Source organism: Thermovenabulum sp. (genome assembly GCF_049723235.1).
Lineage (GTDB): Bacteria > Bacillota > Thermosediminibacteria > Thermosediminibacterales > Thermosediminibacteraceae > Thermovenabulum.
In genome coordinates, this window is record NZ_JBNARB010000020.1 from 1 (window position 1) to 42,474 (window position 42,474).

The following is a 42,474-nucleotide window of genomic DNA, read 5'->3' on the forward strand; positions in this document are numbered from 1 at the left end:
CTGCAATAAATTTGTGATAGAAATTAAAAAAATGGTACAAAGCAAAAAGCTCCATTAAAAAAAAACTTGACATCGTTTATATTCATGTTATAATCATTATAAATAAATAGTCACCTTTAAACTGGTCCCGTGAGGCTGGTAAGGTGAGGCGAAAAGATATAAGGAAAAAAAGCCTTTCTCTGCCTGACGGAGGAGGGCTTTTTTTGTGCCCTAAATCTGTTATCGATAAATAATATTCTAATAAAAAATTCCCTATGCCTCACGGCATAGGGAATTTTTTTAAGGAGGAATAATATGTTTAAAAACTACGGGCTGTTGGGTATTGAACATTTAGAAAAAGAAGAGATTGAAAAAATATTGGAGCTGGCGTTTTTTTACAAAGATTGTATTAAAAAAAATATTAAAAAATTATCCGCACTTAAAGGAAAATCAGTAGTTAATTTATTTTACGAACCCAGCACCAGAACAAAAAATTCCTTTGAGTTAGCCGCAAAATACCTTGGCGCAAATGTAATAAATTTTACCACTCAGGGAAGCAGCGTACAAAAAGGAGAGACATTAAAAGATACCGTCTCAACTTTAACTGCCATGGGAATCGATGCAGTAATTATAAGACATAATGTCTCAGGTACTCCAATGTACTTAAAAAAATATATAAATCTTCCTGTAATTAATGCAGGAGATGGAATGCACGAACATCCTACCCAGGCTTTACTCGATATGATGACTGTTATGGAATACAAAGGAACTCTTAAGGACTTAAAAATTGCGATAATTGGGGATATCGCCCACAGCAGAGTAGCTAAATCAAATTTAATAGGGTTTTCCAAAATGGGGGCAAAAGTATTTTTAGCAGGTCCCTCTACATTAGTTCCTGAGGCAGCCAAAAAGTTTGGTGCAATAATTAGTTACAATGTAAAGGAAGCCGTAAAAGAAGCAGATGTGGTAATGGGGCTTAGATTACAATTGGAGCGACAAAAAAAGAATTTATTTCCCAGTACCGGTGAATATGCCAAATATTATGGAATCAATTCAACGGTGTTAAATTTAGCTAAACCGGATGTGTTACTGTTACACCCTGGTCCTGTCAATAGAGAAGTTGAACTTACTTCTGAAGTAATGGATGGAGAAAAGTCCTGCATTGGCGAACAGGTTACAAATGGTGTAGCCATTAGAATGGCGGTTTTAAATCTTCTCATAGGAGGTAATGAGTATGAAAAAGCTGTTTAAAAATGCAAGGGTTATAGACCCATTTCAAGGAATTGATGATATTTTTGATCTATTAATCGAGGGTGAAAAAATAGCAGCTATAGACGTAAATTTATCGATATCCGATGCAGATGTAGAAGATCTTTCCGGAAAAATAATTACCCCTGGGCTGATAGATATGCATGTACATTTTCGGGAGCCCGGTTTTGAAAAAAAAGAAGATATTAAAACGGGGATGCTTGCTGCCGCAAAAGGTGGTTTTACCGCCGTAGCCTGTATGCCCAACACAAATCCTCCCTTAGATAATCCCTATTTAATAAAGTATGTAATTGATAGAGCCAAAGAATATGACCTAATAAGGTTATATCCTATAGGATGTGTCACTAAAGGGAGATTAGGACAAGAACTTTCTGAAATTGGAAAGATGTGTGAACAAGGAGCTGTAGCATTTTCGGATGATGGAAATCCAATTGCAAATAGTGCATTAATGAGAAGAGCCCTTCAATATGCAAAAGGGTTTGAAAAAGTAATAATAGATCACTGTGAGGATTTAAGTTTATCCGAAGGTGGTCAGATAAATGAGGGCTATATGAGCTTTAAATTGGGTCTAACTGGAATTCCGGCATCGGCCGAAGAGATAATGGTTGCAAGGGATGTAATCCTTGCAAAGGAAACGAATTCGAAAATTCATATTGCACATGTAAGCACAAAAGGATCAGTAGAAATTATTAGAAGAGCCAAAGAATCTGGAATTAATGTAACCTGTGAGGTAACCCCCCATCATCTAATATTAACAGAAGATATAGTAGAAGAATACAATACCTTAGCAAAGGTAAACCCGCCTTTAAGAACCTTAGAGGATATAGAGGCTCTGTTAGAAGGATTGAGAGATGGAACAATAGATTGCATTGCCTCAGACCACGCCCCCCATACTAAGGAAGAAAAGGAAATGGAATTCGAATATGCTCCCTTTGGAATTTCTGGTATAGAGACATCCTTAGGAATAATTATTGACAGATTGGTATCCAAAGGGATTATATCTTTTGCTCAAATGGTAGAAAAAATGTCCCTGAACCCTGCAAAAATATTGAACATTAATGGAGGCAGGTTAAAAAAGGGAGATTATGCTGATATTACTATTATTGACCCGGATTTAGAATGGGTTGTAAATAATAAAGAGTTTCTGTCAAAAGGTAAAAATACGCCCTTTAATGGTTATAAATTAAAGGGTAAAGCAATCAGGACAATTGTAAGAGGTAAAGAAGTTTATAGGGAGGACTATTATGAAAGCTTTGTTGGCACTGGAAGACGGTTCGGTATATGAAGGGATTGCTGTAGGTTCAAGCGGAACAAAATATGGCGAACTGGTTTTTACAACAGGCATGACGGGATATCAGGAAGTTTTAACCGACCCCTCTTATGCTGGTCAAATTATTCTGTTTACTTTTCCCCTAATAGGCAATTACGGTACATTTGATGAATTTCAAGAATCCACAAAAATTTACGCAAGAGGTGCTGTAGCAAAAGAATTAAATGATATGTCCTTTACTGAAATTGAAAATTTAACAAATTATTTAATTAAAAATAAGACATTAATGATAACCAATATTGATACAAGAGCAATCACTTTAAAACTTAGAAATTATGGAGTTATGAAGGCAGCTATTTCAAGTGAATTAAATGAATCTGAACTTATAGAACTTGTAAAAAAAGCCCCAGGTTTATCTGAAGAAAATCTTATTAAAGAAGTAACCTCCTCTGAAAAGGTAATATATAAACCTACTTCCCAAGCTATAATCCCTCTAAAAATTGGTGTAATGGATTTTGGAGTTAAAAAAGGTATTATTAATGCATTATTAAATAGAGGTTGTGAAGTGGTTGTTTTCCCCGCATTTACTTCTTTTGAAGAGATTTTAAAAGAAAATTTAGACGGATTAATATTGTCCAATGGGCCCGGTGATCCTAAGAATGTTCAATTCGCCATAAAAAATATTAAAAACCTTATCGGCAAATTACCCATTTTCGGTATATGCCTTGGACATCAACTCTTGTCCCTTGCTTTAGGATGTGAAACTTATAAGTTAAAATTCGGCCACAGAGGTTCCAACCATCCCGTAATAGATTTAAAAATTAAAAAAGCTTTTATAACTACTCAAAACCACGGTTTTGCAGTTTCTGAAAAAGGTTTGGATAAAAATATTAAAATCACTCACATAAATGCGAATGATAAAACAATAGAGGGTATTGAATGCCCGGATTATAATATTTTTTCAGTACAATTTCATCCGGAAGCTTGTCCTGGTCCAAACGACACTGATTATCTATTTGATAAATTTATCCGATTAATTTTAAAGGAGGAAGCTAATGCCTAAGGATCAAAATTTAAAAAAGGTATTGATTATTGGTTCGGGGCCTATAATAATCGGACAGGCTGCTGAATTCGACTACTCTGGCACCCAAGGATGTCTTGCTTTAAAGGAAGAAGGTATAAAAGTAATACTTTTAAACAGCAATCCTGCTACAATTATGACCGATCCAAAGGTAGCGGATAAGGTGTACATGGAACCAATTAATATAGATTTCGCAGAAAAAATTATACAAATAGAAAAACCCGACGGAATTCTGCCCACCCTCGGTGGGCAAGCAGGATTGAATCTTGCTGCAGAACTTTACGAAAGAGGAATTCTTAAAAGGCAAGGTGTAAGATTACTCGGTACTCCGATTACTGCAATTAAAAAAGCAGAAGATAGAAAGCTTTTTAAAAATTTAATGATAAAAATAGGAGAACCGGTACCAGAAAGTGCGATAGTAAAAAACGAAAACGAAGCTTTAGAATTTGCAAAAAAGCATGGTTTCCCTCTGGTAATAAGACCTGCTTATACCTTAGGAGGTACAGGTGGAGGAATTGCATTTAATGAAAAAGAATTGATAGAAATTACCAAATTAGGACTTCTATACAGCAGAATAAAACAGGTTTTGATCGAAAAAAGCTTACTCGGTATGAAAGAAATAGAATACGAAGTAATCAGGGATAAAAAAGGTCAATGTATAACCGTATGTAACATGGAAAATATTGACCCGGTTGGGGTTCATACCGGAGACAGCATAGTAGTTGCACCAAGCCTTACACTTAGTGACAAAGAATATCATATGTTAAGAAAAGCCGCAATAAAAATAATAAATGCTCTTAAAGTAGAGGGAGGATGTAATATTCAATTTGCTCTCGACAGTAAAAGCGGTAAATATTATGTAATAGAGGTAAATCCAAGGGTATCAAGATCCAGTGCTCTTGCATCAAAAGCCACAGGTTATCCAATCGCAAAAATAGCTGCGAAAATTGCGCTGGGCTATACCCTTGATGAGCTAAAAAATCCGATAACGGAAAAAACAGCCTTTTTTGAGCCGGCTTTAGATTATGTTGTAGTAAAATTACCTCGTTTCCCCTTTGATAAATTTGAGGATGCGGATAGGACTTTAAATACCCAGATGAAGGCTACAGGTGAAGTAATGGCAATAGGCAGAACCTTTGAATATGCGTTAATGAAGGCAATTAGGTCTTTAGAACAGGGCTATTTAGGACTTATAATATCAGACTTCAGTAATATTTGCGATGATGAACTTTTAAAATTAATTTGTATTCCAACGGATAAAAGAATTTTCGCAATAGCTGAAGGCCTTAGAAGAGGACTAACCCCTGAATTAATTTCAGAGAAAAGTAAAATAGATCGCTTTTTTATAGAAAAAATAAACAACATCGTAAATGTGGAAAAACAACTTATAGAAAATCCCACCGAAGAAATAATTAATAAAGCAAAAATGATGGGCTTCCCCGATAAATTGATATCGGAAATAATAAACAAAAATGAGGAAGAAGTAAAACAAAAAACTAAAATCCGTATCTCTTATAAAATGGTAGATACCTGTGCAGGAGAATTTCAAGCCTTCACTCCCTATTATTACTCCAGTATTGGTGAAGATAATGAAGCTCATCCGTTAGAGGGTAAAAAAGTAGTGGTAATAGGTTCTGGTCCTATTAGAATAGGTCAGGGAATAGAATTTGATTACTGCAGTGTTCACGCTATTAACGGAGCAAAAAAAGAAGGATATAAGGCTATAATTATTAATAATAACCCCGAAACGGTAAGTACCGATTTTACAATAGCCGATAGGTTATATTTTGAGCCCCTGTATATAGAGGATGTACTTTCAGTTATTGAAAATGAAAAACCAGATGGGGTGTTACTGCAATTTGGAGGTCAAACTGCTATAAATTTAGCAGAAAAATTAGCCCGAAAAAAAGTAAAAATCTTCGGTACTCCCGTAGAATCAATAGATATTGCTGAAGACAGAGAAAAATTTGATAAACTTCTGGAAAAATTAGATATAAAAAGACCTCCCGGTGTCGCAGTAAAAAGTAAACAAGAAGCCGTATTTGCGGCATCAAAAATAGGTTTTCCTGTATTGATTAGGCCCTCCTATGTTCTGGGCGGCAGAGCAATGGAAATTATATATGGCATAGAAGAACTTGAAGAATATCTAACAAAAGCAACAAAAGTGTCGGAGGAAAAACCTATACTAATTGATAAATATATTTCAGGCAAAGAGGTGGAAGTAGACGCAATATCCGATGGAAAAGAAGTATTAATACCCGGAATTATGGAACATATAGAAAGGGCAGGAATTCATTCGGGAGATAGCATTGCCATTTGCCCTCCCAAAGATTTAAAAAAGGAAACCATAGAAAAAATAATTAATTATACTGAAAAAATATCTATAGCCTTAAAAGTTCGCGGTTTAATAAACATTCAATTTGTGGTGGATAAAGATGAAGTTTACGTGATAGAAGTAAATCCCAGATCCAGTAGAACCGTTCCATTTTTAAGTAAAATAACAAATATTCCTTTAGCAGAAATAGCAGCAAGGATCGCATTAGGAAAGAATTTAAAGGAATTGGGATTAAGAGGGGGTCTTTATAAACAGGATGGAATATTCGCGGTAAAGATGCCGGTATTTTCTTTCTCAAAGCTAAAGAAGGTCGAACCTTCCTTAGGTCCTGAAATGAAATCCACCGGTGAGGTTATAGGAATGGATAAAAACCTTGAAAAGGCTTTGTATAAAGCGTTTTTAGCCACAGGTGTGAAAATACCTTGCCAGGGGACTATTTTAGCGACCATTGCCGACAAAGATAAAAAAGAAGCGATTAACTTATTAAGAAAATTTCATAAACTGGGCTTTTCTATCATAGCTACAGAAGGAACAGCAAAAGCTCTTGAAAAAGCAAAAATCCCTGCAGAAAAGGTTAAAAAAGTGCATGAACAAGAACCTAATATTTTAGATTGTATAAGGGAAGGGAGGGTGCAGTTAGTTATAAATACCCTTACAAAGGGGAAAGCACCCGAAAGAGATGGATTTAAAATAAGAAGGGCTGCTACCGAAACCGGTATACTTTGCATTACTTCAATGGATACTGCAAAAGCTCTATACAAGGTTCTGGAATCAATAACTTTAAAACCTGTAAGCATAGATTGTTCCGGAGGTATAAAATGAAAATAAATGAGAAGGGAATAATTTTAGAAAACAAAAAGATTAGCAATAATATCCATTTATTAAAAATACATGCACCCAAAATATCCATATTTTCACATCCTGGTCAGTTTGCAATGCTAAAAATAAATGATAATACACCCTTTTTAAGAAGGCCTTTTAGCTTTGCCTGGACGAATAAAGAAAAAGGGGAAGTAAATTTTTGTATAAAAGTAGTTGGAGAAGGGACAAAATACTTATCCAGGAAAAAACCACAAGAAGTATTAGACATCATTGGTCCTTTAGGAAATGGCTTTCCAATGGAAAAAGATTTTTTAGAATATAAAAGCTTTGTTATATTAGGTGGAGGTATGGGGGCTGCTCCCTTAGCCTTTTTGGCAAAATACTGCAAGGATTTGAAAATAGAAAAAATTGCATTTTTAGGAGCAAAAACAAAAGATGAAATTATTTTGAGTGATATTTTTGAAGAAACGGGCTTTAAGGTAAATATTTCCACAGACGACGGCAGTGAAGGGATAAAATCAAGTGTTTTGGAATCGTTAGTTTCTAAAATTGACAGCATAAAAAAGCCTTTTATTTTATATGCTTGCGGGCCTAAAAATATGCTAAAAGGCTTAAAAAAGTTAAATTTAAAATATTGCAAAATTTACGCTTCCTTAGAAGAAAAGATGGCCTGTGGAATAGGAGCCTGTTTGGGGTGTGCCGTAAAAACATCCGGGGGTAGTTATAAAAGGGTCTGTAGAGATGGCCCGGTATTTAATATCAACGATATTGATTTTGAGGAGGATCAAAATGGAGAATAATATTTTAAATAAAGTAATAATAGCACTGGATTTTTCCGATGAAACAAAGGCTTTAGAGATAGTAGAAATTTTGAAAGATGATATTAATATTTTTAAAATAGGTTTGGAGCTTTTTATATCCAGCGGTCCAAAAATTATAGAAAAAATCCGTTCGAAAAACAAACAGGTATTTCTGGACTTAAAATTTCATGATATTCCCAATACTATTAAAAAAGCTTTAAACGCTTTGATGGAGTACGATATTTTTATGACCACAATTCATGCATTGGGTGGCAGAAAAATGTTAAAAGAAGCAAAAGATTCAATAATTGAAGCTTCGGAAAAGAAAAATAAGAAAAGACCTTTGCTGATAGCCGTAACTTTATTAACAAGTTTATCCAATGATGATCTTATTGAAATAGGCATCAAAGAAAATTTAGAAGAAGAGGTTTTAAATCTTGCTAAGATTTCAAAAGAAGAAGGTATAGATGGAATTGTTTCATCGCCTTTAGAATTACCTTATTTAAAAAAAGAGTTAAAAAACGAGCTATTATTAATTACTCCTGGAATAAGAAATGGGACCGTTCCCATACCTGGTGATGATCAAAGGCGGAATTCAAGCCTTAAACAAGCTATTTATCAAGGTGCGGATTTCGTAGTGATTGGAAGACAAATAACATTAGCAGAAGATCCAAAAAAAGCTTTATATTATTTATTAGGTCAGGAGTGATAAGATTTGGATTATTTAATAGAAAAATTTGCGCAACTTGGTGCAATTAAAAAAGGACATTTTCTGTTATCATCTGGAAAACATAGCGATACCTATATTCAGTGTGCAAAAATTTTTGAATACCCTTTAGAAGCCCAGAATATAGTAAATATTTTAGCGCAAAAATTATATGGGCAAAAAGTGGACACAGTAATTGGCCCTGCAATTGGAGGTATTACGGTAGCGTATGAAATGGCCAGAGCACTTGGCGTCAGGGCTATTTTCGCAGAAAGAGAAAAGGGAATATTTACCTTAAGAAGAGGATTTGAAATAAAAGAAAAAGAAAAACTTTTAGTAGTAGAAGATGTAATTACAACGGGAGGTTCTGCCCGAGAAGTAATAGACCTGGTGAGAAACCTAAAGGGAGAAGTAATCGGAGTAGCTTCTTTGGTCGACAGAAGTAAAGAAAAAGATATTTTTGATCTGCCTTTTTATAGTTTAGTGAAGATAGACCTTGAAATATACGACGAGGAGGATTGCCCGCTTTGCAAAAAAGGAATTCCATATGTAAAACCAGGGAGCCGGGAATTAAAAAAATAAATCTGGAAGTAAAAATAGGAGATATAAACTTCAAAAACCCTGTTATGAACGCTTCGGGCACCTTTGATTTTTTCGAGTATATGGATTTTTTTAATGTAAATGAAATGGGAGCCTTTATTCATAAGAGCATCACTTTAAAAGAACGAAAAGGAAATCCACCCCCGAGAATTGCTGAAGTATTAGGTGGTATGATAAATTCTATTGGAATTCAAAATGAAGGTGTTGATAAGTTTTCGAGCTTCTGGCAAGAAAATAAAGATTTTATAAAAACAAATTTTATTGTCAGTATCGCCGGTACCTCCTATGCTGAATATGAAGAAATTGTAGAGAAATTGGAAAGCAATAGTTTCTTTTCTGGCTATGAAATAAATATATCCTGTCCCAATATAGAAAAAGGTGGAAGATCTTTCGGACAAAGCCCCAAAGATACTTATGAAGTTGTTAAAAGAATAAAAAATAAAACCAGGAAAACCGTAATAGTTAAATTAAGCCCTTTTGTAACGGATATTACGGAAATAGCAAAAAAGTCAAAAGAAGCGGGAGCCGATGCCATTACAGTTGCCAATACAATTCCTGCTATTAAAATAAATTTAAAGACCAAAAAACCGTCGTTAGGAAATATTATCGGAGGTTTATCTGGACCCGTAACCAAGCCGATTATTATGAAGCTAATTTATGAAATAATAAAAAAGAATATCAAAATTCCAATTATAGCCTGCGGAGGAATAACAAATACCGAAGATGCTTTGGAATATTTAGCCTTAGGTGCAAGTGCTGTTCAAATTGGTACTGCAAATTTTATTAACCCCCTTGTAATTAAAGAAGTAATAGAAGGATTAGAAACATACTTGTTACAACAAAAAATCTATGACATAATGGAATTTATTGGAATATTAAAAATTTAACACATTTATTGAATAAAATTCATGCATAACAGAAGGATTTTAAAAATAAATGTAGAATAAATAATAAAAATCCAAAATGCACTGTAACTCTTTAAAAAGTTACCACGCATTTTGGATCAAACAGGCAGGAAGTTTATTATGATTTATCCAAAAAATACAATTTATATAGTAGGAAATTCTAAATCTCAACAAAATAATCCTATTACGCATATCTATAATGTTTTTTTCATAGGATTTGTGGTAGATAAAAGTACAGGACTTATTTTAGACGTCGATGCATCATTCATATTACAAAGTTCTATCAATTTTATTAAATCCCTTTTTGTAGGAAGAAGTATGGACGAAGATATAAATTCAATTATAGAAGAAATTGAAGCAAGATACTTTGGTTCTTCTCAAAAAGCCATAATTGTAGCTTTTAAGGACGCTCATAAAAAATATCATCAAATTAAAAACGGGAAAAAGAATATTGAAGAAATTTAAGGCTGCTTTATTACCTAATACTTCGGTAATAAAATCCAGCCAATACGTTTTCAATGCGTATTTGGCTGGATTTATTTTTTTGGAGGTGGTTAAAACGAAAATTGTTGACATTAAGATAGGAACTATAAAAGCGTCTTTAAAAAAGCCCTTTATTACTTCTCTCAGGAAAGCTATAGAAATTGAAGATGTAGTGGTCAAAATAATAACCAGCGAAGGAATAGAAGGATATGGCGAAGCCGCACCTATTCCTGCAATTACCGGAGAAACAAAAGGCTCGATTATTGAAGCTATAGAAAAATTTATTAAACCCGCAATAATAGAAATGAATATTGAAGAATTTGAAGAAATAGTAAAAAGAATAAATAGTTCAATTTTACATAATACCAGCGCAAAAGCTGCGTGTGATATTGCTCTGTACGATATAATTTCAAAATTTTATAAAATTCCTTTGTATGAATTTCTCGGAGGTGCAAAAAAAGTTTTAGAATCTGATATTACTATAAGCCTGAATGAATTAGAACAAATGGTTCTTGATTCCATCCAAGCTGTTAACCAGGGGTTTAATACTTTAAAAATCAAAGTAGGAGGTGATTATAAAAAGGATATTCTAAAGATAAAAGCCATAAGGGAAGCTGTTGGAGAAAAAATAAAATTAAGAGTAGACGCAAATCAAGGATGGAACCCAAAAGAAGCAATAATAGCCGCTAACGAAATTGCAAAATACGATATTGAGCTTTTGGAACAGCCTGTTAAGGCGTATGATTTAGAAGGCTTAAGAGAAGTAACGAAAAACTCGCCTATTCCGGTAATGGCTGATGAAAGTATTTTTTCTCCTTATGATGCTTTTAAAATCATTTCAATGAAAGCTGCCGACATAATAAATATTAAACTAATGAAATGTGGTGGAATATATAATGCTTTACTAATAAATTCCTTAGCTGAGTCTGCTGGGATCGAGTGTATGATAGGAAGTATGATGGAAGGGACAATTTCAGTTACAGCTGCTGCACATTTGGCTTTTGCAAAATCAAATATTACGCGATGCGATTTGGATGCTCCTTTTCTCCTCAATAACAATCCCGTGAAAGGAGGTATTTCATATAAGGGGCCTGAAATAATATTCCCTAAATATTCAGGTCTTGGCATAGAAAATATAGAAATATAATAAATTTATATGAGCTACAGTAACAAACTTAGAAAAAGAATATTCTTACAACATGAATTATATATTTTTCCGAAAAACAATTTTTAAATTACACTAAAATATTTTTTCAACTATAATAAAATTAATCTATGGAGGTGAAAACAACTTTAAAAACTCGCCTTAGAATAACCCAGAATAAATTAATAGGGGGGTCTTATTTATGAAAAAGAAATTTTTTGCTGTTATCTTAATTGCTGCAATTGCAATTAGCCTTTTTGCCGGATGCGGTACAAAAAATCAAGCGCAACAGCCTTCACAGCAGCAAACTCAAAATACTGCCCAGGTTTTAAATGATTATTTTACCGATGATCCAAATGGTTTTGACGTTCAGGAAAGTACGACCCTGTCTATGTATACTATGGCAAGGCTCTTATATAGCACATTAGTAAGGTACAAAGGAGAAACTTTAGAACTTGAACCAGAGCTTTTAGCAAAAATGCCCGAAATATCTGAAAATGGTAAAGTTTATACTTTTGAACTCAAAAAAGGAATAAAATTTCATGATGGGCAAACTGAATTAAAATCCGATGACGTGAAATTCACAATCGAGCGTATGCTTGATCCTAACGGTAAAGGTGCAAGCACATGGCTTTTCGAACCGATTCTCGGCGCAAAGGCTTTCATGGAAGGAAAATCGAATTCCCTTGAGGGCTTCAAAAAAATAGATGATTATAAGTTCCAAATAATATTGGAAAAACCTTATGCTCCTTTCATACAGAATTTTGCAGTTCCCTCCGCATCTATATACTCGGAAAAACTTGTTAAAGCTGGTGGCGATAATTGGAAATTCAACCCAATGGGAACAGGGCCCTTCAAATTGAAGAAATACGTACCAAACACCGAAATCGTTTTAGAGAAAAACCCCGATTACTTTGAGCCTGGATTGCCAAAACTTGATGAGATCCGTTTCAGGATAATTCCTGACGATACTACAGCAGTTATGGAATTTGAAAATGGTACCCTTGACGTGGCTACAATTCCTATAACTGAATATCAGAGGATTAAGGATTCAGGAAAATACAATGTTTTAGAAAGTGTAGCGTTAAATACATATTATTTCTTAATGAACGTCAGCGATCCAAAATGGTCTGATGTACGCATAAGAAAAGCTATGGCTATGGCTATTGACAAGAAAAAATTAGTAGAAACCCTATATGGCCCACGGGGAACAGTGGCAAAAGCCTTTGTAACACCTGGAATCCCGGGAGCATACGAATTAGGTCAGGGTCCAGCCTATGATTATAACCCTGATGAGGCGAAAAAATTGGTGAAAGAATTAGGCGGAAATGTAAAAGTTGAAGCTTGGCAAAGAGGTGGAGACAGGTTAACAGACGCTAATATTGCCATTCAGGCAATGGCAAAAGAAGTAGGTATTGATCTTGATATCAAAATAGTAGAAAGGGCTGCTTTCGGAGACGCGAGGAGTAAGGGTAAAATTCCTGCAAACTATGGCAACTGGTGGGCAGATATCCCTGATCCCGATAACTATTTATATACATTCTTTGCAAAGACCAATCAAATGTCTTCAGGTTACAACAATAAAAAAGTTCAAGAAATGTTAGAACAGGCTCGTGCAGAAACTGATACTGTAAAACGAAATGAACTTTACAGAAAAATTGAGGATACAATCGTTAAAGAAGATGTGGCTGTCATCCCCTTATTCCATATAAAGAGTTTGCTTGCAACACAGAAAAATGTGAAGGGGATATTTATTCATCCTACCGGCGTAACGGTATACATTAATGCATACAAAGAATAATTTATTTATAGTTTAATTTTCCTTTTTTACTTAGAGAAATCTTAATAGGAGAGATGCACTTACTTTGTGCATCTCTCCACGTTTACTTCTTGGAGGTGTAACGTTTGTTAGAATATATTTTTAGAAGGTTGCTTTTTTCTATTCCCGTATTAATAGGGGTATCGTTAATAACGTTTATCTTGCTCAATGTGGTTCCAGGAGATCCGGTAGTAGAAATGCTCGGTAAACACGCAGATCCGCAAACTGTACAAAAAATAAGGCAACAATTGGGTTTAAACGATCCACTATATATTCAGTACTTCAGGTTTTTGTTTAATGCAGTAAGAGGCGATTTAGGAAGGTCTTTTAAGACAGGTCAACCTGTAACAAAAATGATTTTGGAAACCTTCCCAACCACTTTAAAGCTTGCACTTTCATCAGCTTTTGTAGCAATAATAATAGGTCTTACTGTTGGAATAATTTCAGCTGTTAAACAGTATTCTTTTTTTGATCATTTCTCCATGCTTATAGCATTAGCGGGAATTAGCGCACCAATTTTTTGGGTAGCTGTTATTGCACAAATATATTTTGGGCTATATTTGGGATGGCTACCAATTTCAGGATATTCTTCAATAAAGCACATGATTTTGCCAGCAGTTGTTTTGGGTATTAGATTTGCTGCTTCCATTGCAAGATATACCAGGAGTATGATGCTTGATGTAATAAGACAGGATTATATAAGAACTGCCCGTGCTAAAGGTTTAGCTGAAAAAACGGTAATTTTTGTCCATGCGCTAAAAAATGCTCTAATTCCGGTGGTTACTATAATTGGAATGCAAATAAGCGGGCTATTAACCGGCTCCATATTAACGGAAACGATATTTGCCATACCAGGGATAGGAAGACTTTCTGTATGGGCTTTATCTAATAGGGATTTTCCTCTCGTTCAGGGGACGGTTCTTTTTACAGCAGTAATTTTTGTCATAGGAAATTTAATAGTAGATCTTTCCTATGCCTATTTAGATCCAAGAGTCAGGCTACAGTAAGGGGGCATCAAGAGTGGCTGAAAATTTTTCCTTTTGGCAAGATGCATTTAAGAGGTTAAAACGAAACCGTCCTGCAATGATTGGACTTGTTATAATTATTTTATTTACCCTTCTTGCTATTTTATCTCCGGTGCTTTCACCAGCCGACCCGATAAAACAAGACCTTTCAAATAGATTAAAACCCCCGGGGTCCCCATCAAATATTTGTAAAAACGGTATTTATATCCTTGGTTCAGATGAATTTGGAAGAGATATATTATCAAGGATTTTATATGGTGCACGAATTTCTTTAAGTGTCGGCATTATCTCTCAAATATTAGTGACAATCGTCGGAGTAACCATGGGGTCATTAGCAGGTTATTACGGTGGGAAAATCGATATGTTGATTATGAGGCTTGCCGATATTCTATTTGCATTTCCTGACCTTTTGTTTTATATAGGAGTAATGTTTGCTTTAGGTCCGAGTATCTATAATGTTTTTGTAGCATTAGCATTGATAGGATGGGCAGGAATGGCTCGTTTAGTAAGAAGTCAGGTAATTTCCTTAAGGGAGATGGAATATATTGAAGCTGCCAAAGCTCAAGGTTTATCTGATTTAAGAATAATATTGAAACATATTCTCCCCAATTGTGTAGGACCGATAATTGTCTCTATTACAATGGGAATTCCGGGAGCAATTTTAGCTGAGGCTTCACTTTCCTTTTTAGGATTGGGTGTTCAGCCGCCTACACCAAGTTGGGGAAACATGATTTACGCCGCAAGGGCTTATATGAGAACAAACCCAATGTATTCGGTATGGCCAGGTCTTGCAATAATGATTATGGTATTTTCTTTTAATCTTTTAGGTGACGGTTTGAGGGATGCCTTTGATCCTAAATTAAAAAGATAAAATTACTTATAATGAGGGGTTTAAAATGAATGTTAATAATATCAACAAATTGTTTTTAATAATATTACTTTTTTGTCTTTTAATATCTTTAGGAGGGTGTAACAAAAATATGAAATATGACAATACCTTACCTGCTTTTAGCAGCGAAAAACTTTCAGAACTCACTATTCAAACAAAAAAGGAAGTTTTAAATAAAATTGGGCTTACCGAAAGAGAAATAATATTAGATATAAGTGTAAGTTTAGATAAAAAAAATAACCTGCTTTTTGCAGGTAAAACTTCTGATAGTAATTTAAAAGAGTTGTATATTAAATCATTTTTTAAATTTATAGGAGAGGAAAACTCAAAATACGTTGACAATATAACCATACTTCCAGATAAATCTCTTAATGATGAGATTTTTGCCGTAGTAAAATATCCGGTAGTAAATTTAGGAAGCGCTCCAAATAAGGCTTTTGGTGATGACGTGGTAACCCAGGCTAAAATGGGCGATATTTTAAAAATATTTGAAATGAAAGAAAATTGGTATTTTGTTCAAATGGAAGATAATTATTTAGGATGGATAGATGGGAATTATATATGGAGATGCAATAGGGATTCTCTTGAAAATTATAAAAAAAGTAAATTCGTATTTGTAAAAGCTAAAATGACTGATGCTTTAGGAAAAGATTTAAAACCTCTCTTTGATAAAAAATTGGTTCAGGGGACAGTAATACCTTATATTGCTGAAGAGGGAAATAAGATTTCCGCAATAATTCCCGGAGGGCAAAAGGTTTATTTAAATAAAGAAGATGTAATAGTAATAAAATCCCGTGAAGAAGTATTTAATACTAAAAAGGATGCAGAAAGTATAATAAAAACTGCAAAGCAATATTTAAACCTTCCTTACCTTTGGGGAGGAACTACTGCTTATGGTTTTGATTGTTCCGGTCTTACACAATTTGCTTTTAAAATGAACGGTTATAATTTAAGAAGAGATGCTGATATGCAGTTTGAACAAGGTATAGCAATAAAAGATAAAAAGGATTTAAAACCGGGAGATTTAGTATTTTTCCAGACCTATAAAGAAGGTCCTTCTCACGTTGGAATATACATTGGCAATAATAAATTTATACATGCAGGCAGCAAATCCGGTATTTCAATTAACAGTTTTAATAAAAATGATCCCGACTACTCGGAATACCTGGATAAAAGATTTATTGGAGCTCGTCGAATTCTTCCGCAAAATCTTAAGGAGGATTAAAATGGAAAATAAAAAGTTGCTTGAAATAGAAAATCTTACCGTTAACTTTTCTACTGAAGAAGGGATTATAACTGCTGTAGATAATGTGAGCTTTTTTATCAATAGGGGCGAAACTTTGTGTTTAGTAGGTGAGTCGGGCTGTGGAAAATCCGTAACATCATTATCTATAATGCGGCTTTTGCCTTCTCCGCCTGCAAAAATCTCCCCCGGAAAAATAACCTTCGAAAATGAAGATTTACTTAAAAAATCCGAGGTGGAAATGAGAAAAATCAGAGGAAATAAAATTTCTATGATTTTTCAAGAACCAATGACTTCTTTAAACCCCGTTTTTACGATTGGGAAACAGATTTCAGAAGCTATAATTATCCATCAGAAAGTATCGGAAGAAATAGCAAGAGAAAAAACAATTGAAATGCTTAAACTGGTAGGCATACCAAATCCCGAAAAGCGTTATAATGAATATCCTCATCAGATGTCTGGGGGTATGAGGCAAAGAGTAATGATTGCAATGGCATTATCCTGTAATCCTAAACTTTTAATTGCCGATGAACCGACTACCGCTCTTGATGTAACCATTCAAGCTCAAATATTGGAATTAATTTATCAATTAAAAGAGAAAATTGGTATGAGCGTTCTTTTGATAACCCACGACCTTGGAGTTGTAGCTGAAATGGCTGAAAGGGTAATTGTGATGTATGCCGGACAGATTGTAGAAGAAGCAAAAGTAGAAGATTTATTTGAAAACCCACTGCATCCGTATACTAAAGGACTTTTGAAATCTATCCCGCGCCTTGATTCAAAAAAAGGTAAGCTTCACGTAATAGAAGGCACAGTACCAAATCCTCTTAATTTTCCAACAGGATGCCGCTTTAACCCACGATGCCCCGAAGCTAAAAATATATGTAGACAAAAATCTCCAAATCTGGTTTCCATAGGTGAGGGAAGAAAGGTAAGATGTTTTCTTATAGATACAACTCTTGAATCCTCTTTGGAGGTGAAAATTGGTGCACGATAATAATATTCTTAATAATATTCTAATAAAAGTAGAGAATTTAAAAAAATGGTATCCTATAAAAGCGGGAATTCTACAAAGAACGGTAGGTTATGTTAAAGCTGTAGACGATGTAAGTTTCGAAATAAAAAAAGGTGAAACCTTAGGGCTCGTAGGCGAAAGCGGCTGCGGAAAAACTACAACTGCAAGATGTATGTTAAGATTGATAGAACCAACTTCGGGGAGAATATTATATAATGATACAGATCTTATGCAGTTAAATAAAAATGAATTGAGAAAAATACGCCCCAAAATGCAGGTTATATTTCAGGACCCTTATAGTTCGCTTAATCCAAGGCTTACCGTAATGGATATAATAGGAGAGGCATTGGAATTTCATAATATTGCCAAAGGGAAAGAAATGGAAGAAAGGGTTAAAAGCTTACTTGAAATGGTAGGATTATCTTCAAATCACCTAAGAAGATATCCTCACGAATTTTCAGGCGGCCAACGCCAAAGAATAGGAATTGCAAGAGCGTTGGCAACTAACCCGGATTTAATTGTATGTGATGAGCCTGTATCAGCTCTTGATGTTTCTATACAAAGCCAAATTTTGAATTTATTAGATGAGTTAAAAGAAAGATTTAACGTTTCGTATTTATTTATAGCTCATGGTCTTAATGTTGTAAAACACATTTCCGACAGGGTAGGAGTAATGTATTTAGGTAAATTAATTGAGCTCTCAGAAAGTGAAGAAATTTATAAAAATCCATTGCATCCTTATACTCAGGCATTAATTTCAGCTATACCTATACCGGACCCCAAAGTAAGAAAGAAAAAGATATTATTGGAAGGCGATATACCAAGCCCGATAAATCCGCCAAAAGGATGCCGTTTCAATACTCGTTGCAGGTTTGTAAAAGAAATATGTAAAGTCAAAGAACCCATATTAAAAGAAATTTTACCCAATCATTTTGCTGCTTGCCATCTTTACACAGAGCAAGAATAAACAAAAAAAGAGGAAGGATACTACTTCTTCATAAAATAATCATAAATATTTTTTGAAACCTCTCCAATAGTTTTTCTTGCTAAATTATTACTTTCAGCATTATATGTCAGCATAGAAAAAATATAATCATTCTTATTCAAAAATACAATGCCAACATCGTGATCAATTCCTTCTAATTCACCGGTTTTATGTGCAATTTCTACCGTATCGGGTATAAAAAGCCTCATCATAGAGTTGTCTAATTGGGCTTTAAGAATAGTTAGCATCAGATTCGAATACTTTATATCGATTAAAATACCTCTGTACATCATTTCTAATAGAATAGAAATATCTTTTGCAGTAGTATAATTTTCCAAGCCATTTTTTCTCGCTTCATAATCCATCATTTTTCTTTGCAATACAGTATTTTGCAATCCAATACTCTTTATAAATGTATTAACATTATCCATACCTACCATATCAATTAAAATGTTAGTAGCAGTATTATCGCTTTGTATAATCATTAATGTAATTAAATCTTTTAATGTAAAAAGATCAGTATCCAATAAGGAAAGGATACTAAAGGGCACTTTATCTTTTTGTTTAATTTTAATTTTTTCTTCAAGTTTCAATATCTTTTCGTTTACTTGTTTAAAAATTACAACCATTATAGGGATTTTTATAAGGCTTGCGCTGGGAATCACTTTATTTTCATCATAACATATAACTTCTCCGGTAAACAGGTTTTTAACAAATAGGCTATATTTTATTTTGGTAATATCGATTTTATGAAGTATAGAAACAGACATTAAAAAAACACTCCTTTTTTAAAAGTTAAAATAAAATACCTTCATTTTTTAATTTTAAATTATTTCTTACTCAAAAAATATAATATTTTTATCTATTTTATCATTCGTTTTTCGAAAAACCTAGTTAAAAACTAAAAATTTTTAATATACATTTTTAAATCAATATCAGTCAAATATCTTCTTAAAAAGCCTCGAAAATATTATTTTGTAAACATAATGTATATTATCGGACGTTTTTTTTTATAAAATATCACCCCTCCCTCTCTCCCTTCTGGTTTTATATCCTATATTCTTTGTCAACTTTTCGAACACCAGTTTAAAAAAAATAAAAACAATGTTATAATTAATCAGATAGAATTTTTATTATTTACGATTATAATTATACTTATTTTTATCGATTGGAGTGATATTTTTGCAGAAAGATTTAACACCCCGTCAGAAACAAATTCTCGAATATATTTACGACTTTGTTAGAACTAAAGGTTACCCTCCTTCTGTCAGAGAAATATGTGCGGCTACTAATTTACGTTCTACAGCTACCGTTCACGGTTATCTTGTTCAATTAGAAAAAAAAGGCTACCTTTCAAGAGACCCTCAGAAACCAAGAGCTATTGATGTAATCGATAAAAAGGCATTAAACAATCAAGTTGTAGATGTACCCTTGATTGGCAAAGTTACGGCAGGTCAACCTATTCTAGCAGAAGAAAATATAGAAGAAATATATTCCCTCTCAAAAGAACTTCTTCATGATTCTAATGTATTCATGCTTAAAGTTCAAGGAGATAGCATGATTGAAGCAGGTATAATGAATGGAGACTACGTATTTGTTAAAGTTACAAATACAGCAGAAAATGGTGATATAGTAGTTGCATTAATAGAGGACAAAGCAACAGTAAAAAGATTTTATAAAGAAGACAATTTTATAAGGTTGCAACCGGAGAATCCATATATGCAACCTATTATTGTTAAAGATGTAAAGATTTTGGGTAAAGTTATTGGTCTATTTAGAAAATATTAAAATAACATAGAGGTTTATGGAAATTCAATAAGATTTTTTTCATTTAAATTTTGTAATGCACATAATATGCCTAATTTAATATGATAAAAGCTTGTCCCTCCTTGTACATATACAACATAGGGTTCTCTAATCGGAGCATCGGCACTTAATTCGATTGAAGCCCCCTGTACAAAGCTACCTCCTGCCATTATGACCTGGTGATTATATCCCGGCATATCCCATGGTTCTGGCGTTACATGTGAATCCACAGGTCCAACCTTTTGTAGACCTTTACAAAACTCAATCAATGTTTCTTTGTTTTTTAACAATATAGCGGTTACAATATCGCTTCTTTTTTCTTCTTTTTTTGGAAACACTTCAAATCCCAATTTTTCAAATAAACATGAAATAAAGAGTGCGCCTTTTTTTGCCTCACTTACCACTTTAGGAGCATAAAAAAGACCCTGGATAATTAATCGATTGGGCAAAATTGATGGGCCACAATTTTTCCCTATCCCCGGTGCAAAGAGCTTATAAGAACATAATTCAACTAAATTCTTTTTTCCCGTAATATATCCACCTGTAGGTGTAATACCCCCTCCAGGATTTTTTATTAATGAACCCGCACACAAATCAGCGCCGACTTCCGTAGGTTCAATTTCTTCAACAAATTCTCCGTAACAATTATCTACCAAGCATATAATTTTTTCATTTATGTTTTTTATAAATTTAATAATCTTTCCTATCTCAAGAACAGATAGCGAGGGTCTCAAGCTGTATCCTCTACTTCTTTGGATTAAAACCATTTTAGTGTTTTTATTAATATTCTTTTTTATTGATTCAAAATCGATTTCCCCATTTCTAAAATCTATTTTTTTAAACTTTATATTGAAATCCTTTAAAGATCCATTATTTTCTCCTTCTATAACATCTTTTAAAGTATCGTAAGGTTCACCGGTTACGGATATAAGTTCATCTCCAGGCCTTAAAATCCCAAAAAGACATATAGTTAATGCATGGGTTCCTGAAATTATTTGAGGTCTTACCAATGCATCTTCAGAACGAAATACACTTTTATAGATCTTTTCTACCATTTCCCTTCCCAAGTCATTATATCCATATCCGGTTGATTCTACCAAGCAATAATCGGATAGCTCATTTTTTACCATTGCATTAATAACCTTATATTGATTATATTCCTCCGTTCTATCAATTTCCAAAAAACTTTCCTTCAATTCCTCAATTACTTCCTGAGAAATTTTAATTATTTTTTCATCTATATTAAAATGCTCTTTAATAAACTCTATGGGTTCGTTGTGCAATTTTATCTAAACCTCCTGATTTTTTTCTAACATTTTATCACTCTCTATTAAGTCTTGCAACTTCGAATTACAAACAGGGCAATAGCCTTTATTCCATAATTCTTCCTTTAATTTAATCAAATATATTTTTTCAATTTCCAATGAATTTTCTTTTTTGCCTAATTTTTTACCAATTATAAACCCTATTGAAAAAAAAGAGAAATAATAAATTAATGCTTTTAAAATATTATTAGCCACCATTATATATATCCCCTACCCTTCTTTATTACTTATAAAGTCATTATTACTAAAATCATAATTCCGGACAAAAAATAAAATAATACTTAAACAAATATATGAAAAAAATGTTTTCAAATAATCTAAATATAAAGATATTAACACACATAATATAAAAACCATTAAACACTCTGCTTTGCCTATTTTCCATGCAAATCCCTTCTTAAACGGTTTATCTTTTTCATAATCTATATAATCATCCAATAGTTGAACACTGGCTATTAAAAATATAGATGAAGACATCTCTTTTACCCCAAACATAAAAATTCCAATAAGTAAAACCACAATTATTTCAGCACGAAAAGTTATACCTAAATTCGATTTTTCATCAACGTTGTAAAGCATTCCTGTGATATACGAAGACATAAAAATGCTTATACTGTAGTTAAAGTCAGCTATAACGGCTATGGCAAATAATAAAAGCGAATAAGGTAATATCCCCTTTTTCAATAAATGCGATAAATTTTTACTATTTGTCAAATTATCTTTATCTTCATCCAAATAGTCATCCATAAGTTTTATAACGATACCTATAAAAAGTAATGATAAAAATTTTTTAAGTAAATTAAATAGAGCTAATAACAAAAGATTTCACCTCTTTAAAACCTTTTTTGTATTTCGCAGAAATAGGTATTACCAAATTACCCCTGAATAAAATTCTTATTTTTTCGAAATTTTCTTTACCTTCCGGTAAATCTATTTTATTCGCTAAAATACAATATCCCTTTTTTATTTCAGCAAATTTCGCTATTGTAAAATCAATGTCACTTAGAGAATTAGGTAAATTTTTATCAATAGCCGAAGAATCAATAATATGTAATATAATATCCGTTTGCTGTATTAACTGCAATGTATAAGCAATACCCTTTCTGATATCCTTTTCAGGATGAATGTTATCTATAAATCCAACTGTATCAATAAATTTTACAGTTTTTTTTCCCTTATTTAATGGAACGTTTATAATAATGGAATATATTTGTCTTGTCTTATGAATATTATTATCTACCAACTCCTCAAGTGCTTTTTTTATGGAATACCTCTTTATCATTTTTAAACCATCAAGAGAACTTACTTCAAATTCCAATTCTTTTATTCCCAAAAATTCCGCAAAGTTAATTAAAAAGAGGGTTTTTCCCACATTGGGTTTTCCTATTATCGTTAGTTGTTTCAAAATATCCCCCCTTTCAACAACCAATGTATTTTTATATATTCTTATTCTTATATGTCTTTTTAAATTCATATTAAAAATAGAAAATAAAAAAAGCGCGGTTATTCATTACCTCGCTTATAATTTTCACATAAGTCTTTTAGTGTTATTGATTGAGCTGTATTTAAAATATTATCGTTTATTTTTTTCCATACGTTTCTTGTCACGCATCTATCTTTATTATCACAATAACTAATACCTTCATTTAAACAATCCACAAGAGTAATGGATCCTTCCAGAACAGATAAGATATCGGCTACGGTTATTTCTTCGGGGTTTCTAGATAAAATATATCCTCCTTGAGACCCTCGAATGCTTTTTACCAGATTTGCATTTTTAAGTAATGTGATAATTTGCTCTAAATAATTTTCAGATATTTTTTCTTCTTCCGCAATTTTGCTCAAAGGCACCGCACCCTGATTATAATATAGTGCCAATTTAACCATTGCTCTTAGACCATACCGAGATCTTGTTGATAACCTCAAAGAAATTACCTCCCGTCTTTTAAAAAAGGTATGTTAAAAAATACCTGATTTCCTATAGAAATAGTATTTTTTTATTTTAAATTTACCACATGTTTTTAGAATTAGTCAATTTTAATGTCAATTCTATAATCAGTATTATTTATTTACAATTAGTATTGTTTATATTAAAATAGTTTAAAATTAAAAAAATTTATTATACTGTCTTATTGTTCACCTTAGGAGGGTAATCATGGATTACAAAAATTTACTGGAAGTAATTTTAACCAATCTCGATGAAGGAATTATAGTAGTAGATAAAAATGCTAACGTTACCTTTTTTAATGAACCTGCTACGGAAATAGCCGGTCTTGACCCCGGTAAAGCCCTCGGCAAGAATATATTAGAACTTTTCCCTGATCTTACAGAAAAGACCAGTACTTTTTATAATGTATTAAAAAATAAAAGGCCTTTAATTGATTATGTACAAACTTATACAAATATAAAAGGCAAAAAGGTTACAATAGTAACTTCCACAATGCCAATCATACAAAATGGCGAACTTATAGGTGCGGTGGAAATATACAGAGATATAACAAATTTAAAAGATTTAGCCGAAAAGATTGTTTCACTCCAAAAAGAGTTATATTATAAATCTAAAAACCCTGAAAAATATAACGGCAACGGAACTATTTATACTTTTGAAGATATTATCGGAAAAAGTAAGATAATCGAGGAGTTAAAAAATAAAGCATACAAGGTTGCAAATAGCGATTCTCCCATTTTCATTTATGGCGAAACGGGTGTGGGGAAGGAACTTTTTGTTCAAGCTATTCACAATGCAAATATTAAACGTTGTAAAAAACCCTTTATTGCACAAAATTGCGCTGCTATACCGAGAACTCTATTGGAAAGTATTTTATTCGGTATTTCAGCAGGTAGCTTTACAGGAGCCAAAGAAAAAGCAGGATTATTCGAATTAGCTAATGAAGGTACATTATACTTAGACGAAATAAATTCAATGGATTTAGAACTTCAAGCTAAACTTTTAAGAGTTCTTCAGGATGGTTTTATAAGAAGAGTTGGTGGAGAAAAGGCTTTCAAAGTAGATGTAAGAATTACAGCATCATCCAATGAAGATCCCAAAATGCTAATTGAAAAAGGTTTATTAAGACAGGATCTTTTCTATAGACTTCATGTTATTTCTTTTTATATTCCCCCTTTAAGAGAAAGGAAAGAAGATATCCCTGTATTAATAGAGCACTTTCTAAACCATTTCAATAAAAAGTTAAATAAAAAAATAATAGGTATTAAAGAAGATGCTTTGACTTTGCTGGTAAACTATCAATGGCCCGGTAATGTGCGAGAGCTTAGATCGGTAATTGAAAATATTGCTAATTTTACTGATAATAGTCTAATATCAACTGATGATATTCCGGATTATATTAAAAGTTTAGCCAATACGTTAAATTATCAAAAATATTATATGGAGGTTCCTGAAAATATACAATCTTTAAAAGAAATGGTGGAAACTTTCGAAAAAAATTTGATAATTTGTACATTGCAAAAAGTTAATGGTAACCTTTCAAAAGCTTCAAGAATACTTAAAATACCCAAGCAAACCCTGCACAATAAAATAAAAAAATATAATATAAAAAAGAAAATAGATTTTTCATAACTTTTTTATAAAAAATCCGGGGTAATCCCCGGATTTTTTATACTTATTTATTTTTTATCCCTATTTATTCTTTCCTTCAACAGTAGCGTAGATGAAATCTGGATCAGATCCACTTGTAAAAGTTCTTACCAAGCCCTGGACATAATCTTTTTTAACCCATATCTTTTCCCTGAAATACAGCGGAATTACCACACCTTTTTCAAGCAGGTATTTTTCTGCTTCAAACATTACTTCATTTCTCTTTTTAAAATCCGATGTGGTTTTTGCAATCTGACATAATTCATTGTATTTTTCGTCAGTCCAACCACTATTTGTCATACCTTCACTTATAGTCCAGTAATCCAAATATGTCATCGGGTCATCGTAATCAGGTCCCCATCGTGTAATCATTACTTCGTAATCACCTTTTCTCATCCTCTGGAGCCTTTCTTTGAAAGTATAAGTTTTTATAGATACATTAATTCCCAGATTTCTAATCAACATATCCTGGATTGCCTCAATTCCTACTTTCGTACCAGAACTATCATCTACAGCTATTTCAATATTTATTTTTGAAGGATCACTGATATTTAATTCCTGCATTGCTTTATTTAGATATTCTTTTGCCTTTTGTACATCAGCTTTTGCTGGATAAAAATCATAAGGATATTCTTCTACAAATTTCTTCTCTAAACCGCTTAAAGTTGGTGGAATATGCCTTGTTGCAGGTTTTGATATGCCTTTAAATGCCATGTTTATATAATCTTCCCTATCAATTGCAAAACCGATTGCTTTTCTAAAGTTTTCATTGCCCAGCCATGGTTTATCTTCTTTTTTCATATTAAATCTTATGAAATATTCATAACTATCCATATAAGTCAGGGCTTTACCTTCGCTTTTTGCTTTATCTACGAGTACAGTTGGCACATCAGCAAAATCAAGCTCATTGTTTTCAAACATCTGGTATGCGGTATTTGGATCAGCAACAATTAAAATTCTAACCCTATCAAGCTTTATTTTATCTTTTGCCCAATAATTCGGGTTTTTCTCCAAAACAATTTCCTGTTCGTGTTTCCATTCCTTAATAATAAAGGGCCCGTTATATACCATTTTATCAGCGTCAGCAGCATATTTTTCACCGTATTTCTCTACCAATTCTTTTTTAGATGGCAAGAATGAGATAAAACCTAAAAGACTTTCAAAATATTTTACCGGCGCTCTTAGAGTAATCTGTAAAGTTTTTTCATCTAAAGCTTTTACTCCTATTTGATTCGGATCATTTATTTTACCGAGATTATAATCCTCTCCGTTTAATATGTAATACCCCTGAAAGGAATAACCGGATGCTACTTTTGGATCCAGTAATCTTTTTATGGAATATTCAAAGTCGTAAGCTGTTACCTTTGTCCCGTCACTCCATTTTGCATCTCTTAAATGAAAGGTATAAACTTTTTTATCCTCAGAAACCTCCCATTTCTCAGCCATACCAGGATATACTTTTCCATCGTAATACCTTACCAAACCTTCGAACACGGCATTTCCTACAATTATTGAATATTGGTCTGTAGCGAGCTGTGGATCAAGAGTGGGTGGTTCCGACGCAATTGAAAACACAAGCTCCTGTGCAGGTTTTGAAGAATTACTGGAACATCCCGCTAAAAAACCCGCAACCATAATAAAGATTAGCAGTAAAGCCGTTGTTTTTTTGAACATTAAAAAACCCCCTCTGCAAAAGTAATAAAAATTTAGTTAAAATTATATCACGATTCAACGATTTAAATCAATAAATGTTTTAATAAAAAAAAATAAATTTAAAAGATTTATTACTAATTTTTTTGTTAAAATTATCTAATATTCTTTAAAACCTTATTATACAGCACAAATCTTATTAAAACAAAAGTAATAATAAATTCCGGTAAAAGATAACTACCATTATATAATGCTGAATACAAATATACATTCATACCTTTTGGAGCATAAGATGCAAAAAATATAACACCGGATAAAAAGTGCGACACAAATCTACCAAAAATACCCAGAAATGACCCTAAAAAAACATTATTTCTAAATAAACCTGCCAGACCTAAAAGCCCAAATGCTAAAGGATAATCAAGGATTACTTGAACAGGATGAACTATATAGGGTTCAACGATTAACTGCAAAAAACCATAAGCGACTCCAGCACTCAAACCCGCGAAGGTCCCATGTCTTAAAGAAAATAAAATAATAGGAACTATACTTCCAAGGGTGACTGAGCCACCATAGGGGGCTTGAAATATTTTTACAAAACTCAATATGAGTGATATTGCTATCATTAATGCTCCTTCGATAAGTACAGTAAAATTTTTGTTTTTCATAAAAAATTCCTCCTTTAACTTAATAAAATTTTAATATAAAAATTTAATATAAAAATAAAAATACCTACCCGAATAGGTAGGCACTTTTATTTTTGATTCAGTGCTTCCCTACGCGGGAATTACCCCGATCAGGTTCATGGGGTCGAAGCATCAATGCTTCCTCTCAGCCCTACGGCTCCCCCAGCACATCAATTTTTTTTATTATAATTATATTATTCGATTTTTCACCATTATACTTAAAATAAAATATTTTTTCAATATCAATTTTGAACGATCAAATTAATTAATACATCAGCTTTAAATAATCCCCCTTCAACTTTTCCTATTATAATTATATCATCCCCTTCTTTAAAATAATCAGAAAACTTGCTAAGTGAAATTGTTCTATTGCCTTTTATTAATAAAGTATTTGTTCCATAATGAATTTCTCTTACTTCCGTACCTTTTTCATTCGTGATTTCTGCTATTATAACCATTATATCTTGATGTATGTATTTTATTTTACCTCTAAAAGCCAAAAGACTTTGCGTTGTAAAAACTTCAACGCTTTTTGCTTCTTCTCCTTCAACAATTGCTCTAATACTATAATCGGGTTTTAAATCATATACCGTAATATTTTTTTTATCTTTTAAAATATCTGTATCCGGAGTAATTACGATATTAACTTCTTCACCTTTTTCATTAAAAATAACTATTTTAGAATAATTTACAGAAGTATGAGAAATTTCTTTTATGGTGCCAGTGATCTCTTTTTTTACCGTCTTAGCCGAGATAGATACTATTCTGTTATATCTAATTACAATGGTCACTTCATCAGATATTTTTAAATCATTTAATTTGGATGTTATTCCATTTTTTATTACTTTTACTTGACTATCTACCTCATATTCCTTTAAATTACCCTCACTATCAATTACAGAAATCAGTGGAACCTTGTTTGCAAAATTAATGGATTTAATTACTCCAAAAATTGTTTTTTCCGCACTTTCTGCAATAATTCTTGTAACACTTCCATTTGTAATCGAGGCGATTACCATGTCTCCTCCCAGAAGCTCGTTAATGCTTGCAGGCTTATCATTTTTTATAGTTTCTATCAAATTGGAAAGTATGTAAGTCTCATTTTCTTTCGATAATGAATTTTCGATTATTATATATGAAGGTGAAACATTCGATACTATCCCTTTTAAAATACCTTTTACTTCTTTATTTTCCCCTGCAACTTCTATCCTCATGATTTTGCCGTTTGATACTGAAATTTTCACTTTTTTACCGATTAGATTCTCGTTTACAGGAATAACATTATTATTCATAAAACATTTGGTATCAGAATTTATTATATAAGAAGAAATGCTACCATCTACTTTTTCTAAAATAAGGTAATTGTTTTGCAGATTTATAGCTTTTATTTTTCCCTCATAGTCTTCTAATTCACTTTCTATTATATTATTGGAATAAATTACTTCTAAATAACTAACATTATTAGACTTTACAATATAATTGACATCCTGATATTTTTTTAAGTCTTTTAATTCTATTTTTAGTAAATTCCCTTTTTCATCTTCTTTGTATATAGAAATATTTTTATCCAGATTATATTTTTTAATAATATTGCCCTGTAAAATTTCTATATTTCCCTCCGATAAATTTAAATTTTCAATTTTACCTTTAAATATCCTCGTATTATTTGTATACTTCACAACTTGATTTAACACTTTAGCAGCCTGTGCACGGGTAATATAATCGTAGGGCTTGAAATTTTCCTTGTCTATACCTGACATAATTTTTTTATCTACAATCAACTGCAGGTATTTTCTTGTCTCAAAGGATAAAGTATAAACATCTTTAAAAGTCAAATTTAAAATCTTAATAGAATTTGCTTCTTTTTCTAAACCTAAGGCTTTAACAATAAAAATTACTGCCTCGTATCTTTTTAAATTTTCTTCTGGCCTAAAATTCTTAAAGTCATCTCCTGTAATAATTCCCTTTTCAATAGAATAAGCTATATATTCTTTTGCCCAACTCTGAATTTTTCCTTGATTGGGAAAATCTTTTGGCAGTAATTTTCCTTTTACTTTGCTCTCTTCTTCCAACGCTTTTATTAGCATTACTATAAATTCCTGCCTTTTTATAGGGTCTGCAGGTGCAAAAATATCTTGGGCTTTTCCAGATACTACTCCTAAATTATACATTTTGTCAATAAATGGTCTTGCCCACTCAAATTTTTTGTCATCCAAATCTTTAAAAGGTAATGCGAACACTATAGTCGGGAAAAATGCAATTAAATAAAAAACCAAGTAAACTACAAAAAATCCTCTTAATAGCTTGTAATATGCTTTTTTCAACATATCAACCCCTTTCCTTTTTTCTTCTATTATTACAATTTCGACAATTATCCATATGTTTCCTTCATTAAAAAAATAAAAAATAGCAGCATTACTCAGCCGCATTCAAAAGATAATTTATAAAGCTTTCAGCATTTGGTGAAAGAGTCCTACCTTTTTTTGTTACTATGTAAAAATCTCTCAGCATTTTAATACCTTTTATTCTAAAAGTTTTTAAAATACCAGTATTTTTATAATCTTCAATGGCCCTATTGGAAATAACTGAAATTCCTACTCCTGCTTTTACAGCCTGTATTATAGCTTCTGTACTGCCTAACTCAGCTATAATTTTTAGTTTTTCAAGAGATAAACCTTTTTGTATTAAATATCTTTCAAAGGCTTTCCTTGTACCTGATTTTTTCTCCCTAATAACCAAAGGATATCTAATAAGTTCTTCAAAATCAATTTCTTCATCGTCGCTCAAATTAAATTTTGAGATTACCACCAATTCATCATTACAAAAGGGGATAAATTCCAGACTGGAATTATTGATAAAAGTGCCTACAATACCTATTTCATTATTTTCCCCCTCGATTGAATTTATTACTTCCATTGAATCCTTTTGTACAATTATAATTTTCAGTTTCGGATGCATTTCTAAAAATTTTTTTATTTTTAATGGTAGTATATATACAGCTGGAACAGAGCTTGAATATAATCTTAATTCCCCCTCTATTTTATTCATATACTTATAAAGTAGGAATAAAGCTTCATCCTTTGTCCTTAAAATTTTGACAGCTCCATTATACAAAATACGACCGAAAGGAGTTAACTCCACTTCCCTTCCTTTTCTATCAAAAAGTTTTACTTCCAACTCTCTTTCTAAGGATAAAATATGTGAACTTATTGTGGGTTGAGTTAAAAATAAAAGGTCAGCAGCTTTAGAAAAACTTTTTGTTTCAGCAACCTTTACAAAAGCTTCTAATTGATGAAAATCCATAAAATCAACCACCCAAAAATTATTTAGATATTTTATAAACTTGAACTTATACCTGTTCCTGCTTAAGATTAATCACATAAATATTATCATAAATTAAAAAAAACTTCTATTTATTAAATTTATAATTTCTATATTTATTATAGAATTTTTCTATTGTTGTTTTGTATTAATTGACAAAAAAAGGTTTTAATGAAATACTCAAAGTATAAGAAAAATATTTAAGAGAAGGGATAATAATGAAATATATTTATTTTGACAATGCTGCAACCTCATATCCCAAACCTATAATGGTTTTAAATGCAATGCAAGAATATTTTTTAAATATAGGGGCTAGCCCCGGACGGGGTGGATATAAAAATAGTATTAACGCAGGGAGGATAATTTTTGAAGCCAGAAGTAAATTAAAAAAACTATTTAATGCCCCAAAGGAAGAAAATATCATTTTTACTTTAAATATTACCCACGCTATAAATTTTTCTTTAAATAGCCTTTTAAAACCAGGGGATCATGTTATAACCAGCTCTATGGAACATAATTCTGTAATAAGGCCCTTAAGGTTCCTTGAAAAAAACAGAAATATCGAATTAAGTATAATAAATTGCAGTAAAGAAGGTATTTTAGATCCCGGTGAAATTAGAAAAGCAATAAAAAGAAATACAAAACTTATTGTTCTAACCCATGCATCCAATGTAACAGGAACAATAATGCCGGTTGAAGAAATATCAAAAATAAAACAAGAATATGAAATTTTTTTACTTCTTGATACCGCCCAGACTGCCGGCTTTTTAGACATTGATTTTAAAAAGCTAAATTTAGATATCTTAGCCTTCACAGGTCATAAAAGTCTTTTAGGACCCCAGGGTACAGGGGGACTTGTCATAAGTGATCCTATGGCAGAAATTCTTATCCCTTTTATACACGGTGGCACGGGCAGTAAATCAGAAAATGAATTTCAGCCGGATTTTCTACCAGATAAATTTGAAGCAGGTACGCCAAACACCATAGGAATTGCAGGACTATCAGCAGCACTTGATTTTTTAGAAAAAGAAAATATAAAAAAAATAAGGGCTCACGAACTGAGATTGACTGAACGATTCATCGAAACCATCAAAGAAATTCCCGAAATAACACTTTACGGCACAGGCAATAAGGATAGAAGAGTATCCACAGTATCTATTACTGTTAAAGATTTTGATCCATCTTTTTTAGCATATAAATTAGATAATATTTACAATATAATGGTACGTCCCGGGCTTCACTGTGCTCCCCTTGCTCATAAAACCATTGGTACGTTTCCTCACGGTACTTTAAGATTTAGCTTTGGTTATTTCAATACTATGGAAGAAGTAGAATTTGCTTTAAAAGCTCTTATTAAAATAATTAAAGAAGGTGAATAGCTTGAAAAATATAAGATTAACAGATCTTTCATGTAGTGCCGGATGAGCATCAAAAGTACCGCCGCAGGTGCTGGCGGAGGTTCTCAAAAATATCCCCGCGATGAAAAATGAATTCCTATTGGTTGGCATAGAAACCTCCGATGATGCTGCAGTATATAAAATTGATGAAACAACAGCTTTAATACACACAATAGATTTTTTTACACCGATAATTGATGATCCATATTTATTTGGTAAAATTGCTGCTTGCAATTCGTTAAGCGATGTATACGCAATGGGAGGCACTCCTTTACTTGCATTAAATATCGTAGGATTTCCGGAAGAATTGGTAGAAGATATTTTGCCTTTAGTATTAAAAGGCGGAGCTGATATGGTAAGAGAATCCGGAGCAATTATAGCTGGCGGTCATACAATAAAAAATCCCGAAGCCTTTTATGGATTATCCGTAATAGGTAAGGTTCATCCTGAAAAAATCACCACTAACTCTCTTTCTAAGCCCGGAGATATCTTAATATTAACTAAACCTATCGGAACGGGAATTATCTCAACTGCTTATAAAGCTCAAATGATAAAAGATGAAATTTTAGAGAAAGCTATAGAAGTAATGTGCACTTTAAATAATAAAGCATCCTATTGCGCCGTTTCAGCCGGAGTAAAAGCTATAACCGATATTACCGGCTTTGGATTACTGGGCCACGCCTTTGAAATGGCAGAGGCTTCTAATGTTTCTTTTGAAATAGAAGTAGATAAAGTACCCATCATTGAGGGAACCCTTGAACTTGCTTCTATTGGATTATTACCAGCAGGCCTTTATGCTAATAAAAAATATTTAAAAGAAAATATCGAATTGAAAAAAGAAGTAAGTGAAGAAATTTTTGATATATTATTTGATCCTCAAACTTCGGGTGGCCTTTTGATTTCTTGCCCCGAAGATAAATTAGATATGTTATATGCTAACTTTAAACAACAAAACTTTAAAGATGCTTATATTATTGGACGTGTCATTGAAAAAAAAGAAAAAAGAATATGTTTAAAATAAAAAGCGAGGGAAATCCCCGCTTCTTATTTTTTATATATTATTTTTTCATCTACACTTTGTATATCATTACATCCTGTTAAAATCATAGCCTGTTTTAGCTCTTTTGCAATTTTTTCTAATATAAATTTAACACCTTCTTTTCCTCCTCCAAAAGCACCTATTATAACTGGTCTACCCACCAGTACCGCATCGGCTCCAAGAGCTAAATATTTTAAAACATCAACTCCGGACCGCACACCACCGTCTGCAAAAATAGTAATCTTGCCTTTTACCTTCTTTGCAATATTTGGTAAGACTTCAGCTACACCCGGCGTATAATCCAGTATTCTCCCACCGTGATTTGACACTACTATAGCTTTGGCTCCCACTTCCACAGCCATTTGTGCCTCATCGACAGTCATGATTCCTTTTAATATAAAAGGGATATTTATTTTTGATATTATTTCCTTTAATTCTTGTTTTGTCTTTGGTCCCACTGGCTGACCCATTAATGCCATAGTTATAAGCCCTGCCCCATCAATATCCACTCCTACTGCTATAGCACCTATTTCTTCCGCTTTCTTAGCCCTTTCAATTATTTCACTGTTTTCCCTGGGTTTAATTATTGCAATCCCTTCACCATTTTCTTCTTTAATAGCTTTTAATCCTGATTCATAAAATACTGGATTTCCTCCATCTCCACACATTCCTATTGTTCCTGCCTCTTTGCTTCCCGATATTACCATTTGTATAAAATCTTCTTCAGAAATTTTAGCTCCCATATTGTAACTTGTTCCGGTAATAGGTGCAGCTAATATGGGCATTGAAAGCTTTTTACCAAATAATTCTATGCAAATATCTGGATCTTTAGCATTGTGAATTGTTCTTAAATTTAATTTTATATTAGAGAGTGCATCGATATTAGCAATAAATGAAGAACCAGTTCCAACCCCTCCCATTCCAGGGACTTCACCTCGACAAGCCTTTCCATCACAGAATGAACAAACGCGACAGAAGCCTTTAAGGTTTTCTTTTGCAACAGACCTTAATTCTTCTAAATTCATAAAAAGCCTCCTTTTCATTAAAGCATTTTATCTTTTTTTATAGTTCTCCTATATATATTATAAAAACTGCTAAATATTAGCACTATATAAAACAAAAAAATCTATCCTTCAAAATTTATGTAAAGCTAAAAAACCTTAATAATTTTTTTTTAAGAAAAAGAGGCTGCTTAGCATATAGTATACAAGAAGCAGCCTCTTTGATTATATTTTTATAGCATTTCTATAAAGGCCTCAATCCTTGTCCTTAGTTGTTCAGTATCACTTTCACTGTAGTCTGTTTCAATGAGTAGATTGGGAATCCCTTCTTTTTCAAGTGCCTTCTTTACATTATAGTATTCTATTGCATAGGTTTGACAGAACTGTAAATTGTAATAGATCACCCCATCTACTTTGTATTCTTTTGCAAGCCTTATTATATCATGGATTCTGTCTTTATTGGGCGTGAAGCAGGCACAGTTAATTTTAAAATATCTTTCTGCGATAGAATTTATTAGTTCATTCATTGACTCGCCTTTTATCTTCACTTCATTTTCAAAATATCTTGTACCTGTGCAGGTTTCTTCCACTACTACAGCAGCATTTAAGCTTTCAATTATATGGTGCAACTTCCAGTTTGGAATAGCCATTGGTGTCCCTGTTATCATTATCCTTTTTGAACTGCTTGGGAATACACCCTCTCCATTTTTTACTCTATCTTCCAATTCGCCACAAATTTCATTTACCTTCTGGGTAAATCTTGCAGGATCATCGTAAAAAGATATCTGGCTAATAAGCAATGCATCCTTTCCGCTTATCGGGACGGGATTTTGTTTTCTTAAATCATATAATCTTTTCAAAGCTCTCCTTTTATTGTTTATTAGCTCAATAGAAGATTTAAGGGCATCTTCTGTAATTTTATTTCCTGTAATTTCTTCTAATTTTTCTTTTAATATTTCAAGTTCTTTAATAAATAAAGAAAATTCTTTTTCTGATTTCATTTGCGGTAAATGTATTACATGGACATCAGCATAATCTTTTAATATTTCCCAAGCTTTTTTCTTACCATCACATGTGGTTTCCCCTATTAACAAGTCGCAGGATTGGAAAAAGGGACATGTTTTTGAAATTTTAGCCCCCATAAAAGACTTAATTAGCGGACATATATTTTTAGGAAGTACCTTTTCACCATCAGGCACCCAAAACTGTGAGCCCCCGCAAAGTCCTACGCCAATAGCATCTGCAGCAAAAATTAATTCATCGGGGACAAATACACAAAAAGTCCCTACTACCTTTTCCCCTTGCGTTTTATGATTTACAAGCTCTTGTGGTCTTAAACCGTGAATAGCAGAAACCACTAAATTAAAATAGTTCATTCCCTGTGGGCGTTTCTCCTGAGATAAATATACTTCTTCATAAAATCCTGGGAGTAATGCACAAAGTTTGTCGTGTTTTTCAAGATCCATACCAAGGGATTCCCATAAGGTTTTATAATCGCTCATTTTTTACCTCCTGTTCTTTTTTAATTTATCTTAAAATTATTCTTCATATCCAATTAGCGCCGCACCAATTGCTGCAGAATATAAAGCATATTCAGGGGTATATATTTTCTTGTTTAATTTTTGTTCCAGTAAAAATTTTAAGTATTGATTTTTTGAAAGACCCCCTGTAAAGCAAATTTTTTCTTCAAAATTAAATTTATAAAGGAAAGTTGTAACCCTTTCCGCTATAGAATTAATTATTCCTGCGATTATTTCTTCTTTAGCTACTCCTTTTGAAGATAGGCTAATAACTTCCGATTCTGCAAAAACAGTGCACATACTATTTATCTTGGCAGGGATAATTGAAATGGGTATGTCTAAATTTTTTATTGCAATATTCATACTTTTTAGAATATATTCCAAAAACTTGCCTGTCCCTGCTGAACATTTGTCATTCATAAAAAATTCCTTGACTTTTCCTGTTTCATCAAGGAAAATAAGTTTACTATCCTGTCCACCTAAATCTATAATAGTTTTTACATCCGGAAAAAGGAATTTTGTCCCTCTTGCATGACATGTAATTTCACTTACTTTTTTACCCGCATAATCAAAAGATACTCTTCCATAACCAGTTGCAACAATCTTATATTCTTTAATAATTTCGTCTATATGACCTTTTGTTAAATATTCCACAGCTTTTTTTGCAGCTTTTTGAGGTTCATACAAAGTAGGAAAAACTACAAAATTCTTTATACTTCCATCAAATAAAACCGCTTTTGTATTTGTAGAACCTATATCAATACCGATAACTTTTTTTGCCATTAATTTTTCATCCTCTTTAAATTGCTTTTTAATACTTAAATTTTCACGTTAATTTTAGCACAAAATGATAAAAAAAGTGATTTGTATATTTAATAACTTTTATATAAGTTATTGATATCTTCAATAATATTTCATCGATAATCCATCATCACTTTTTATACCTTTAAAAATAAAAACCCCTGAAATATATTATCAGGGGCAATTCTTCACAAATATTTATGTTACCTTTTTATTTTATTTTATTTTTAACTATTTTATCAGCTAATTTAATTGCTTCTACTAAACTTTTTTCATTTGCTATTCCTTTTCCGGCTATATCAAAAGCTGTACCGTGATCAACTGATGTTCTTATTATAGGAAGTCCAACAGTAAAATTCACTCCATTTTCTAATCCAAATAATTTTATTGGTATATGTCCTTGATCGTGATACATTGCGACAACTACATCATACTCCCCCTTCAACGCTTTTAGAAAAATTACATCTGCGGGTATAGGACCAACAACGTTAATTCCTTCTTTATTTGCCTCACATATGGCTGGAATTATTTCGTTTATTTCTTCATCACCAAATAATCCTGCTTCTCCACTATGAGGATTTAAAGCCGAGACTCCTATTTTAGGAATGGTTTTGCCTAAAAGTTTTCCTGCTTCCTCTGCAAGATGAATAACTTCTAAAATTTTATCTTTTTTAATATAACTACTTACATTTTTCAGCGCCACATGAGTGGTAACATGTATTACATTCAATTTTCCATTTGTCAAAACCATAGAATATTTTTGAGCCTTAGTTAGATCGGCAATTAATTCGGTATGGCCATTATAATGATACCCTGCCTGGTTTAATGAAGTTTTATTTATAGGAGCAGTAATTACAGCAGATAATTTTTTTTCTAAAGTAAATTGAACAGCTGTATGAATATACTCAAAAGAAGCTTTTCCACAGATCGGATTTATTTTTCCTATTATGAATTCATCTATAGATAAATTATTAACCGGATAAATATTTATAGCTCCATCCTTAAATTCATCTAAATTTTTGATAATATTTATTTCCCTATTTATATTACAGAGATTTATATAGTGCTCTATAATATTTTTTGACCCAAATATCACTATTTTTAGTTTTTCAACTTCATTATTATTAAGTGCTTTAACTATTATTTCCGGGCCTATTCCAGCTGGATCTCCCATTGTTATACCGAAAAACTCTTCCAATTTTTATTCCCCTTTCAGATACCTATAGGAATTGTATAATGTTAATTCATTCCCAAAACCACCAGCTTTAGTAATTATTTTTAACCTTCTAAAAGGACCTTCAAAAAGTTCAATTTCCGGTATTCCTGGTTCTACTTCATTTTTTATTTTTATAATTTTAGAATTTAATTTTTTGACCACGTTAAAAGCTATATCCCCTCCTGTCAATATTAAACCTTTAGGTTTTGTCAGATTTATAACCTTTAAGCTTATTTCTGAAATTTTTTCTGCAATAATTTGACTTATATCTTTTATTTCAATTCCTAATTCTAATGAAATTTTCTTTGCTGTTTCCAAATCTTCTTGCGCCATATAAGATGTAATTATAACATCCTTATCATTATAAGTATTAACAAGGGAATAAATCCTGTTTTTTTCACTTTCTGCCTCATTAAATAAATTATATAAATCAATATTGATTATGGGAATATTTCCTTTTTCAGATAAATTTATCAACTGGGTTATCGTTAAACTCCTTGTACTCCCAGAAACAGTAATAATTTTCCCTTCTTTCTTTATTGATGAGATTAATGCTTCTGCAAGGCCTGCTGAACCAACCCATAAAACCTTTTTATTAGCTTCAGTTACCTTTGTTGCTATTTCTACTAAATCTGAATCTTTTTCAGCATCGAAGGTTAAAGTATTAATATCCTTTAAATTTTTTATTATAATTTCTAAATTCTTAATTTCACTTAAATACACATGCCTTACTTTAAAGACATTATTGCTTAGTAGGATTTTTATATTAGAAACATTAACAGGATTTTTTATATCATTGGCAAATTCAGTTTTATCAACCGGTTTACCATTAACATAATGAACCTCATTTAACGTTATTCGATTATTTTTAGGATAAGCCGGAGCAAAAATAATAAGCTCCGGCTTAAGTTCTTCGTAAAGGGCTATAATTTCTTCAACTATATTACCTCTTAAAGTGGAATCTATTTTTTTATAAATAATCATTTCTTCCAATTCTACGTTTATTAATGCTTTCAATTTGTTTATTGATTCTTTTACTTTGTTATAAGCATTTTCAGGAGATAAACCCCTTGTTTCTGTATCTATTACTAAAGCATCAAATTCAGATTTTGTGAAACCTTCTAAATCTAATAGTGTATACGTCTCAAAGCCCTTTTTTGTTAATTGTACTCCCGTATCGTTTGCACCCGTGAAATCATCAGCTATTATTATAAATTTAAACAATTTAGCTCTCTCCTTTATTTGTCATTATTTCTTTTTTCCCTTTTATCTAAATAAGATACTAATAAGGGGCATAATATTGCAGTTATAATTACAGAAGCCGCTACTTGTGCGGTAGCTGCACCCACTAACGGCGCAAGATTTGGATCAACGGCAGCAACAGCAGCAGGAGTAGCCACTGCATTACCCGCAGTGGTACCAATTGCAGCACCTACTGCCTTGTTTTCTTTAAAGAGAATTTTTATAGTAAAGTAGCCTGCTAATCCGGTAAAAATTACCGTAATTAAGCCTAACAATAGGCCAGGTAATCCCGCTTTAAATATTGTTTTAAAATCAAGGGCAGCTCCAAGGGGAAAGGCAAAGAAAGGAATTAAAAGTCTTTGCCCGGGTTCTAAGAATTTTTTCCAATCCTCATCTAAGTTTCCTAAAATCATTCCTATAATAATTGGAACTATAACGGCGACAAGAGCAATAAAAGGTATATTTGCAAGCCCTGAAACACCCATGGCAACCATAGTCAAAAATGGACCATCATTTATAGACAATATCGCAATCGCACCTACATCAGTAGGATCACCGTATTGTGAAGCTAAAGCGGTGTATAGTCCTCCATTAGAATTTGTAACTGCAGCGATGATTGCCAATGAAGATAGCCCTAAAAGTCCTGCAGTTCCTAAGAATTTGCCAGTAAACCAACCCAATATTGCACCTATCAAAAACTTTACTAAAGTAAGTGCTGTTCCCTTTGCTAAAGAAACTCCTGCTTGCCTTACAGTTATCTGAGCTCCATTGCACAAAAGGAAAAGTGCAATAAGCGGCATAGCACCCTGTTTGAACAAAGCAGTGGTAAAACCTCCAATTTGAAGCACACTTGGGAAAAAAGTATTAATTGTAGCACCAAGAAGCAATGGTATAACCATTAAGCCTCCCGGAACTTTATTAATAGCTTTTAATAATTTCATATAGCCCCTCCTTAAAAAGTTGAAATTAATTTATACATACCAAATTCCCTATGCCTTAAAGTTTCCGCTTTGGTCATTTTGCCGTTGCATACCTCTATCAAAAGATTAAATAATCTTTCACCGGCATCCTTAATTGATTCAATACCCTCTACGATTGTTCCACAGTTAAAATCTATATTATCTTCCATATTTTTATATGTTTCGGGGTTTCCGGTAATTTTTATGACCGGTGCTATAGGTGATCCGGTTGGAGTACCGCGACCTGTGGTAAATATTACAACCTGAGAACCCCCTGCAGTCATTCCAGTAATAGATTCAATATCCTGTCCGGGAGTATCCATAAAATAAAGCCCTTTACCCTGCGGTTCTTCGCCGTATTCTAAAACACCCTGTAAGGGTTTTGTACCCCCTTTATAAATACAACCCAAGGATTTTTCTTCAATAGTACTAATACCACCTTCGATATTTCCTGGTGTAGGCTGTCCGCCTCGCATATCTACTCCCATTGTCTTTGCCTTTTCTTCACACCTTTTAACGATATAAAGTAATTTTTCTCCTACTTCCTTTGTCACAGCCCTTTTTGCGAAAAGATGCTCTGCTCCAATTAATTCTGTAGTTTCTGAAAACATTGATGTCCCACCAAGTTCAACAATTTTGTCGGATACATAGCCTGCTACAGGATTAGAAGCTAAGCCAGAAGTTGTATCAGAACCACCGCATTCAATTGATAATAATAATTCTGAAATATCCACTTCTTCTCTTTCAAATTTACAAATTTCCTGCATCATCTGCCTTGCTATTCTTGTACCTTTTTCTTCTGCTTTCAAAGTTCCTCCGCAATGCTGTATAACAATATAATCTACAAGTTTGCCCGTTTTTGCAATTTCAGCTGCTACATTCTCAGTCGGTACACCTTCACATCCTAAACCTACAACCAATACTGCTCCAACATTCGGATTCTTCCCCAAACCGATTAAAGTATTTTTTATTAATTCAAGATCACCACCAATTTGACAGCACCCGTGCTGATTTGGAATGGCAACAGCACCTTCTACATGGGAAGCTATTCTTTCTGCAACTACACTTGCACATACAGACGAAGGTATTATTAATAAATGATTTCTTATACCTACTTTTCCGTTTTGTCTTACAAAGCCCTTAAATTTCATTTTAATTCCTCCTCCCAATCTCCGCGTCCTCTTAAGCTTTCGATATTATGTACGTGAACATGTTCTCCTTTTTTGATATCAACTGTTGCCCTTCCTATAACTTCCCCGTATTTTATTATTTCTTCCCCCTTTTTAATATCCTTTACAGCAAATTTATGACCGAATTTAATATCTGATAATAGGGTTATTTTTAGATCATAACCTTCAACTTCGATTAATACTTCTTCGCTTGATGATAAATCCTTTACAGCCGTTGCCACATTATCCTTTGGATGTGCAATAACAGCAAATTTTTTCAATTAAAACACCTCCAACAATTTTTTATTTATTTTTTTATTGTTGCAATAACAATGCCAATTAAAAATACATTAAATTTATAAACTCTATCTTTAAGAAACTGTTGCATTCGGCAACAAAAAATAAACCTCTCGATGCATTTTGCATCAAGAGGTCACCATGTCTATATTATACTTTTTCATTTTCCTCCACAATGTTGTACGATGAATTCCGAGTAGTTTAGCTGCTAAGGAAATATTACCTTTAGATTCTGTTAATGCTTTTGAAATTAAATTTTTTTCTTGTTCTTCAATTGACAATTCCTGACTTTTTATTTTGTTTTGATTTATTTCAAAGTATTTAAAAATCAAATCTTCTATACCAATATATTTTCTTTCACAAACTGCACAAGCCCTTTCGATTATACCTTCAAGCTCTCTCACATTACCTGGATAATCTAAGGATAAAAGATAATCTACAGCAGAATGGGTAAAACCTAAGATATTTTTACCTATTAATTTTGAATATTTCTTTAAAAAATATTCTGCTAAAGGTATTATATCTTCCTTTCTTTCTCGAAGAGGAGGTATAAAAAGGGGCAAAATATTTATTCGATAGAATAAATCCTGTCTAAAATTTTCATTATTTACTTCTTTTAATAAATCCCTATTTGTAGCACAAATTATTCTAATATTTATTGGAATTAGCTTATCATCACCGAGGCGCATAACCTTTTTTTCTTGCATTACCCTCAATAATTTAGATTGCAAAGACAATGGCATTTCAGATATTTCATCTAAAAATATTGTTCCATTATGAGCTAACTCAAAAAGGCCAACTTTACCACCTTTTTTGGCACCAGTAAATGCACCTTCTGCATAACCAAATAATTCACTTTCTAAAAGATTTTCAGGCAAAGCTGCACAATTAATCGCAACAAAAGGTCCGTTTTTTCTTTTGCTTTCATTGTGTATACTTTGTGCAAAAATTTCTTTTCCTGTTCCCGATTCACCAAATATCAATATTGTAGAATCAAGTTGAGAATATTTTTTTGCAATTTCGATAGTGTAAAATATTTTTAGGTCGAAAAGGAGGAAAAAGCAGAAAAAATGTAGA

39 protein-coding genes and 1 riboswitch are annotated in these 42,474 nt (G+C 32.5%); of the genes, 20 read left to right on the forward strand and 19 right to left on the reverse strand.

The window, feature by feature from the left end:
- Nucleotides 1-294 precede the first annotated feature (294 nt).
- The 16 genes from ACPLOV_RS09490 (at nt 295) to ACPLOV_RS09565 (ending at nt 18,352) form a co-directional block, all read left to right on the forward strand.
- Nucleotides 295-1,230, forward strand: a complete 936-nt coding sequence (locus ACPLOV_RS09490; RefSeq protein WP_424908664.1) for an aspartate carbamoyltransferase catalytic subunit — start codon at nt 295-297, stop codon at nt 1,228-1,230.
- Nucleotides 1,214-2,533: a dihydroorotase gene (locus tag ACPLOV_RS09495; protein ID WP_424908665.1), complete on the forward strand. Its 1,320-nt coding sequence runs from the start codon at nt 1,214-1,216 to the stop codon at nt 2,531-2,533. Before ACPLOV_RS09490 ends, ACPLOV_RS09495 begins: the two co-directional genes overlap by 17 nt.
- A complete protein-coding gene (carA, locus tag ACPLOV_RS09500) occupies nt 2,493-3,581 on the forward strand; it encodes a glutamine-hydrolyzing carbamoyl-phosphate synthase small subunit (RefSeq protein WP_424908666.1) in 1,089 nt (362 codons plus the stop codon). The genes ACPLOV_RS09495 and carA overlap by 41 nt, the downstream gene beginning before the upstream one ends.
- Nucleotides 3,574-6,756: a carbamoyl-phosphate synthase large subunit gene (carB, locus tag ACPLOV_RS09505; RefSeq protein WP_424911072.1), complete on the forward strand. Its 3,183-nt coding sequence runs from the start codon at nt 3,574-3,576 to the stop codon at nt 6,754-6,756. Before carA ends, carB begins: the two co-directional genes overlap by 8 nt.
- Nucleotides 6,753-7,556, forward strand: a complete 804-nt coding sequence (locus tag ACPLOV_RS09510; protein WP_424908668.1) for a dihydroorotate dehydrogenase electron transfer subunit — start codon at nt 6,753-6,755, stop codon at nt 7,554-7,556. Before carB ends, ACPLOV_RS09510 begins: the two co-directional genes overlap by 4 nt.
- Nucleotides 7,546-8,265, forward strand: a complete 720-nt coding sequence (gene pyrF, locus ACPLOV_RS09515; RefSeq protein ID WP_424908669.1) for an orotidine-5'-phosphate decarboxylase — start codon at nt 7,546-7,548, stop codon at nt 8,263-8,265. Before ACPLOV_RS09510 ends, pyrF begins: the two co-directional genes overlap by 11 nt.
- A gap of 6 nt (nt 8,266-8,271) precedes the next feature.
- The gene (pyrE, locus tag ACPLOV_RS09520) at nt 8,272-8,844 is read left to right on the forward strand and encodes an orotate phosphoribosyltransferase (RefSeq protein WP_424908670.1); all 573 of its coding nucleotides are present in this window, start codon (nt 8,272-8,274) and stop codon (nt 8,842-8,844) included.
- Nucleotides 8,790-9,749, forward strand: a complete 960-nt coding sequence (locus ACPLOV_RS09525; protein WP_424908671.1) for a dihydroorotate dehydrogenase — start codon at nt 8,790-8,792, stop codon at nt 9,747-9,749. Before pyrE ends, ACPLOV_RS09525 begins: the two co-directional genes overlap by 55 nt.
- A gap of 138 nt (nt 9,750-9,887) precedes the next feature.
- Entirely contained in the window at nt 9,888-10,232 is a 345-nt protein-coding gene (locus ACPLOV_RS09530) for a DUF3870 domain-containing protein (protein ID WP_424908672.1), read from the forward strand.
- 79 nt (nt 10,233-10,311) lie between these two features.
- The gene (locus ACPLOV_RS09535; protein ID WP_424908688.1) at nt 10,312-11,397 is read left to right on the forward strand and encodes a dipeptide epimerase; all 1,086 of its coding nucleotides are present in this window, start codon (nt 10,312-10,314) and stop codon (nt 11,395-11,397) included.
- Between the two features lie 199 nt (nt 11,398-11,596).
- Nucleotides 11,597-13,195: an ABC transporter substrate-binding protein gene (locus ACPLOV_RS09540; RefSeq protein WP_424911073.1), complete on the forward strand. Its 1,599-nt coding sequence runs from the start codon at nt 11,597-11,599 to the stop codon at nt 13,193-13,195.
- 104 nt (nt 13,196-13,299) lie between these two features.
- Nucleotides 13,300-14,220, forward strand: coding sequence for an ABC transporter permease (locus tag ACPLOV_RS09545; RefSeq protein ID WP_424908674.1), 921 nt, complete (start codon nt 13,300-13,302; stop codon nt 14,218-14,220).
- Nucleotides 14,221-14,233: 13 nt separating this feature from the next.
- Nucleotides 14,234-15,109: an ABC transporter permease gene (locus ACPLOV_RS09550; protein WP_424908675.1), complete on the forward strand. Its 876-nt coding sequence runs from the start codon at nt 14,234-14,236 to the stop codon at nt 15,107-15,109.
- Between the two features lie 109 nt (nt 15,110-15,218).
- Complete coding sequence (locus tag ACPLOV_RS09555) at nt 15,219-16,352, forward strand: NlpC/P60 family protein (RefSeq protein ID WP_424908676.1); 1,134 nt, start codon at nt 15,219-15,221, stop codon at nt 16,350-16,352.
- 1 nt (nt 16,353) lies between these two features.
- A complete protein-coding gene (locus ACPLOV_RS09560) occupies nt 16,354-17,367 on the forward strand; it encodes an ABC transporter ATP-binding protein (protein ID WP_424908677.1) in 1,014 nt (337 codons plus the stop codon).
- On the forward strand, nt 17,357-18,352 hold the full coding sequence (locus ACPLOV_RS09565; protein WP_424908678.1) for an ABC transporter ATP-binding protein: 996 nt from the start codon (nt 17,357-17,359) through the stop codon (nt 18,350-18,352). The genes ACPLOV_RS09560 and ACPLOV_RS09565 overlap by 11 nt, the downstream gene beginning before the upstream one ends.
- 20 nt (nt 18,353-18,372) lie before the next feature.
- Here the strand turns inward: ACPLOV_RS09565 and ACPLOV_RS09570 are convergent, their stop codons facing one another.
- Nucleotides 18,373-19,140: a serine hydrolase gene (locus tag ACPLOV_RS09570; protein WP_424908679.1), complete on the reverse strand. Its 768-nt coding sequence runs from the start codon at nt 19,138-19,140 to the stop codon at nt 18,373-18,375.
- A gap of 412 nt (nt 19,141-19,552) precedes the next feature.
- Between ACPLOV_RS09570 and lexA the strand changes: the two genes are divergently transcribed.
- Nucleotides 19,553-20,158 carry a transcriptional repressor LexA gene (lexA, locus tag ACPLOV_RS09575; protein ID WP_424908680.1) on the forward strand — a complete coding sequence of 202 codons (606 nt, stop codon included), beginning with the start codon at nt 19,553-19,555 and terminating at the stop codon, nt 20,156-20,158.
- 14 nt (nt 20,159-20,172) lie between these two features.
- Here lexA and ACPLOV_RS09580 read toward each other — a convergent pair whose 3' ends face one another.
- The 5 genes from ACPLOV_RS09580 to ACPLOV_RS09600 are packed head-to-tail and all read right to left on the reverse strand — an operon-like array spanning nt 20,173 to nt 23,427.
- Nucleotides 20,173-21,459, reverse strand: a complete 1,287-nt coding sequence (locus ACPLOV_RS09580; protein WP_424908682.1) for an aminotransferase class I/II-fold pyridoxal phosphate-dependent enzyme — start codon at nt 21,457-21,459, stop codon at nt 20,173-20,175.
- A 6-nt stretch (nt 21,460-21,465) separates the two neighbouring features.
- Nucleotides 21,466-21,699: a hypothetical protein gene (locus tag ACPLOV_RS09585; RefSeq protein ID WP_424908683.1), complete on the reverse strand. Its 234-nt coding sequence runs from the start codon at nt 21,697-21,699 to the stop codon at nt 21,466-21,468.
- 12 nt (nt 21,700-21,711) lie between these two features.
- Nucleotides 21,712-22,320, reverse strand: coding sequence for a hypothetical protein (locus tag ACPLOV_RS09590; RefSeq protein WP_424908684.1), 609 nt, complete (start codon nt 22,318-22,320; stop codon nt 21,712-21,714).
- Nucleotides 22,301-22,975: a GTPase gene (locus tag ACPLOV_RS09595; protein WP_424911074.1), complete on the reverse strand. Its 675-nt coding sequence runs from the start codon at nt 22,973-22,975 to the stop codon at nt 22,301-22,303. Before ACPLOV_RS09595 ends, ACPLOV_RS09590 begins: the two co-directional genes overlap by 20 nt.
- Before the next feature lie 29 nt (nt 22,976-23,004).
- On the reverse strand, nt 23,005-23,427 hold the full coding sequence (locus ACPLOV_RS09600) for an RrF2 family transcriptional regulator (RefSeq protein WP_424908686.1): 423 nt from the start codon (nt 23,425-23,427) through the stop codon (nt 23,005-23,007).
- 229 nt (nt 23,428-23,656) lie between these two features.
- Here ACPLOV_RS09600 and ACPLOV_RS09605 point away from each other — a divergent pair, with 229 nt between their 5' ends.
- A complete protein-coding gene (locus ACPLOV_RS09605) occupies nt 23,657-25,081 on the forward strand; it encodes a sigma-54 interaction domain-containing protein (RefSeq protein ID WP_424911075.1) in 1,425 nt (474 codons plus the stop codon).
- A gap of 60 nt (nt 25,082-25,141) precedes the next feature.
- Here ACPLOV_RS09605 and ACPLOV_RS09610 read toward each other — a convergent pair whose 3' ends face one another.
- The 4 genes from ACPLOV_RS09610 to ACPLOV_RS09625 form a co-directional block, all read right to left on the reverse strand.
- Entirely contained in the window at nt 25,142-26,773 is a 1,632-nt protein-coding gene (locus ACPLOV_RS09610) for a peptide ABC transporter substrate-binding protein (RefSeq protein WP_424909957.1), read from the reverse strand.
- 131 nt (nt 26,774-26,904) lie between these two features.
- Nucleotides 26,905-27,417 carry an energy-coupled thiamine transporter ThiT gene (gene thiT / locus ACPLOV_RS09615; protein ID WP_424909958.1) on the reverse strand — a complete coding sequence of 171 codons (513 nt, stop codon included), beginning with the start codon at nt 27,415-27,417 and terminating at the stop codon, nt 26,905-26,907.
- An 88-nt stretch (nt 27,418-27,505) separates the two neighbouring features.
- Nucleotides 27,506-27,609, reverse strand: a riboswitch (TPP riboswitch).
- 68 nt (nt 27,610-27,677) lie between these two features.
- Nucleotides 27,678-29,762, reverse strand: coding sequence for an S-layer homology domain-containing protein (locus ACPLOV_RS09620; protein ID WP_424911076.1), 2,085 nt, complete (start codon nt 29,760-29,762; stop codon nt 27,678-27,680).
- 88 nt (nt 29,763-29,850) lie between these two features.
- Complete coding sequence (locus ACPLOV_RS09625; protein WP_424909362.1) at nt 29,851-30,738, reverse strand: selenium metabolism-associated LysR family transcriptional regulator; 888 nt, start codon at nt 30,736-30,738, stop codon at nt 29,851-29,853.
- Between the two features lie 236 nt (nt 30,739-30,974).
- Here ACPLOV_RS09625 and ACPLOV_RS09630 point away from each other — a divergent pair, with 236 nt between their 5' ends.
- On the forward strand, nt 30,975-32,135 hold the full coding sequence (locus ACPLOV_RS09630; RefSeq protein WP_424909363.1) for an aminotransferase class V-fold PLP-dependent enzyme: 1,161 nt from the start codon (nt 30,975-30,977) through the stop codon (nt 32,133-32,135).
- A gap of 1 nt (nt 32,136) precedes the next feature.
- Nucleotides 32,137-33,174 carry a selenide, water dikinase SelD gene (selD, locus tag ACPLOV_RS09635; protein ID WP_424909364.1) on the forward strand — a complete coding sequence of 346 codons (1,038 nt, stop codon included), beginning with the start codon at nt 32,137-32,139 and terminating at the stop codon, nt 33,172-33,174.
- Nucleotides 33,175-33,197: 23 nt separating this feature from the next.
- On the opposite strand, the gene ACPLOV_RS09640 is transcribed toward selD, so the two are convergent.
- From ACPLOV_RS09640 to ACPLOV_RS09680, 9 genes are all read right to left on the reverse strand, one after another.
- Nucleotides 33,198-34,217 carry an alpha-hydroxy-acid oxidizing protein gene (locus ACPLOV_RS09640; protein ID WP_424911077.1) on the reverse strand — a complete coding sequence of 340 codons (1,020 nt, stop codon included), beginning with the start codon at nt 34,215-34,217 and terminating at the stop codon, nt 33,198-33,200.
- A gap of 209 nt (nt 34,218-34,426) precedes the next feature.
- Complete coding sequence (locus ACPLOV_RS09645; protein WP_424911078.1) at nt 34,427-35,695, reverse strand: double-cubane-cluster-containing anaerobic reductase; 1,269 nt, start codon at nt 35,693-35,695, stop codon at nt 34,427-34,429.
- 36 nt (nt 35,696-35,731) lie between these two features.
- Entirely contained in the window at nt 35,732-36,496 is a 765-nt protein-coding gene (locus ACPLOV_RS09650) for an acyl-CoA dehydratase activase (protein ID WP_424906085.1), read from the reverse strand.
- A 229-nt stretch (nt 36,497-36,725) separates the two neighbouring features.
- Nucleotides 36,726-37,712, reverse strand: coding sequence for a 4-hydroxythreonine-4-phosphate dehydrogenase PdxA (gene pdxA / locus ACPLOV_RS09655; RefSeq protein ID WP_424909366.1), 987 nt, complete (start codon nt 37,710-37,712; stop codon nt 36,726-36,728).
- A gap of 3 nt (nt 37,713-37,715) precedes the next feature.
- The gene (locus ACPLOV_RS09660; protein ID WP_424911079.1) at nt 37,716-38,954 is read right to left on the reverse strand and encodes a four-carbon acid sugar kinase family protein; all 1,239 of its coding nucleotides are present in this window, start codon (nt 38,952-38,954) and stop codon (nt 37,716-37,718) included.
- Nucleotides 38,955-38,968: 14 nt separating this feature from the next.
- On the reverse strand, nt 38,969-39,913 hold the full coding sequence (locus ACPLOV_RS09665) for a 2-keto-3-deoxygluconate permease (RefSeq protein WP_424909368.1): 945 nt from the start codon (nt 39,911-39,913) through the stop codon (nt 38,969-38,971).
- A gap of 11 nt (nt 39,914-39,924) precedes the next feature.
- Nucleotides 39,925-41,082, reverse strand: a complete 1,158-nt coding sequence (locus tag ACPLOV_RS09670) for a UxaA family hydrolase (protein WP_424906081.1) — start codon at nt 41,080-41,082, stop codon at nt 39,925-39,927.
- Nucleotides 41,079-41,381, reverse strand: a complete 303-nt coding sequence (locus tag ACPLOV_RS09675; protein WP_424909370.1) for a UxaA family hydrolase — start codon at nt 41,379-41,381, stop codon at nt 41,079-41,081. The genes ACPLOV_RS09670 and ACPLOV_RS09675 overlap by 4 nt, the downstream gene beginning before the upstream one ends.
- A 144-nt stretch (nt 41,382-41,525) precedes the next feature.
- On the reverse strand, nt 41,526-42,474 hold a 949-nt coding region (locus ACPLOV_RS09680; RefSeq protein ID WP_424911080.1), incomplete at its 5' end, for a sigma-54 interaction domain-containing protein.

Coding starts and splice junctions, on each gene's coding strand:
- ACPLOV_RS09510 (WP_424908668.1), top strand. CDS start 6,753: ATGAAAATAAATGAGAAGGGAATAATTTTAGAAAACAAAAAGATTAGC.
- ACPLOV_RS09555 (WP_424908676.1), top strand. CDS start 15,219: ATGAAATATGACAATACCTTACCTGCTTTTAGCAGCGAAAAACTTTCA.
- carA (WP_424908666.1), top strand. CDS start 2,493: ATGAAAGCTTTGTTGGCACTGGAAGACGGTTCGGTATATGAAGGGATT.
- ACPLOV_RS09495 (WP_424908665.1), top strand. CDS start 1,214: ATGAAAAAGCTGTTTAAAAATGCAAGGGTTATAGACCCATTTCAAGGA.
- ACPLOV_RS09560 (WP_424908677.1), top strand. CDS start 16,354: ATGGAAAATAAAAAGTTGCTTGAAATAGAAAATCTTACCGTTAACTTT.
- ACPLOV_RS09605 (WP_424911075.1), top strand. CDS start 23,657: ATGGATTACAAAAATTTACTGGAAGTAATTTTAACCAATCTCGATGAA.
- carB (WP_424911072.1), top strand. CDS start 3,574: ATGCCTAAGGATCAAAATTTAAAAAAGGTATTGATTATTGGTTCGGGG.
- ACPLOV_RS09595 (WP_424911074.1), bottom strand. CDS start 22,975: ATGAATTTAAAAAGACATATAAGAATAAGAATATATAAAAATACATTG.
- ACPLOV_RS09665 (WP_424909368.1), bottom strand. CDS start 39,913: ATGAAATTATTAAAAGCTATTAATAAAGTTCCGGGAGGCTTAATGGTT.
- ACPLOV_RS09620 (WP_424911076.1), bottom strand. CDS start 29,762: ATGTTGAAAAAAGCATATTACAAGCTATTAAGAGGATTTTTTGTAGTT.
- ACPLOV_RS09645 (WP_424911078.1), bottom strand. CDS start 35,695: ATGAGCGATTATAAAACCTTATGGGAATCCCTTGGTATGGATCTTGAA.
- ACPLOV_RS09640 (WP_424911077.1), bottom strand. CDS start 34,217: ATGAATTTAGAAGAATTAAGGTCTGTTGCAAAAGAAAACCTTAAAGGC.
- ACPLOV_RS09650 (WP_424906085.1), bottom strand. CDS start 36,496: ATGGCAAAAAAAGTTATCGGTATTGATATAGGTTCTACAAATACAAAA.
- ACPLOV_RS09630 (WP_424909363.1), top strand. CDS start 30,975: ATGAAATATATTTATTTTGACAATGCTGCAACCTCATATCCCAAACCT.
- ACPLOV_RS09670 (WP_424906081.1), bottom strand. CDS start 41,082: ATGAAATTTAAGGGCTTTGTAAGACAAAACGGAAAAGTAGGTATAAGA.
- ACPLOV_RS09540 (WP_424911073.1), top strand. CDS start 11,597: ATGAAAAAGAAATTTTTTGCTGTTATCTTAATTGCTGCAATTGCAATT.
- ACPLOV_RS09490 (WP_424908664.1), top strand. CDS start 295: ATGTTTAAAAACTACGGGCTGTTGGGTATTGAACATTTAGAAAAAGAA.
- ACPLOV_RS09625 (WP_424909362.1), bottom strand. CDS start 30,738: ATGGATTTTCATCAATTAGAAGCTTTTGTAAAGGTTGCTGAAACAAAA.
- ACPLOV_RS09530 (WP_424908672.1), top strand. CDS start 9,888: ATGATTTATCCAAAAAATACAATTTATATAGTAGGAAATTCTAAATCT.
- ACPLOV_RS09585 (WP_424908683.1), bottom strand. CDS start 21,699: ATGGTGGCTAATAATATTTTAAAAGCATTAATTTATTATTTCTCTTTT.
- ACPLOV_RS09570 (WP_424908679.1), bottom strand. CDS start 19,140: ATGTCTGTTTCTATACTTCATAAAATCGATATTACCAAAATAAAATAT.
- thiT (WP_424909958.1), bottom strand. CDS start 27,417: ATGAAAAACAAAAATTTTACTGTACTTATCGAAGGAGCATTAATGATA.
- pyrF (WP_424908669.1), top strand. CDS start 7,546: ATGGAGAATAATATTTTAAATAAAGTAATAATAGCACTGGATTTTTCC.
- ACPLOV_RS09610 (WP_424909957.1), bottom strand. CDS start 26,773: ATGTTCAAAAAAACAACGGCTTTACTGCTAATCTTTATTATGGTTGCG.